This is a genomic window from Nitratireductor pacificus pht-3B (assembly GCF_000300335.1).
In the GTDB taxonomy this organism is placed as follows: Bacteria; Pseudomonadota; Alphaproteobacteria; order Rhizobiales; family Rhizobiaceae; genus Nitratireductor; species Nitratireductor pacificus.
The window spans coordinates 1-57,281 of record NZ_AMRM01000002.1; the positions used below are offsets into that span (position 1 = coordinate 1).

Consider the following 57,281-nt stretch of genomic DNA (forward strand, 5'->3'; position numbering starts at 1 on the left):
CGGAACTGACCATCACCTTCTCGGGAGACAATCTCCACGCCACGGCCGGAACGACGACGGCGCTGGTGGATGAAGACGACCTGGCAGCGGGCATTGGCGATGCCGCCCCCGGAGACGACGCGCCCTCGGCGCAGCCCGGCATCCTCCCGCACGACTATGGCGCGGACGGCGCGGGCTCGATCAAGCTGGTGGCGGGCTCGGAAACGGTCAACGGTGTTCTCTACACCTATACGGTGAATGCCGGGGGGACGGTCCTGACGGCAAACGACGGGACGCAGGACGTATTCCGGGTGACGCTGACCGACGCGGTCGCCGGTACTTACACGGTCGCGCTCCTGGCGCGTGTCGAGCATGACAATGCCAACGGTTCGCCCGGCTTCGAGGACAATCTGGACTTCACGCTGAGTTACGAGGTCTATGACGCGGACGACGCGACGGGCACACCCGGCTCGCTGACGCTGACCATCGACGACGACGTTCCGAGTGCTGTCGACCCCCAACACGCCATCGTGGGCAACGCCGCGGGCGCTCCGCTGGTGTTCGGCCTGGATAACGACTGGAATGTCACCGACAATTACGGTGCCGATGGCGCCGGCAGCCTGCGGTTTGCCTCGTCGCTCGACGATCATGCGAGCGGCCTGACATCGGGCGGCCAGCCGATCAGCTATCATCTGAACGGCGATGGGACGATGCTCGAGGCAAAGATCGGCGGCGAGGGCGGAACCACTGTTTTCACCGTCACCCTCAATCCCGCGTCCGGGACCTACATGGTCGATATGGATGGCACCGTCGACAGTCTCACGACGGTCGATTTCCAGGACAGCGAATACGATCCGATCGGCGGTAACACCGCATGGTTCGGCTTTGCTTCGGATGAAGCCGACAGCGCGGATCTTCTGCTGACGCCGATCCCGGCCGGCAGCAGCCTGAACACCAGCGACAACCTGATCGGCGTGGGCGGCGGCCAGTCCGTCGGGTCCGGGGAGGGCGTCCGCCTCGACTTCGTGCGGGATCTGACCGGCACGCCGAACACCGGCGACTACGACGATCCGGGTAATCAGAACCATGGTTTCGACCAGCACTACCGGGTCAATGGCGCATCGGTCCTGTTCGACGCCATCACGGGCGGCGGCGGAACACCGCAATCGACGGTGCGCATCAAGGCGTTCGACGATGGTGACACGGGTCCGACATTGACGCAGGTGGGCGACGGAACGCAGGATTCCGTGCGTGGCATCGCGATCTCCTTCGGTTCGGAGACGCTGCTGGTGTCCTATTCGGCCGGCGTACAGACCGTTGAGGTCGGCGGACGCAGCTTCACGGTGAGCTTCGTCGACAATCCTTCCGAGGCGGGGATCCAGTATGAGGCCGTCATCGGCGGCGTCGTGTCCGGAACCAATGTCGCTGTGTACACCAATTCCGGCTACAACAGCCTCGAGGTGCTGCACGAGAGCGGCCAGCCCTTCAAGCTGGGAGAGTTCGGGACGTCGGTGGTGTCCACGGATCCCGTGGATCTCAGCCTGCCGATCGTGATCACCGATGGTGACGGCGATACGGCGGAAGGGGCCATCGACATCACCCTTTCGGCGCCGCCGGTGTTCATTGTCGGGTCGAATGAGGATGACACGGGTGGTTCGACGGACAACCACGCCGTTCCCAACCCCGCAGGAGACATCGAAGGCGCGATCACCGGCGGCGGCGGGGACGACACGATATTCGGCGATCCGGGTGCCGTGACGATCACCCCCGGCCAGACCGCGAACATAATCCTTGTCCTCGACAGTTCGGGCAGCATGAGCACGAACATCTCCTTCGACGGCGGCTCGGTCTCGCGCATGCAGGCCCTCAAGAACGCGGTGAATGATCTGCTCGATTCGCTGGGCAATTCCGGCGCCGCGCATATCCGGGTCAACATCGTCGACTTCGACAGCGACGGTGAAAGCCTCGGCGTGTTCGATATCGTCCTCAACGGAGACGACAACGCCTCCGCCATCGCGGCGGCCAAGGCGGCGGTCAACGGCATGGGGCAGGGCGGCGGCACCAACTACGAGGATGCTCTCGCAACCGCCTTCTCGTGGATCGGGTCCTCCGGGTCCAACCAGCCGATCGCCAATGCGGATCTCAACAAGGTGCTCTTCGTGTCCGACGGCGAACCGACGGCCTGGAACTCGGGATCGGGTGGCTCGACCAGTTTCTCAAACATCACGAGCGCCATCAATGAGATGCTGGGTGCGGACGGCACCAATGAGGTGCAGCAGATCACCGGCGCCGGCTGGAGCATCGACGCCATCGGCATCGCGCTCGGCAACACGGCCTCCGAAGCCGATTTCGACAGTTCTGCCACATATGATGCGAACACGGGTAGCGGCGGTTCGAACAATGACACCGCGTATATTCTCTATGACGACAATGGCGTGGAGATCGCGCAGGTCTCGGCCTGGTCCTCGCAGTCCACGTCGATCGGCAATCTTGTCGACGTCGAATCGGCGGGTTCCGGTTCGAGCAGGCGCTTCGGTGTCGAAGGCGGGGCGAACGGCCTCAACGTCGGGGAGGTCCTCCGCTTCGATTTCGGGCTGGGCACGGACTACGATGGCGGCGGCAACTACTCGACCGGCGGCTTCAACGGCACACCGGTGACCGGCGCCCGCTTCGATTTCCTTGATTTCGGCTCCTCGCAGCAGTCGACGATCGAGTACACGATCCACTACACCGACGGGACGTCGGAGGTTCGCACCCATTCGTTCGGCAGCGATGATTCCAACAATCACGACATCGACGCGCCTGACGGCAAGTTCATCGAATACATCGCGTTCACGGCGACGGCCACCGAAAGCGCGGGCTATATCAGGCTGGACCATGTGGTCCGTCCGACCCCGCTCGAGATCCTCGACATGGTCGAGGGGCCCGGTGGCAACGCGCAGAACGTCACCACGGCAGAGGAACTGAGCGATGCGATCGGCAATCTCGGCGGATCGACCGATCTTGCTGCAGCGGGCAACGACCTGATCGACGGCGGTGCGGGCAACGATCTCATCTTCGGCGACTCGCCCTTCACCGACGATCTCGCCACGGCGCGCGGCCTGTCGCTGCCCGCCGGATCGGGCTGGAAGGTGTTCCAGACGCTGGAGGCGACCCCGTCGCAGAACTGGACGCGGGCCGACACGCTCGACTACATCCGCAACAATCAGGCCGAGCTCGGCAGGGAGAGCGGGCGAACGGACGGCGACGATGTGATCGACGGCGGCGCCGGCAACGACATCATCTTCGGCCAGGAAGGCGACGACCTGCTGATCGGCGGCGAGGGAGCGGATATCCTCTACGGCGGCACGGGCGAGAACACCTACGACCTCACCGAGGCCGTCGCCGCCATCGACACGGTGGTGATCGACCCGGCCGCCCTCACCAACCTCAACCCCGAAGAGATCATCGGCTTCGGAGCGGAGGACGTGGTCGACCTGACGGAGCTGTTCACGGTCGGAAGCGGCGAGGATGTGAGCGACTATGCGCGGATGAGCGGCAGCGACCTGCAGGTCGATGCCGATGGCGCATCCGGGCCGGGCACCTGGGAGACGGTGGCGCAGTTCAACGTCACCCCGGTGAACCCGGTCAACATCCTCTACGACGATGACGGTACGGACACGCCGGACACGGTCTGACGTCCGGGCCTTCGACACCGGCGATCGGGGATACCCGGTCGTCATTTGAAAACCGGCTAAGAACGGTGTATTCCTTTACCCAAGGGAACACCTCACACACTGGCTTTGCAGGGGGATTTCATGAGAAAGCTGACGATTGGCCTTGCGGCTGTTCTGGCCACGGCGTTTGCCGGCAGCGTTCACGCCGCCGACCTGTCGGCCGGGGGATACTGCCCGGTCGCGGGCAATGCAAAGCTGCTTTCCATCGACACCAACGCGGCTCTCTCGACCGAGGTCGTGCGCCTGATGGATGAGGCCGTGGCGGTCGCCGACAGTTCGCAGTGGATCAATTCGGGCCGGCCGGCATTCGTCTGGGCGTCCGAAGCGAAGGTCGCGTGCGGCAAGGCCTATGGCTATCTTCAGTCCGAGTATCGCGACGAGGACTATCTCAACAAATGCGAGTGCTTCCACGCTCGCATGGTCCAGTACATGTATTGAACGGTCGGCTGCTCCCGATGCGGGGGGTCCCCGACGATGACGGCGGTAGAGCGCGGATGATCGCCGGCGCCTTCCGGTCCCTGCTGTTCGCCGCATGCCTGATGCTCGCCGGGTGCCAGTCCGCGACAGTGGACGAGGCGCTGGACGTGAATGGCGGCAAGGCCGACCCGGTCGCTGCCGGCATCGAAACCGTAGGCGCCGGGCCTGTCACGATCGGCATGATCGTCAGCCCCGGCCAGGCGACCGTGCGCGACCTCCGCGATGGCGCCAAGCTTGCCGCGATGCAACTGGGCGGCGACCAGGTGACGCTCGCCATCCATGGCGGCGGGCCCAAAGCCGGCGTCGAGGCGCTGGCGGCCAGGAATGCCAGGATCATCATCGGTCCGTCGGGCGCCCGGGAAGCAGGCGTCGTGGCGGCCATCGCGCAGCAGGCCCGGCCTCCGGTGGTCGCGCTGGTCGCGAACGACGTCTCCCGCGGCCCGGACATGTTTGCCTTCATCTCCGACGAAACCGACAGCGCGATCGAGGCCGCGGCCTATGCCGCCGGCTCGGGGCGCAAGAAGATCGTCCTGCTGCACCCCCCGGGACAGGAGCAGGCGATGCTCGCGCGGCTGCGCAGGAATATCGAGGCGAAGGGCGGGCGGATCACGGCGGCGTTGCCGTTCTCGTCGCGCGCGAGCGGCGGGCTGGCCAGCCAGGTGGCCGCGTTGAAGCAGGCGGATGCGCTGCTCCTCGGGCCGGGCCTGGAAGCACCCGCCGCAGCCCTTGCCGCCGTCCGCGCTACGGGCGCACTGGCCCCTAATGCGATGATCCTCGGCACCGCGGGCCTGTCCGCGCAGCGCGGGCTCGCCGGCACGCTGATCTGCCGTGTCGACCAGGCGGCGGTCGCCGATGTCGCCGAGCGGTACCGGACGGAGTTCGGCCGGGCGATGACGCGGAACGCGGCCTATGGCTTCGACGCGGTGGCGCTTGCCATCGGCATTGCGCGTTCGCGCGGCGCCGACGCGCTCGATGCCTCAACGCTGCGCGCATCGGCCGGCTTTCGCGGGCTGCTCGGCGCTTTTCGGTTCAAGGCCACCGGCGAGGTCGAGCGCAATTGCTCCATCTACCGCCTGACCGACGACAAGCTGGAACTGCAGGATCCCGCGCCGAACGGGTTCTGACGAACCTGCGTGAAAGCACCATCAGCCTGCACCAAAGTGGGCCTTGGCTTTCCAGCGAAAGCCCGATTAAATGAACATGAGGATTGGCGATGAACCGTCTGTCTGCGGCCGCCGCGGGCAGAGGGAACAGTCTTCACGGCTTTCGGCGTCGGGGTGCCTGCACCTCACATCCGCATGGATGCGGAGAAGCGGAAAGCAGCGCGTCCGGGACGGGATTCCGGATGTTCGAGGCGGCAGCGCGGGAGGCATCGAGTGGGCAGTTTTGCCTTGCAAGAAACCCAACGCGGCGCGGACGGACAACCCCTTGTCCGCCTGCCCGGAACCGCTTGCCCGGTCCACTGCATCCGCACAGATCCCGGGCGTTTCGGCCTGACAGCAAAATCCCGACGCCGCCGCCCGGGAGCGACGATGCCATCTTCTGAACGTGGAGAATTTCCTGGACGAGCGGGCGACCGCCGGCATGTGCCCGGCCTGTCGCCTGAAGACTGAGCGTATCTGGGCGCAGCCCATGCAAGGGAGGAAACGATGACCGAAATCTCGATGACCGTGAACGGAAAGCGCACCCGCGCCGCCGTGCCCGACAATACGCTCCTGGTGGAGTTCCTGCGCGAGCATCTGCGCCTGACGGGAACGCATGTCGGCTGCGACACCAGTCAGTGCGGCGCCTGCGTCGTGCATGTCGACGGGCGGGCGATGAAAAGCTGCACCATGCTGGCCGCATCCGCCGAAGGCGCGGAGGTGACCACGATCGAGGGTCTGTCGAACGGCGAGCTGCATCCGATGCAGGCGGCGTTCAAGGAAAATCACGGCCTGCAATGCGGCTTCTGCACGCCGGGCATGATCATGTCGGCGGCCGACATGGTGGCGCGCTACCAGGCCGCGGGACGCGAATTGACCGAGAAGGCTATCCGCCACGAGCTCGAGGGCAATATCTGCCGCTGCACCGGCTACCACAACATCGTCCGCGCCATCCAGGACGGCGCGGCGAAGATGGCCGCAGGCTGAGGGAGGATACGACATGACGGAGCAAGGCATCGGCGCCCGTGTCCTTCGCAAGGAGGACAAGCGCTTCATCACCGGCAAGGGCCGGTACACCGACGATATCCGCAACGAGCGGCAGGCCTATGCGGCCTTCGTGCGCAGCCCGCATGCCCACGCCAGGGTCAAGGGCATCGACAGCGCGGAGGCGGAGAAGATGGACGGCGTGATCGCTGTCCTGAATGGAAAGCAGCTCACCGGCGACGGGATCGGCAATCTCATCTGCGGCTGGGGCGTCAGCTCGAAGGACGGCAGTCCGATGAACATGGGCGCCTGGTCGGCGCTCGCCACCGACAAGGTGCGCTATGTGGGCGACGCGGTGGTGCTGGTGGTGGCTGAGACGCAGGCCGCTGCCCGCGCTGCGGCGGAAGCCGTGATCGTGGACTATGAGGAACTTCCGGCGGTGGTTCACGCCGTCGATGCGCTGAAGAAGGGTGCGCCGCAGGTGCATGACAATGCGCCCGGCAATCTGATCTTCGACTGGGGTCTGGGCGACGAAGCGGCCGCCGACAAGGCGCTCAAGGGTGCCGCCCACGTGACCGAGATGGAGATCGTCAACAACCGCCTGTCGCCCAATCCGATGGAGCCGCGCTCGGCGATCGCCACCTATGACGAGGCGGAGGATCACTACACGCTCCACACCACCAGCCAGAACCCGCATGTGGCGCGGCTGGTGCTCTCGGCCTTCTACCAGGTGGCGCCTGAGCACAAGCTCCGGGTCATCGCGCCGGATGTGGGCGGCGGCTTCGGCTCCAAGATCTACATCTATCCCGAGGAGATCGCCTGTCTCTGGGCGTCCATGAAGACCAGGCGTTCGGTGAAGTGGACATCGAGCCGCTCGGAGGCCTTCATGACGGACGCGCACGGCCGCGACCATGTCACCACGGCGCGGATCGGCTTCGATGCCAACAACCGCATCGTCGGCTTCAAGATCGACACCGTCGCCAATCTCGGCGCCTACATGTCGCTGTTCTCGTCGGCGGTGCCGACCTATCTCTACGCGACGCTGCTGTCGGGCCAGTACGACATCGCCAACATCTACTGCAACGTGCGCACGGTCTACACGAACACGGTCCCCGTCGATGCCTATCGCGGCGCCGGCCGGCCGGAGGCGTGCTTCCTGGTTGAACGCATCATGGAAACGGCCGCCCGGGAGATGGGCGTCGATCCGGCGGAACTGCGCCGGGCCAACTTCGTGAAGAGTTTCCCGCACCAGACGCCGGTCATCATGGCCTATGACGCGGGGGACTTTGCGGGCAATCTCGACCAGGCGCTGGAAGCCGCCGACTACAAGGGCTTTCCGGCCCGCAGGGCGGAAGCGGCCAAGCGTGGCAAGCTGCGCGGCATTGGCCTCGCATCCTATATCGAGGCCTGCGGTATCGCGCCCTCGGCGGCGGTCGGCTCGCTCGGCGCCGGCGTCGGCCTTTGGGAAAGCGCGGAAGTGCGGGTTAATCCGGTCGGCACGATCGAGGTCCTGACCGGCAGCCACAGCCACGGGCAGGGTCATGAGACTACCTTCGCCCAGGTGGTGGCCGACCGCTTCGACCTGCCCATCGAGAACATCCAGATCGTCCATGGCGACACCGACAAGGTGCAGTTCGGCATGGGCACCTACGGCTCGCGCTCCGGCCCCGTCGGCCTGTCGGCCATCGTCAAGGCGCTCGACAAGGTCGAGGCCAAGGTCCGCAAGATCGCGGCGCATGTGCTGGAAGTGTCGGAGGACGACCTGGTGATCGAGAACGGGCAGGTCAAGGTGGCCGGCACCGACCGGGCGATGGCCTGGCACGAGGTGGGCCTTGCCGCCTACACGGCGCACAACCTGCCGGCCGGCATGGAGCCCGGCCTGAAGGAAGGCGCGTTCTACGACCCGACCAATTTCACCTTCCCCGCTGGCACCTATGTCTGCGAGGTGGAGGTGGACCCGGAAACGGGGACGACGGAGATAGTCCAGTTCGTCGCCTCGGACGATTTCGGCACGATCATCAATCCGATGATCGTCGAGGGCCAGGTGCATGGCGGCATCGCCCAGGGCGTCGGCCAGGCCATGCTCGAGAACGTCGTCTACGACGCGGACGGCCAGCTCCTGTCCGCCAGCTACATGGATTATGCCATGCCGCGCGCCGACGACTTGCCGAGCTTCGCGATCCACCATCATTCCACCAAGAGCCCGTCAAACCCGCTCGGCCTGAAGGGGTGCGGCGAGGCGGGCGCCATCGGCTCGCCGCCGGCGATCATCAACGCCATCACCGACGCTATCGGCAACAACGACCTGGACATGCCGGCGACGCCGCCGCGCGTCTGGGCCGCGCTGAATGCTGCATCCGCAAAAATCGCCGCTGAGTAGGGAGGCGCGCCATGTATGATCTCAAGTATCACCGGGCCACCAGTGTCGACGATGCCGTGGCCAAGCGCGCGGCCGCATCGGACGGCCAGTTTCTTGCCGGCGGCCAGACGCTGCTGCCCACCATGAAGCATCGCCTCGCCGCGCCCTCGGACCTGATCGACCTGCGCGGCATCGGCGGGCTGGCGGGCATCGAGGTTTCGGGCAGGAACGTCACCATCGGTGCGATGACTACCCATGCGGCGGTCGCCGGCAGCGCGGAGCTTGCAAAGGTGTGTCCGGCGCTGGCGGCGCTTGCCGGCGGGATCGGCGATCCGGCGGTGCGCCACCAGGGCACGATCGGCGGCTCAATCGCCAACAACGACCCGGCGGCCGACTATCCCGCCGGTCTCCTGGCGCTCGCCGCGACGATCAGCACCAACAAGAGGAAGATCGCCGCCGATGATTTCTTCACCGGCCTGTTTTCCACCGCCCTCGAAGAAGGCGAGATCATCGTCTCGGTCAGTTTCGAGGCGCCGGCGCAGTGCGGCTATGCGAAGTTCCCCAACCCCGCCTCGCGCTATGCGATGACGGGCGTGTTCGTCGCCAAGGGTGGCGGCGGCGCTGTCCGTGTCGCGGTCACCGGCGCGGGGGGCGACGGGGTGTTCCGGCATGACGGGCTGGAAAAGGCGCTTGCCGCAGAATGGTCGGCATCCGCGGCCGACGGCGTCGCCATCTCATCGGACGGACTGATGTCGGACATCCACTGCGACGCCGCCTATCGCGCCAATCTGATCAAGGCCATGGCCAAGCGCGCCGTTTCCGCCGCCTGACACCCATGGCACGGGAGGCCGGTCGCCCGCACGGCGACCGGTCTTCCGCTCACCGGTCGCTCGCGTTCGTCTGCGTGGCGAACTGCAGGAGATCGGTGGTCGCCGGTATCAGCGAGGGGTCTTTCGTGACGATCCGATTGCGGCCCGCCTGCTTGGCCTCGTAGAGGCGGCGGTCCGCTTCCAGGAGAAGAGCGGCGAGGCTCATGCCGGGTTCGCGCGTCGCGATCCCGAAGCTCGCCGTCAGCCGTTCCCGATCCTTCAGGAACGGGAAGCTGGCGGAGGAGAGCTGTTGGCGCAGCCTTTCGGCCAGGTCGAAGGCACCGTCCATCCCCGTGTCGGGCAGGAACAGGGCGAACTCCTCGCCGCCGATGCGCCCGACCACGTCACTGGCGCGCGCCGTCCGCCGCAGGAGCGCGCCGAAGACCGTCAGCGCCGCATCGCCGGCGCTGTGGCCATGCGTGTCGTTGAGCTTCTTGAAATGATCGAGGTCGCAGACGACCAGCGTTGCGGGCGCCGACTGCCGGCTTGTCAGAAGATGACCCGTCTGCTCCTCGAAGCCACGCCGGTTGAGGATGCCGGTCAGGCCGTCGCGGTCCCGGTCGCGGCGCAACTCGTCCATCACGTCGGTCAGAATGGCCGCCAATATGGTCAGCGCCAGGGCCGCGCCGAACACGGCGAGCGACAGCTGCAGCAGGGTCCAGAAGAGCGAATCGCCAAACCCGTCCTCGCCGTTCGGAACGGTGAAGCCGACCGTCAGCAGGGTTCTGGGAAAGAAGTGCAGGGCGAAGAGCAGCAGGACCCAGAACAGCACCTGATCGACCTGGTGGCGTCGCGGTCCCGGCGCCAGCCTGATTGCGGTGAGGAGCAGAATGGCGCCGTAGCCGAAATTCTGCAGATAGATGCGCGCCAGCAGATTGGGGGAGATGGCGGAGAAATACCATAACAGCGCGGTCATGGCCGCGAAGGTGGCGATGCAGGCCGGCGCGCCGAGCTTCATGCCGGAACGCCGGAGAATGCCCTCGCAGACGAGCAGCACCGAAGCCGTGTACAGAACACCCGTGACGATGGCGTTCAGCGCCACGTCCGCAGGCCAGGACATGATCTGCAGCGCCAGCGCGCCGGCGAAGAACAGGCAGGCGAACGCAAGCAGCAGCGCGTACCGCGTTCTGCGCTCCATCAGCCAAACCCAGACAAAGCCTGCGGCAAAGACAACCATCGTCGCGGGCCCGATCAGGCCGGTGATAATGGTCGCGGTCGAGTGCTCCATGGTGCTCACAATCCGGTGTTACAGGCCCCGCCTATGGTGATGCCCGTCGTCCATGTCCCTCGGCATCGGGGAGTAATGTCACATTCATAACAAAGGCTGAATCGCGGAGATCGTTGCAATCAGCGGTGGCTTTTCCTCTGCGTAAGCCGCGACTTTTCGTCGTTAGGGTAAAGGAAATGGCTTATGACCGGCGGCCGTATGGGCTACACAGCCCGCGCGCGTGCTTCGAAGCGGTCGATGCACGGCCATGGCATATGGGGACGGGCGGAAATCCGGACATGACGGACTATCTGATCCTGGCGGTCGCCGCATTCTTTGCCGGCACGCTGAACACGGTCGCGGGCGGAGGAACCTTCCTGACCTTCCCCGCCCTGGTCTATACGGGCGTTCCGGTGGTCGCGGCGAATGCGACGAGCGCGGTCGCCGTGTTCCCGGGCTATCTCGGCGGGGCGGCCGGCTTCCGCGCCGAACTTCTGGCCTTCGACCGTCGCCGGCTGGTCCGGATCGCACTGTTCACCATTCTCGGCGGCCTTATCGGCTCGCTGCTCCTGCTTGTTTCATCCAACGCCGCCTTCTCTCTCACCATCCCCTTCCTTCTCGCCGCCGCGACCCTGATCTTCGCCTTCGGCGACCGGCTGCGCGCCATGGCCGAGAAGCGGAGCCGCGCGGGTGGCGACGGCTGGCTGTCGACGATCCTGGTCTCCGTCTATGGCGGTTACTTCAACGGCGGCCTGGGGATCGTGTTTCTCGCCCTGTTTTCCATGTGGGGCATGCGCGACTTGAATCAGATGAACGGGCTCAAGAACGGCCTGTCCTTCATCCTGTCGGCGATCTCCGTGGCGATTTTCGCGGTGGCCGGCATCGTGGCCTGGCCGCAGGCCGCGGTGATGATGGTGGCGGCGACCGCCGGCGGCTACGCCGGTGCGCCGCTTGCCCGCGCGCTTCCCCTTTTCGTGGTTCGCGCGATCATCATCGCCGTCGGCACGGTCATGAGCCTGGTCTTTTTCGCCAGATTGTTCTGAGGTTCGGCGGTTTGCCGCAGCTTGCCTCTGGAAAACCGGCTTCGGAAACGGTATGAGGCGCTGTCAGAAATCACGCGCGGCCACGCAATGATAACGCTCTTTGCGCCCGATGCCCGCCTCCGCAGGTTCCTCAATCACGCGGGTGGCCTCAAGGCATCCCTATAGCCCCTGGCGTGAGGCCGCATGGCTTCACCACCAGGGGGCATCACTCCGTGTCGCCGAGGGCGCCTGCACGTTGAGTTTGGCTGCCCTGTAACCTGTTCCATTCGACCTTTTGCGAAGGCCATCCGCGCCGCCCCCGGGGCCGCGCGCAGCATGGCTCCATGATCAAAGGACATATCCGTTGAGAATTCTCATTCTGGGCGGCGGCGTCATCGGTGTGACGACCGCCTATTATCTGGCCAAGTCGGGGCACGAGGTGGAGGTGATCGACCGCCAGCCGGGACCCGCGCAGGAAACCAGCTTCGCCAATGCCGGGCAGGTTTCGCCTGGCTATTCTTCGCCATGGGCGGGACCCGGCATCCCGCTGAAGGCGATGAAGTGGCTGACCATGCAGCATGGCCCGCTCGTCATCCGCCCGCGGCTCGATCCGGCCATGTGGTGGTGGATGCTGCGCATGCTGCGCAACTGCACCTCGGCGCGCTATGCCCGCAACAAGGCGCGCATGGTGCCCATCGCCGAATACAGCCGTGATTGCCTTCAGGCGCTGCGCGCCGCCGAGGGGATCGCCTATGACGAACGCAGCCAGGGAACCCTGCAGCTCTTTCGCAGCCAGGAACAGCTCGACGCCATTGCCAAGGATGTCGACGTGCTGAAGACCTTCGGCGTCGCGCATGAGGTGCTCGACCGGGCTGGCTGCATCGCTCGCGAACCGGGCCTCGCCACGGCGGGCGCCGGGTTCGTCGGCGGCCTGCGCCTGCCCGGCGACGAGACCGGCGACTGCCATCTGTTCACCGGACGGCTGGCCGCGATCGCCGAAGGGCTCGGCGTAAGGTTCTCCTATGCGACCGAGATCCGGCAGGTCGTCTGCGCGGGAGGGCGCGTGGAAGCCGTCGTTACGTCCGATGGCCGGCGCGAAGCCGATGCGGTGGTCGTCGCGCTGGGCAGCCATTCGCCGCTGCTCCTGCGCGATGTCGGCATCGGCATCTCTGTCTACCCGGTCAAGGGTTACTCGCTGACGCTGCCCCTGACGGATCCGGACGCCGCCCCGGTTTCGACGATCATGGACGAGACCTACAAGACGGCGATCACGCGGCTCGGCGATCGCATCCGGGTCGGCGGCACGGCGGAACTCGCCGGCTATGACCTGACGCTGCGCCCGGCGCGCCAGCGTGCGCTGGAGAAATCCTTCACCGATCTGTTCCCGCGCGGCGGCGACGTTGCGCAGGCGTCGTTCTGGTGCGGCCTGCGCCCGATGACGCCGGACGGGCCGCCTCTTGTCGGCGAGACGCCGATCAGCGGCCTCTACCTCAACACGGGCCACGGAACGCTGGGCTGGACGATGGCCTGCGGGTCGGGTCGCGTTCTCACCGACATCATCGACGGACGCGAGCCTGAGATCGATGCCGGCGACCTGGCCTATGGGCGCCGGGCCTGACGGCAGCGCCCGGTGGGCTCAGGAAACCAGGGGCAGCAGTTTCAGGGCGAGGTGATAATGCAGCCGCAATTTCGGCTGCAGCGCCTTCTTGCCCGTCATCTCGGTGATCTGGGATATCCGGTAGCGCACCGTGTTGTGGTGGATGTTCAGCACGCGCGCCGTCTCTCGGTAACTGCCGTTGCTGTCCAGGAAGATACGGAACGTGTCGATCAGGTCGACCCGGTGCCGCTTGTCGTGATCGATCAGCGTCCCCAGCCATTCATGCACGAAGCGGTGGACGTCCGGCTGCATACTGCCCTTGGAGAAGAGGCGGTAGAAACCGGTTTCGTCGTAGAGATTCACGCCGCCGGCGTTGCTGGTGCTCCGTCCGTGCTCCAACGCCTGCACAGCTTGTTCGTAGGCGCGGTAGAAGTGCTCCACCGCCGTGACTTGACTGATGCCCGCCGACCAAACCACTTCCTGTGCGCCGATCGTAAGAAGGCGTGTGTCGATCTGTTCCCTGAAGATGTCGGGTTGGCATAACCGCTCGTCGTCCTCGGGGACCATTATGACCACGCGGTTGTTGGCGATCACACCGGTGATCGTTTCGCCATGCTTGGAAAAATGTACGCGCAATGCGTTGGAAAGTCCGCGCAGGCGGATGGGGTCGATGTCGTGGAAGGCAACGACAATGCCCACATAGCGCGCATGCAGGCGCTTGCCCATCCCGCTGTAGCGCGCGGTGAGCGCAGCATGGGTCTGGTTGCCCAGGCTGCGATCGATCAGCGACAGGACCAGCTCGTTCTGCCGCTCGAAGATGGCGCTCTGATCGGCCCGGATCTGACGAACCTTGAGCGATATGAGAACCTTCGCATAGCCCAGATGGTCGAGTTCCTCATTGCTGAGTTTGCGGTTCCGCTCCACGACGACAAGCATGCCGGTCATGCCGTTCGCCTGCTCATAGGGGGTGAACACGATGCTCGTGCGGCGCCCGGTCCTGCGCGTGAAGGCGCGGTTGGCCCCGATAGCCTCGCAGGCCCAGCCGTCTTCTTCGAGCAATGCCAGGGCGTCCTGCATATCGGGTTCGGGATTGCTCGGCGCACTCAGGATAAGGCCGTCCATCGGACTGGTCACCATCACGGGGTTTGTCAGAAGCGTGTTGAGGTCGCCGAGCAGGTCTTGCAGCGCTGAATCGACCAGCGACACCTGGCTCAACCGTCCGCCGAACAGCTCGGGCTGGATGACCTTGCCAGCTCTGGCTTCGAAGTAGCTAGACATGACCGGCGTTATGATCTCCACCCACGCCACGTTCTCCGGAACGACGACGATCGGAAAATCGAGTGCATTGGCGCAGTCGATCATCTTCTGCGGCACCCGCTTCATATAGCGGTTGAGTTTCAGGCCAAGCCCGGATGCGCCGTATTCGACCAGCTCGCGGATGAAGTGGTCGAGCCGGTGGCGCAGCTGAAGCAGGGGATAGGTCGAGGTCAGCGCCAGCTCTTCGCCGCGCAGCCAGCGAACGGCGTCCGGCGCATCCAGCACCGTCGCGGTCTTGACGACCCGGTCGAGCCCCTTCTTGCCGGCCAGCAGCGTGCCGTCTTGCATAGCCGGCAAATTCAAAATCTTCCCGACCGTCAGTACCATGATTTCGAGACCCCTCCGCTCGTCCGTCCCAACGCGGACGACCTTACTCATTTGTACTCTAGATACAAAGAAATTAGCCGGTGTTTCATCTCCGTGGTCAATAGTCTTTCGCCGGTCGAGCCGATAGGGTCGCCGTCGATTGCGGGGGGATGAATATTGAACGACACCATGCTGGCGTCAGCGCAGACATCGCGCGACGCGCTTTTCTTCCTTCAGCAGGCCGTGGGCTGCAAGACCGTTTCGCCGCCCGGAAACGAGATCGTGCTGGCGCGCATGATCAAGGCGCGTCTGGCCGATGCCGGCATCGATGCCCGGATCTTTCAGGAGAACGAGCACCAGGCGAACCTGGTCGCGACGCTGAAAAGCGGCGCCCCTGGCCCGCGCCTCGTGCTGAGCGGGCATCTCGACACAGTGCCCATCGGCGACGCCATCTGGAAGCATGATCCCTTCTCGGCGGTGATTGACGATGGCCGCATCTACGGCCGCGGCACGGTCGACATGAAGGGCGGTCTCCTGGCATTGCTCTTCGCCTTCATGCAGCAGAAGGACGTCGCGCCCGATCGATGGTGTGGCGAACTCGTTTTCGCGGCAACCTACGGTGAGGAGATCGGCGCCCTCGGCGCGGCGACGATGGTGCGCGAAGGACAGATCCCCGAATTCGACGCGATGATCATTGCAGAGCCGACGAACAATCGTCTGGTCATCGCGCACAAGGGCGTGATCTGGTTGCGCGTGACGAGCTTCGGCAGGACCGCGCACGGCTCCATGCCGGCTTCCGGCACCAATGCCGTCGACAAGCTGCACCTGTTCTACGACCGTCTCCAGTCGATGGATCTCGGCGGGACCAGCACGCCGCTCCTGTCGAATCCCACCTTTGCGGTGACGACCTTCAATGGCGGCAGGAACACCAATGTCATTCCCGACCTGTGTCGAATGACGGTCGACATCCGAACGGTGCCCGGACAGGACCATCGTGAGGTCGTGGCGCATGTCCAGGCGATCGCGGCGGCTCTGACCGCAGAGGATCCCGAGGCCCGCTTCGAGGTGGAAACCACACTCGATCTGCCGGGGCTCCTGACCGACGAGGGCGCCGGGATCGTCCGCGACTGCCGGAAGGTCCTGGCCGCTCGCGCGCCGGGCGCGGACGCGGTGCGCGGCGCGCAGTACTTCACCGATGCGTCGGCCTTTATCGCCCATGGCGGCGATATCGTCATCCTCGGCCCGGGTGCGCCGGAGCTGGCGCATCAGACAGACGAGCATCTCGCTGTCGACGACTATTTCGATGCTATCGAAATCTACCGCCAGATCATCGGGCGGTTCTTGAGCAGGGACTAACAGGAGGAAAGGGAGATCATGAACTACATTGCAAACACACGCGCCGCGCTTGCTGCAGCTTTGCTGGGCGCCGGGGCCATGCTGAACGCCGGGCTTGCCCAGGCGGAGACGACCCTGAAGGTCGGGCATGTTTTCGCCGCCGACCATCCCTGGCAGATCGCACTTGAAGGCCTGTCCAAGGACGTGGCAGAGGCGACCGGCGGCGAAGTCGTCATCCAGGTCTATCCGAGCTCGCAGCTCGGCGGCGACCGCGAGGTCGCGGAAGGTCTTCAGCTCGGCACGGTCGAGATGGGGCTCTTCGGCACCGGCGCGCTACAGGTGCTCGACAAGAGGCTCATCATCGAAGAGCTGCCCTATGCATGGCCGACGCGCGAGAAGGCCTATGCCGCTGTCGATGGCGAGCTCGGTGAGGCGCTGGCCGGGATCCTGGCTGCAAAGAACATCAACACGCTCAGCTGGTGGGAAAGCGGTTATCGCCACATCACCAACTCGGCCCGTCCGATTGAAACGCCCGAGGACCTGAAGGGCATCAAGTTGCGGGTGCCCGAGGCCGAACTGCGTCTCGACACCTTCCGCGAGCTCGGCGCACTGCCGACGCCGATGGCGTTCTCCGAGGTGTTCACCTCGCTGCAGCAGAAGGTCGTCGACGGACAGGAAAACCCGCTGGCCACGATCTACGCTTCGAAGTTCTACGAGGTGCAGCAGAACTTGGCGCTCTCCGGTCACATCTGGGGTTCGGCCATCCTGACCATCTCCAGCAAGGCCTGGGACAAGCTGACCGACGAGCAGAAGACCATCCTGCGCGACAAGGCCGAGATCTGGAAGGAGAAGGAGCGTGAGATGATCCGTGCGAGCGATGAGGAAGTGCTCGCCAAGCTCGAGGCGGCAGGCATGAAGGTGACGCGTCCTGACCCCGCGGCATTCCAGCAGATGGTTCAGCCCGTCTGGGACAAGTACGAGAGCGTCTTCGGCGAAGACCTTCTCGCAATCGTCCGCAAGTACTCGAACTAGTTGATCCATCTCGCGGGCCGGCAGCACGCCGGCCCGCGGCGACCGGGGTAATATCGCGATGGCGCAATTGTTGCTCACCGCCAGACAGCTTCTCGTCAAGCTTGTCCAATGGCTTCTCATGTTGATGCTGCTGGCGATGACCGGCGTAATGTTTGCCCAGATCATCTGGCGCTATCTCCTGCAGTCACCGCTGGTGTGGTCGGAGGAACTGGCGCTTCTGCTGATGGTCTGGATGACGTTCCTCGGCTCGGCGCTGATGCTGGAGCGCAAGGAGCATGTCGCGATCGACCTGCTGGTCGAATGGCTGCCGCCTGCCCTTAACCGGGCAACGCAGATTGTCGGCGCGCTCGTCGTCCTCGCCTTCAACCTGGCCTTGACCTACGGCGCCCTTCTGATCGTCGAAACCGCGAAGGAGTCCATTATGCCCGGCCTCAAGATATCCAGTGCCTGGCAGTATATGGGCGTGCTGATCGGCGGCGGCCTGCTGGTGCTTGTTTCCATCGAAGCCCTGTTGCGGGCGCTGCGCGGCGCTGCCGCGACGCAGGAGAAGCGTTCATGAGCATCGTCCTCTTCGTTCTTCTTCTCGGCCTGATCGCCATCAACGTCCCGATCGCCTTCGCAATCGGCTTTGCGTGCCTGACCTATCTTCTGGTCAAGGACATCAACCTGGCCCTGGTCGCGCAGCGGTCGGCGACCGGCATCTATTCCTATCCGTTCCTGGCGCTGCCGATGTTCGTTTTCGCCGGGGTGCTGATGGAGCATGGCGGCATTACGCAGCGCATGATGCGGCTCGCAAATGCCGTCATCGGCCACATCTCGGGCGGGTTGGCTGCCGTCACGGTTGCCGGCAGTGCGCTGTTCGGCGCGCTGTCCGGCTCGGCGATCGGCGATACCGCAGCGATCGGCTCGATCATGATCCCGGCCATGAAGGCCAAGCGCTACGCAGCCGGCTTCGCCGCGGCTCTCCAGGGTTGCAGCGGCGTGCTCGCCTCGCTTATCCCGCCGAGCCTGACCATGGTCATCCTCGGCGCGACCGGAAACATCTCCATTGCCGGCCTGCTGATCGGCGGGCTCGTTCCCGGCCTGCTGATGGCGCTGCTGCTGATCATCGTCTCGCTGCTCATCAGCCGCCGCCGCGGCTATGGCAAGGGCGAGCGCGCGACCTGGCGTGAGTTCGTCTCGGCGGTTTCGGACTCGGTCCTGCCCCTGCTCCTGCCGGTCATCATCCTCGGCGGCATACTGGGCGGCATCGTGACCGTTACCGAGGCCGCAGTGCTTGCAGTCGTCTACGCGTTCCTGCTGTCGGCTCTGATCTATCGCGAGGTCAAGCTGTCGGATCTCCCGGCGATCAGCATGCAGGTGTTGCGCATTGCGGTCCCGGTGCAGCTCATCGTCGCCATTTCGCACCTGTTCGTCTGGATCGTGGCGACCGAACAGATTCCCCAGCAGCTCACCGCATTCTTCGCCGCGGTTGCACCCGATCCGCTGACCTTCCTGATCCTGCTCAACTTTCTTCTCCTGCTGCTGGGCACGTTCATGGAAAGCAATGCGCTGATCATCATCCTGATCCCGATCCTCATGCCGGTGGTCAATCAGTACGGCATCGACCCGCTGCATTTCGGCGTGATGTTCGTGGTCAACCTGTGCATCGGTGCCAACACGCCTCCGCTGGGCGTCACGCTGATGACGGCCGCGAAGATCGCGGAAGTGCGGTTCGCCGAAGCGTCCCGCGCGGTCCTTCCGTTCCTCGCGGCGATGATTGTCGTGCTCATCCTGACAATTCTGTTCCCGAAACTGTCGACGTTCCTGCCGAGCCTCTTCCTCTAGGGCCAGGTCGCGCGAACCAACCAGGAGTTTGATGTTGGAAAAGACAGCCATCCAGATCAAGGAAAGCGACCATGTCGCTACCGCCACGGTCGAACTGTTGCCTGCCGAGACGGTGATCGTTTCGGGTATCGGCAACGGACGCCCGATGAAGGTCGAGGAGCGGATTCCGCGCGGGCACAAGATTGCGCTGCGCGATATCGCGGCCCAGGAGGAAATCCTGAAATATGGCGAGATTATCGGGGTTGCGACCCAGCCGATTTCCGCCGGCCATTGGGTACACGTTCACAATTGCCGGGGCGCCAAGGGCCGCCGGTTCGACGCAACCCCTGCGCAACAGCAAGGTGAATGACATGAAGTTCAAGGGCTATCGCCGCGCCGACGGCTCGATCGGCATCCGCAATCACATCCTGGTCATCCCGACGGTCTCCTGCGTCAACCGCGTTGCGCTCGATGTTGCTTCGAAGACCGGAGCCGTGACTTTCATGCATCCCTATGGCTGCACCTTCGACGCGGAAGAGAACACGACCACCGAGGACACGTTCATCGGTCACGGCCGGCACCAGAATGTCGGTGCTGTGCTGGTGGTGAGCCTTGGCTGCGAGACGGCCTCCGCCCGGCGCATCGCCGACGCCATCGCGCCGTCCGGCAAGCCGGTCGAGATGCTCGTCGTCCAGAAAGCGGGCGGGGCGCGCTCGACGCGTGACGCCGGCATCGAGATCGTGCGACGCCTGCAGGAGGAGATCGCCGGGGAACCCAGCGACGAGGGCGATGTCAGCGAACTGATCGTCGCGCTGGAATGCGGCTCCTCCGACGCGTTCTCGGGCCTTACGGCCAATCCCGCGGTCGGTGAGGCCGCTGACATTCTGGTCGGCGCCGGAGGCACTGTCGTGCTGTCAGAGATCACCGAGATGGTGGGTGCGGAGCGCGTCCTGTGGCGGCGCGGCAAGACCGACGAGATCAGGCAGGACCTGATGAAGCTGATCAAGGAATACGAGATCGAGCTGTCCATGACCACGCAGGACGACAGCGGCGTCTTCATTTCGCCCGGCAACATCGAGGGTGGCCTGACGACGATCGAGGAAAAGTCCCTCGGCTGCATCTACAAGGCCGGCACCCAGCCCATCGTGCAGATCGTCAAGTATGGAGAACGTCCGACCGAGAAGGGCGTGGTCATCATGGACACGCCCGGCTTCGACATCGCCTCGGTGACGGGGAAGGTCGCCGGCGGCGCGCACATGGTGCTCTTCACCACCGGCAAGGGCACGCCGACCGGTTCGTGCATTGCCCCGGTGCTCAAGATCAGCTCCAACAACGACACCTTCAAGGCGCTGCGCGAGGATATCGATCTCAGCGCCGGAGACGTGCTCGAGGGAACGAAGTCGCTCAAGCAGGTCGGCGAGGAGATCGTCGAGCTCGTGCTGGAGACCGCCAATGGCAAGCAGGCCAAGGCGGAGTATTTCAACATCCAGGAGTTCGCCATTCCGAATGTCAGCGTGGTGCGCAAGGAAGTGATCCACCAGAAGCTCGCCGAGCAGAACGACTTCCGGTTCCAGCAGCCATGAAGCTCGCCTACATGTATGCCACGCCCGACGTGGCGCCCGCGAGGGTCACGGCCATTCAGGGGCCGATCGGCGCGGCGATGAGCAGTATTGCCTGGGCGGGCTACGCAGGCGTCGAGCTTCTGGTCTGCAATCCCGGCCTGATCGACCGCCGGGCGCTTGCCGATGCGATCCAAGCCAATGGCCTCGACATGCCTGCCGTGTGCACCGGCGAGGTCTACGGTCAGGATGGCCTGTCGTTTGCCGATGCGGATCCGGCCCGGCGGCAGGAAGCGATCGACCGCATGAAGGCGTCGATGGACCTTGCCGCCGAATATGGCGCGATGGTCAATATCGGCCGGCTGCGCGGACGCTACACTGACGAGGTGGAGCCGCAGGAGACGCTGGACTGGATCGCCAGCGCTATCGAGCAATGTGCAATGGCATTCCCGGAAGTGCCGATCGTCCTCGAGCCGGTGAACCGCAATTACGCCAACTGCCTGCTCACCACGCGCCAAACCTGCGATTTCGTGCGCTCTCTGGCCGTATCGAGCCTCGGCGTCATGCTCGACACCGCGCATATCCTGACCGAGCAGGAGACTGTCGCCGACGCCATTCGCGAGGCGGGGGATCTGTTCTGGCATTTCCACATCACCGATTCGGAGCGGCTTCCGGTCGGCGATGGCGCGTATGACATCGAGACCGCGATGCGGGCGGTGATCGACAGCGGCTTCAACCGCTATGTCACCGTCGAGACCTTCCAGATTCCTGATGCCGCGCATTCAATCGCCGCCAGTTTCGAGGCGATGCGCCCCTATTTCCCAGACCGCGCATGACGCGGCACACAAGAGGTTAAATCATGAAAATCGTTCGCTTTTCCCATCAGGGCGCCGCATCCTATGGCCTGCTTGAAGGTGATGCCGTCGCCGTCCTCTCCAGGCCGCCTTTCGACGGCATCGAGAAGACAGGCGAGGTTCTGCCGCTGGACGCGGTCAGCCTGCTGGCGCCGGTGACGCCGAGCAAGCTCGTCTGCGTGGGGCTGAACTACACGCTGCATGCCGAGGAGTCCGGCGTGCCTGTGCCGGAAGAGCCAATGCTGTTCATGTGCGCGCCTTCCGCGATCATCGCCGACGGCGAGGAGATCCAGCTCGACAGCTCGACCGACCGTATCGATTTCGAGGCCGAGATCGGCATTGTCGTTGGCCGCAAGGCCCGCAATGTTGCCGCCGACGATGTGGCGGACTACATCTTCGGCTACACCTGCGCCAACGATGTATCGAACCGCGTTCTGCAGAAGAAGGACGGCCAGTTCACGCGCGCCAAATCCTTCGATACCTACAAGCCCGTGGGTCCCTGCATAGAGACCGATCTCGATCCGGACAATGTCGACATCAAGCTTTGGCAGAACGGCGAGCTGCGCCAGTCTTCCAACACCAATGACATGATCTTTTCGACCGCGCGGATCTTCGAATTCGTCTCCGGCATCATGACACTCGAGCCGGGAGACCTGATCATCACCGGCACCCCGTCCGGCGTCGGGCCGATGGCGTCGGGCGACGAGATCGTCATCGAGATTGAAAAGATCGGCCGGCTGCGCAGCGTTGTCGCCTGAGCCATCATTATCGGCTCGGTTCCCGAAAGCCTGATGTTGACGCCCCGCCATGAGCGGGGCGTTTTCGTTTTCCCCTGGGTCCTAACGCAGGAGCGCCGTCGGATAGAGCGCCAGCGCTGGAATATAGGTAATGGCCAGGAGCGCGATGATCAGCGCGATGAGGAACGGTCGGATCGCCCGCATGAACTGGCCAATGCTGGTGCCCGATATGCCGCAGGTCACATACATCAACACGCCCAGCGGCGGGGTCAGCTGGCCGATGACCAGGTTGATGATCATCACGATGCCGAAATGAACGGGATCGATGCCCAGCGTCTGGATCAGCGGCAGCAGGATCGGAACCAGGATGATGATCAGGACGAGTGTTTCCATGAAGGTGCCAAGCACGAGCAGGATGATGTTGATCAACAGCAGGATCAACATCGGATTGTCCGAGAAGCCGGTCAGAAGCGAAAGCAGTTGCTGCGGCGCCTGACCGATGGACAGGATCCAGCCGAACGGCGCGGCCGTGGCGGCGATGACGAGGATCGAGGACGTGTCGCGGGCGGCACTCGAGAAGACACGGGGCAGCTCCGTGATCCGCAAGGTCCGATAGACGACGAGGCCGACCAGAAAAGCGTATGCGGCGGCGATCGCTGCGACCTCGGTCGCCGTGAAGATGCCCATACGAAAGCCGACGATGATGATGACCGGCATCAGCAGCGCCCAGGAGGCTTCCAGAAGCGTTCGTCGAAGCTGGTACGCCGAAAATGGTGCGCCTCGACCGAAACCACGGCGGCGCGTGATGATCGCAACGGTTGCGACCAGCGCGGCCGCGATGACCAGCCCCGGCACGATGCCCGCGACGAACAGATCGCCGATCGACACATTGGCCTGCCATCCATAGATGACGAGCAGGATCGAGGGAGGAATGATCGGTGCAAGCACCGCGGCAGATGCGGTCAGCCCGACGCTGAAGCCCTTGTCATAACCATGCCTGATCATCTGCGGCACGAATACGCGCGTCGTCGCCGCGCAGTCGGCAAGCGACGAGCCGGAGATGCCCGACATGAAGACGTTGGTCAGCACGTTGACATAGGCCATGCCGCCGCGGATATGGCCGACCAGCGCGCCGGTCAATGCGAACAGACGCTCCGAGATGCCGGATGCGTTCATCAGGGTTCCAGCCAGGATGAACAACGGAATGGCAAGCAGCGGGAAGGACTGGACGCCGGCAGTCATCCGCTGCACGGCGATGGTCAGCGGAATCCCCTCGAGCCAGATCACGACGATGGCCGAGGCGGCGAGCGCATAGGCGGTTGGCACACCGACAAGCAGAAACAGCAGAAGCAGCAGGAGGAGGGAGACGATCATGCCACGTCTCCTTCGCTCGCCTGAGCCTCGATCGTGCTCATCAGAGCCTGGCGCGCCCCGCCGTCAAGGGAGTTGCGGATCACGTGCAAAGCGGCACACATGCTGGTGACGGGGAGCGCCAGCGTGTAGAAGCCGAAAGTGACATCCATCATCGGTGTACGGTCGCCCCAGGTTGTCCGCACATACTTTAGGCCATAGTAAATCGTTACCAGGAAAACGGCGAGGCAGACCAGGATTGCCAACACGGAAGCTGCCAGTTCGTAGCGCGGGGGCAGGACGCGCAGCACCATGTCGATACGGATGTGCTGGTGGGTCGAAAGCGCGGAACTCGCGCCGATGAAGACCATCCAGGTAAACAGCATCGTTAACAGTTCTTCCGTCCAGGTAAGCGGCGAACCGAGCACATAGCGGAAGAAGACGGTGGCGGTCAGGATGACGAAAATGGTGGCCAGTAGCAGCCACAGCGCATGATCTTCGACTTCCCTGACACGGTCATCCAGCCACAGAGTGTACGTTTTCAACCTGACCTCCCCGATGGAAAACGAACGCCGGACCGCGTCAGCGGTCCGGCGCCGAGCGCGGCTTACTGCCCGCGGGTCGCTTTGATATTTTCGCGAACGGTCGCAATGCGGTCCTCGCCCCACCGTTCGGCGAGAGCTGCGAAGACGGCTTCCGTCGTGACGTCGGCGAAGGCCACCCTGTCGGGGTCATCGATGACGGTGATCTCGGCCGATGCGGCAATCTCCTTGAGCATGTTTTCTTCCGCCCGCTGCTGAAGGAGCGTCATCTTCGCCGAGGCCGCGCCCACTTCCTCGAGAATGATCCGCTGGTGGCGCGGATCGAGGCGCGCCATCGAATCCTTGTTCATCAGGATCAGGTTGTTCTGGAGCATGTGACGCGACATAACGATATAGTTCTGAACTTCGTAGAACTTCCGGGCATAGATGGTCGGAATGGGATTTTCCTGCCCATCGACCGTACCCTGCTGCAGTGCCGTATAGACATCGCTGAAGGGTATCGGCGTCGGTGCAGCACCGATGCCGCGGATCATCTCCACCCAGACCGGCGATTCCGGAACCCTGATCTTCAGGCCCGCCATATCCTGCGGAGTGCGCACGGGCTTTTCCGACAGCGTGAAGTTCCGCCAGCCCCAGTACCAGATTTTGGTCAGCGGGATGATGTTATGCTTCTCTTCCAGTTCATCGAAAGCCGGCTGCATGGCCGCGCCGGAAATCACGGCCTCGGCCTCAAGCCAGTTTTCCCAGAGAAACGGGGCACTCGGAATTTCCATTGCCGGCACCAGTGTACTGGTGGCGGCCATCGAAGCGGCAGTCATGTCGAGCACGCCATCGCGGAGCTGCTGCACCATCTCCGTTTCCTTGCCGAGCTGCTCCCCCGGAAAAACCTGGATAGTGACCTCGCCATCCGTGCGCTCGGCGATCCGGGTGACGAATTCGTCATAGAGTTTGGTCGACATCTCGCCTGCGACATTCGGATGGCCGAAGCGAAGCACGGTTTCCGCCTGAGCCGCGGTCGCCATCAGCAACGCCGTTGCAACACAGGCGCGGAGCATTTTTTTCCAGATCATCTACACCTCCCGATTCAATAATTCTCCCAAAGTCGGGTCGGCAGGGACCTCCGTACCCAGCCGACCCTCTCCGATCCTATGCAGTGGCTGCCCCAAATCCATTGACCAGAGGGCCGAAAGAGTGGGGTGGTTTTTATGCCCGAGATACAAGAGCCTCATGTCTTCGGGTCCGAAAGGGAGAAGTTGCGCCGTGGAAGAACCGCCTTGCCTCAACACGAAGATGCCCCGGCCCGCCTCAGGCCAGGTAGCCAGGAAGTATCACGACGACTGCAGGATCACCGTGCGCAGATCGCTCAGCGCGTCGATGGTCACTGAACCGCCGAGCCGTCCGACCCCGCTGGATTTGCCGCTTGCGCCCCCAAACGGAATATGGGGCTCCCAGAAGATGCTCGCATCGTTGATGTTGACGATCCCGGTTTGCAGGGCGGACGAGAAATACTCGGCGCGCTTGAGGCTCCCGGTATAGACCGCCGCGCACAGTCCGTAACGACTGTCGTTCGCGGCTTGCAGGATCGCGTCGTCGTCGTCAAACGACAGGATCGGTATGACCGGGCCGAAAGTCTCCTCGCGGTTGAGCAGGCTCCCGGTATCGAGACCGGTCACCACGGTCGGTTCGAAATAGTGAAGGTCGGCATTGCGCCGATCCCGGCTGCCGCCGCGCAGGATCTCGGCGCCACGGCTCCGGGCATCCGTCATATGCGCTTCGATTTTCTCCAGCACGGCCGCGTTGTTGAGCGGCCCCATCGTCGTTGCAGGATCGAGCGGATGACCGAGGCGCACCCGGTCGGTTGCCGCGAGCACCTTCTCGACGAAACGGTCATGCACGGATCGGTGAACCAGAACCCGCTCGGAAGCCGAGCAGATCTGCCCGGCGTTCAGATAGGCGCCGAGTGCTGCCCCCGCCGCTGCGCTGTCGAGATCGGCGTCGTCGAGAACGATCACCGGTCCATTGCCGCCCAGTTCGAGAAGCTGGCTCTTTCCGGCGGCAGCACGCGCCACCTTCAGCCCGGTCTCTGGGCTTCCGGTAAAGCAGATCGCATCGATGCGGGGATCTTCGGAAAGCGCGGCGCCGGCCTCGGCGCCGTTTCCGATGACGAGGTTCAGCGCGCCGCGCGGCAGGTCTGCTTCAACGAGGACTTCCATGAAGACTGCGGCGCAGAGCGCGGTCGTCGGGGCAGGCACCCAGACCACGGCATTGCCGGCTGCGAGAGCGGCGGAGATGTATTCGGTGGGGATGTTCACCGGAAAGTTCCAAGGCGTGATAACCCCGACGACGCCCTTGGGCACGGCGGAAACGGTCACGCGCTTGCCGGGAGTCGCGGCGCTGGGCATGCGTCCTTCCTGCCATCGCACAAGTTCGCCGGCATGACGGAAACCTTCGGCTGCGAGGTCCGTCTCGGCCAGCGCCTCGGCGAGGGGTTTGCCCTGGTCCCAGGAAACCGCCTCAGCGATCCTTCCCCGAGCGTTGTGGATCGCCTCGCCGATCCGCTGGCAGAGCGCGGCACGGTCCCAAACGCCGAGCTTCGCCATGCGTGCAGCACCCGCCCGCGCGGCATCGAGTGCCGCGCTCACCTCCGCCTTGCCGGAGCCGGGCACGGTGCAGAGAAGCCGACCGTCGGCGGGCGCAATGGCCTTGAGAGGCGCGCGGTCGCATGCACGCCATGCGCCGTCGATGAAGTTTCCCGCCACGCGGTAGGAGGGCGGCGTGAAGGCGGTGGTCATGGACGGGTCTCCAGCGTGCAGCTTTCCACGGTCACGGCGTCGAGCCGTGCGATATCCGGAATGGGTGCTTCACCCGCGCCGGCGGGCATGAAGCGGCAGCCTTCCGAAAAGCGCAGGGGCACCGTGATGTCGCTGTCATAGTGTGCGGCGGTGGGGAACAGGTCGCCCGGATAGGCGAAGTTGGGCAGGCTCGCCAGCGCGATCAGGGCCGACATGCCGACACCGCTTTCCAGCATCGATCCGACCCAGCAGGGGATCCCCGCATCCCGCGCCATATCGTGAAGGCGAACCGCCGTGGCGATGCCGCCAGTGCGGCCGATCTTGATGTTCAGCATGCGGCAGGCGCGAAGCGCCAGCGCCTGCTCGAAATCGTGAACGCTGGTCACGGATTCGTCGAGGCAGACCGGCGTCCCGATCCGCTCTTGAAGCCAGGCATGGTCGATCAGATCGCGGGTACCGAATGGCTGCTCGATCATGGCGAGCCCGAATCCGTCGAGTTCGCGCATCAGCGCAAGGTCGTCGCGTCCGTAGCCCGCATTGCAGTCGACATGGAATGTCTGCCGCGGAAAAGTTTCGCAGACGGTCCGGACGACGTCCCGGTCCCAACCGGGCCGGATCTTGAGTTTGATGCGGCTGAACCCGTCATCGGTGGCTTGTCCCACCTTGTCCAGGAGCATATCCAGGCTGTCCTGCACTCCGAAATCGGCGCCGGCCTCGACTGGCTGTTCCTTTCCGCCGAGCAGGGCGGCAAGCGAGATGTTCCGTGCTTGCGCGAACAGGTTCCAGACCGCCATTTCGAGCGCGGACTTGGCGAAGGGATTGCCGCGGAACAGATCGAAGAGGGGACCGGCTTCCGCGGGATGTTCGAGGCGTGCGCCCAGAAGCCTGGGCGCCAGGAAGTCACGGGTCACGTGGAAGCAGGTTCCCGCGGTTTCCGGTGAGTATGTCGGCGCATGGAGAGGGGCTGCCTCGCCCCAGCCGGAATGTTCGCCGGCGCGCACCTCCACGATGATCCCGTCGATCGAGGGATCTTCTCCATAGGCCGTCCGCCAGGGATAGCGGAGAGGCCGGGCGACGCGGTGGATGCGGACGGTATCGATGCGGAGTGTCATGCAGCGTCACCCCGCATCCGCTCGATGGCATGGAGCATGCCGCGCAGTTCCGCTGTCGCCTTGGTCATCCCGATGGGCGCATAGCCAGGATTGCCGTCCTGGACGTCGAGATCGCCGAGAATGTGCTGCCCATGGTCGGCGCGGAAAGGAATGTCGCAGCGCAGCGCGCCCTCTCCGGCGCCACGCCTTGCATGTTCCTCATCGACCAGCAGCCGCGCGAGTGCGAAGAGATCGGCCTTGTCGCTCAGATGCTCGGCTTCCTGGAAGCTCCAGCCGGCCTCCGCGTGGTCTTCGAGATGCTCGACGGCGCGAAGATGCGCATAGTGCACGCGGCCGCGCAGGACCGAAGCGATCTTCACAAGATCGTTCTTTGGCGAGGCGCCGAGCGCGCCGGAGCAGAACAGGATGCCGTTCGTGGCCGACGGCACCGCGTCGAACAGCGACTGATAGTCCTCGAGGCAGGACATGATCCTGGGAAGGCCGCAGATTTGCCATGGCGGATCGTCCGGATGGACGCCCAGCAAGCCTCCCTCGGTTTCAAGAACGTCGCAGACGGCGCCGATGAAATCATAGAGATGCGCGCGATACTCCGCGCGGCCGAGCCGGTTGTAGTCGGCAAGAAGGGCGCCGAACGCGGACCGGTCATGCCGGCTGTCGCCGCCAGGCAGGCTTGTGGTGAGCATCGACTTCAGTTCGGTGCGACGGGCGTCGTCCATCGTGTCGTAGCGGTCTTTCGCGGCGGCGAGCACGCGGGGGGAATAGTCGGCCTCGGCGGCGGCCCGGCGGATCAGGAACAGATCGAAGACGGTCACGTCGAGCGCGTCATAGGCGACCGTTTCTGCGCCGGTGGGGAGAGGGCGGGTCAACTCTGTGCGCGCCCAGTCGATCAGGGGCATGGCGTTGATCAGGATGCGCCGCACGCCTTGCCCGCAAAGCCGGCGCACGTTTTCCTGCATCGTCCCGATGTAGCGCCTGGCGTCGCCGCGCCCGAGCTTGATGTCATCGTGTATCGGGATGCCGCCAAGCACCTCCCAGCGAAGCGTCTGGCCCTCGGCGTTCCGGTGCGCTTCCACCATCTGCCGTCGCTCGGCGATCAGCGCATCCGTCCACGTGGCGCCGGCGGGTAAATCGCTCAACGAGGTTTCGAGCATAACCGCGCCGGTTTGACCCACCCGCGAAAGCGGCATTGGATCCGAGGGGCCGAACCATCTCCAGCTCGACCTCATGCGGCGGCATCCTTGTGCGCCGCCAGCGCCGCATCGAGGGCCTCGCGGGCCCGTGCAAGCTTTGCATCGGTCGCTGCATGCTCGGAGGCGGGGACGTCATGAACGGCGCGTCCCATCCGGAAGCCCCGCATCGCAACAGCCTCGCGGAAGGCAATGGGCACCTGGACTGCGTAGAGCGCCTGGATCAGCTCCATGAGCGACATCTGCAACGTGTTGGCCTCCGCCAGCTTGCCGGCGCGGTACAGGTCGCGGATGCGCACCATGATCTCGGGCACCACGGCGTTGATGGCGCTCATCGAGCCCGAACCGCCGACCGCCAGGCTGGCGTAAAGCAGTTCCTCGCGGCCGGTCATCAGGCCGATCCGGCGGCCGGTGGCGCGGATCCTGTCGAGAAAGTGGAGATAATCCACCATCGACCCGCTCGAATCCTTGAGGCCCGCCACGGCGGGGTGCTGCGCAAGTTCGCCGAAGAGCTCCGGCGTGAGCGGCTGGGCATAGGCAGGAATATTGTACAGCACGATCGGCAGGCCGGCGCCCTCGATCACGTCGCGGAAATACTGGCGCAGATAGGCTGGCTCAAACCGATAGTAGATGGGTGGTGGCGCGACGATGCCGTTGCAGCCTGCGTCCCGGGCAATCCTGGCGATGGCCAGGGCGTCCCTGGAGTTTGCCGCAATCGCGCCCGGCAGGACCTGCGTCCGCCCGGCGGCGCGCGAGGCGACCCGGTTGATCAGCGCTTCCTTCTGCGACAGATCGAGATGCAGGGCCTCGCCGGCCGAACCGCAGGGAAAGATCCCGTCGACCCCGGCGTCGCAATAGAAGTCGACAAGCGCGTCGACCGTATCGAGGTCGACGCGGCCACCGCCGTCAAACGGCGTGAGCATGACGACGAAGACGCCAGAGAAATCCAGTTTCTTCATATGGTTACTCCGCAATGGATAGGCATTTTTCTGCATGGATCTGCAGGATTGACGATTTGGCATACGTAGTATACCAATGCTTTCGACATAGCAAGAGCGCTCGTCGCGTGCTCCAATCCAACCAAGGGGGAAGTTCATGTTGAAACTGACTTGTCTGACCGTTGCCGCGCTCGCCTTCACGGCGGCGGCGTCAAATGCCGAAACGCTGCGGTTCGGCCATGCCTACGAGACGTCCGAGGCATTCCATGTCCGCTCCCTGGAGGCGGCGGAAGAAATCAAGGAACGCACGGGCGGACGCTACGAGATCGAGATATTCCCGGCCTCTCAGCTCGGCAGCCAGGCCGAGATGAACGAGAGCATCAATCTCGGAACACTCGACATGGGCTATGTCAGTCCCGGCCTCATGGCCGAAATCCATGCGCCCATCCAGTTGCACCTCGCCCCGTTCATCTGGCGCGACATGGATCATTTCAACGCATATCCGGGTAGTGATATCTACAAGGACATCACGGCCGGCTACGAAGCTGCCAGCGGCAACAAGATCCTCGGCCTGACCTATTATGGCCAGCGCCACGTGTCTTCCAACAAGGCGATCGAGAAGCCCGAAGACATGCGCGGCCTCAAGCTTCGCATTCCGCCGGTTCCGCTGTTGACCATGTTCGCCGACTCCGTAGGGGCCAATGCCACTCCGATCGCCTTCGCGGAAGTCTATCTGGCGCTTCAGCAGGGCACCGTCGATGCGCAGGAGAATCCGCTGCCGACGATCAAGGCCAAGAAGTTCCATGAGGTTCAGAGCCATATCGCCCTCACCGGACACCTTACCGATGGCTTCTTCACCGTCGTGAACGGCGATGTCTGGTCGCGCATGAGCGACGAGGACAAGGCCGTTTTCCAGGATGCCTGGACCAAGGCCGCCAGCAATGCCTCCGCCGACATCGTCGCCCAGGAGGCTGAACTCGTCCAATGGTTCCGTGATCAGGGCGTTACCGTGACCGAGCCTGACCGGGCCGCTTTCGCCGCGCTGGTCGAGCCGAAATGGACCGAAGGAAATGTCGGCTGGACCACCGAGCAGGTGGAAGCCATCCGCGCGCTGGGCAAGTAAGCTGCAACGCATAGCGCGCCCGCCGTTCGATTGGAGTGGCGGGCGCGATCAAGCTGGAGGTGGCCCGTGCTCCCACGCATCTATCGTCTGCTCGGCAGCGCCGAGAATAGCGCTGCGATCCTGTTGATCAGCGCCCTCGCACTGGTCGTTTTCCTCCAGTTCTTCACTCGCTACGTACTGAACGCCTCGTTCGGCTGGACCGAGGAGGTCGCCCGCTATCTCATGATCGCGACGTCTTTCCTTGGCGCGGCGATCTCGGTGCGGCACGGAACCCAGCTTCGGATCGAACTCTTCGAGAAATGGTTCGGCCGCAATGCCGCGAACTGGGCGGAGCGCTATGTCATCCTCCCGGTGAACATCGCCACCTTCTCCTGGATCACGTTTTACGGTTGGGAACTGGCTTCGCGCACGCGGCGATCGATGACGATGGTCGACCTGCCGCTGACCACACTCTACTGGCCCGTCGTAGGCTTTTTCGCACTCATGGTTCTGCACAGCGTGGTGCATGTGTTCACCGGCACGCCGCGCCCCGATTTTTCCGCTGAGGAAGGTGCTTCCCGATGACCGTCCTTCTGTTTGTCCTGCTGTTCGCTGGTCTGTTTCTGGGACTGCCGGTCGGCGTCGCCCTGCTGGGGTCGTCGATCCTGTTCTTCGTTGTCGAGGGCCTGCCCGAACTGACCGTCCTGCAACGCATGATCGGTGGGCTGGACAGCTTTCCGGTGCTCGCGGTCCCGTTCTTCATTCTCGCCGGCTCGCTGATGAACGCCGTCTCCGTCACGGATCGCATCTTTGACTTCGCGCTGGCCTGCGTCGGCTGGCTGCGCGGCGGTCTGGGGCATGTGAACGTCGCGGCCAGTGTCATCTTCTCCGGCATGTCGGGGGCCGCCGTCGCGGATGCGGGCGGCATGGGCAGTATCGAGATCAAGGCCATGCGCGACGCGGGCTATGACGATCGCTTCGCCATCGGCATCACCGCCGCAAGCTCGGTGATCGGCCCGCTGATCCCGCCCTCGCTGCCGATGATTTTTTATGGCGTGGTGGCTTCCGAATCGATAGGCCGCCTCTTCATGGCCGGTGTCGTTCCCGGATTGCTGACGGCGCTGATGCTCTCGCTCATGGTCGTGGTGATTTCCAAGCGGCGGGGCTATGGGCGGGACCGCTCCTTCGCCTGGATCGCCCTTGTCCACAGCTTCCGCCGTGCCTTCCTCTCGCTGTTGACGCCGGTGATCATCATCGGGGGCATCGTGAGCGGCATGGTGACCCCGACCGAAGCGGCCATCGCGGCGGTGTTCTACACGCTGTTCCTGGGACTTGTGGTCTACCGGAACCTGACCATGAAGAAGCTGGCGTCCGTCATGCTGGAAACGGTCGAGGCGACCGGTTCGGTCATGTTCGTCGTCGCGTCGGCCACCGTCTTCGCCTGGATTCTCACGGCGAACCATCTCACCGAGCAACTCGCGGGCCTGCTTCTCTCGATCGCCGACAACAAGATCGCGATATTGCTGATCATCAACCTGATCCTGCTCATTGTCGGGTGTTTCCTCGAAACCATCGCCGCGATCACCATCCTTGTTCCGGTGCTCCTGCCCATCGCGGTGCAGTTCGGCGTTTCGCCCGAACATTTCGGCGTGATCGTCGTGTTCAACCTGATGATCGGCCTGTTGACACCGCCCATCGGAATGGTGCTGTTTGTTCTCAGCCGGGTCGCGCAGGTGCCTTTCGAACGCGCGGTCGCGGGCACGATTCCATTCTTCATTCCACTGTTTATTGTGCTTGCTGTCATCACTTTCGTTCCCGCGGTTTCAACATGGCTACCGGGAGTGATATACGGCCCCTGACAGGGCGGAGCAGAGACGTTGGAATTCAAGCAGGACGAAGTAAGGGCTGAACGGCTTTACGAGCAGGTCGAGCGCATTCTCGCCAAGGAGATCGTTGGCGGGAAGTATGACGAAGCCGGTTACCTCCCCTCCGAGCGAAACCTGATGGAGCGCTTCGGCGTTGGTCGTCCGGCAATTCGCGAGGCGCTCTTTTCGCTTGAGCGGCGCGGTCTGGCCACCCGTCATCAGGGCAAGAGGGTGAGGCCGCTCAAGCCGGGTTTCGAGACGGTCATCCAGCAACTCGACCTCGTGGTCGAGAGCAGTTTGCGGGAGCGGGCCAACCTGCGGCACCTGATGGAACTGAGGCGTTTCGTCGAAAGCAGCCTGGCCGAAAAGGCGGCGCAAACAGCCACCAAGGCTGAGATTGCCAAATTGTGGGCCATACTCGAAGAAACCCGGAAGAGCATCCACGACCAGGAGCGCTTCTGGCAGGCCGATATCGCATTCCACGAAGCCCTGGCGGAAATTTCCAACAACCCGATCCTTCCCGAGATCGTCAAGGCGATCGCCCGCTGGCTCATCGGCGAGCGCCGGATCACGTTGCCGGACGTGGAGCGGAACAAGAAGGTCTGCGATCACCATGAGGCGATCATCACGGCCATCGAGGCCGGTGATGGCCCGGCCGCGTCGCAGGCGATGAGCCGGCATTTTCGCGACACCGAGCAGGTCCTGGGCCTTTCCACCTAGGCGCCGTCTCAACCGGTTGTTTTCGTGCGGTCAGGTGCGCCCGTTGGCGCTTGCGACCAGGACGGAAAAACGCCTCATGAAATCCGCGAGCAGGCGCTCGAAATCAGGATCGAGGACTTCTCCGGTCTCTGTGAGAAGCGCGTCGGTGACCTTCACGTAGAGCTCGGGCTGGGGAAGCGTGACGACATCGAGATGCATCAGGACGGTGCGCAGATGGGTTTGGGCGACCGCCGTGCCAAGCGCGCCCACCGACGCTCCCGCCACCGCCGCCATCTTGCCGCGCCAGACGCTGGCGCCGTAGGGCCGCGATCCCCAGTCCAGGGCGTTCTTCAGGGCGGAGGGGACGGAGCGGTTGTATTCCGGCGTGACGAACAGCAGCGCGTCGGCTTCCTGGACCTGTGCTTTCAGCCGCTTCACTGCTGGCGGCAGGTCCTGATCGAGATCACGGTTGTAGAGCGGCAGGTAGTCGATGTTCACCGTCGAGAACGAGAAGAGGTCGCGTCCCGCCGCCTGCAGGGCGAGGCTCAGCCTCCGGTTGATCGAGCGTGCGCTCAGGCTGCCGACGAAGACGGCGACGTTCGGCCGTGTCATTTGCGGCGCTCCGTCAGGACGAGGCGGCCGAGCAGCGTCACCGCACCGACCCATATGGCTGCATAGAGGACGATGAGCAGGATCACGGCGTAGAGCTGGTCCATGGAGAAGACGGTGCCGTATTTCTTGACCAGCCCACCCATGCCCATGATGGCGATCAGCACCTCGCCATTGATCAGGCCCTTGATGCCGCGCGCTACCCCGAGGCGCAGCCCGGCGAGGAAGTAGGGCGCGCCGGCGGGCAGGCGGATTTCGCCCAGGATGCGCCAGCGACCGGCGCCGAACGACCGCGCCATCTCCAGGAGGGCAGGATCCGTCGAGCGGACGGCGGTCGCGGCGTTGGTTGCAACGACAAAAATGGAAAAGGCGATGACCGTCGCTATCCTGGTCTCGGATCCGATGCCGAAGATCATCATGAACACCGGCACGAAGGCGATCATCGGGGCCGAGAGGCCGGCCTTGATGAAGGGGCCGAGGGCCACGTCGGCGACGCGCGAAAGGCCGATGGCGATGCCGACGGCGCTGCCGACAAACAGGGAGATGGCAAGCCCCGTCAGAAGCGCGATGGTGCTGTCCAGAAGCGGGGCGGTGAGAACGCCGCTGCTCCAGAGGCGGACGAATGCCGCCAGCACGGCGCTGAGCGGCGGGAGCGTCAGGATGTCGGCGCTGCGACCTGCGAACTCCCATACGATGGCCAGCATGGCCAGGGAGATGAGGAACGGCGGATTGAGCCATTGGCCCGCTTGACGCAGAAGGCCGCTCATGACGGCGCGCCCGCACGCTCGTCGGTCATCAGGCCGCGCAGGCGGTCCCAGACGCGCGCCGTAAGCTCGACGAAACGCGGATCGCGGCGCGTCTCCTCGGTGCGCGGGCGCGGCAGGTCTATGTCGATCACGTCGGTGACGTGGCCCGGCCGCGCACCCATGATGACGACGCGGTCGGACAGGAACACCGCCTCGTCCATCGCATGGGTGATGAAGAGGACGGACAGGTCGGTTTGCGACCACACGTCCAGCAGTTCGGTCTGCAGGATCAGGCGGGTCTGCGCGTCGATGGCGGAAAAGGGTTCGTCCATCAGGAGAACGTTGGGTGAAACGGCCAGCGCGCGCGCCAGGCCGACCCGCTGCTGCATCCCGCCGGAAAGCTCGCCGGGATAGGCGTTTGCGAAATCCGCGAGACCGACGGTTTCCAGAAGGTTCCGGGCCTTCGCGTGGCGCGCCGCCTTGGTTTCGCCGCGCATCTTCAGGCCGAAAGCGGCATTGTCGAGCACGGTCATCCAGGGCAGCAGCGCGAAGGACTGAAAGACCGTCGCGCGCTCGGGACCAGGCCCCGATACCGGCGCGCCCATGACACTGATGCTGCCCTCGTCCCAGTCAAGAATGCCTCCGACCATTTTCAGCATCGTCGTCTTGCCGCAGCCGCTTGGGCCGATGATCGAAACGAACTCGCCCCGTTCGACGGCGAGGTTCACCTTGTCCAGCGCGCGGGTTCTGCGCCCATCGGCGGAGACGAAGAATTTTGATACGTCCTGGACGGCGATGGCGGGAGTGGCGTTGGCGTTCATTTGGTAAGGCTCCAGCGGTTGAGACGCCGCTCCAGCATTTCGACAAGACTGAGCAGGCAGAGTCCGATGAGGACGATTGTCATTGCGACGGCGAGCACGGCCGCAACCTTGAAGCGTCCCTGCAGTTCGGCGATCAGGCTGCCGACGCCGGCGCCGACGATAGTGAGTTCGGCCACCACCATGCCGATCAGCGCCTGGCCGAGCGCCAATCGGGCACCCGTCATGATCCCCGGCACCGCTGCGGGCAGCACGACCTGGGTCAGGATCGCAAGGCGGCGGGCGCCGAAGCTGGCCGCCATCTCGATCAGCTCGGGTTTCACCCGGCGCACGGCGATGGCGCTGTTGATGACCACGTAGGAAATGCCGAACAGCACGATGACGGTCACACGGGCCGCGAAGGTCAGGCCAAGCAGCGCCTGGACCACCGGCACGATGGCGATGATCGGCACGGCGACGAGAAAGGTGAAATACGGCGACACCGTGCGGTCGACCAAAGGGAAGCGCGCGATCAGGATGCCGAGCGGCACTCCGATGCCGATGATGATGGCGAAGCCGGCGAGAAGCGCCTGCCCGGTGACGAGCAGCCCGAGCGGCAGGCGCCCGTCGGCCATCAGCTCGATGAAGGCCTGAAAGGTGCGCGTCGCGGTCGGAAAGAGGAGGGCGACGCTGTCGTCACCCGCCATTTGCCAGGCAATGAGGACAATGGCCAGGGCGGTTGCCCGCAAGGTCAGCCGCCCCCAGAATGTATCGGTCAGAAGAGCGGCAAGCCGGTGGCCCCGTGCACCGGCTTGCCGCGCGGGCGCGTTGCTCTTCATCTGTCGGCAAGCGCCTTGTCCAGGATGGTCCTGTCGACGACGTCTGCAGCCTTCTTGACCGTTTGGAAGGGCTCGCCGTCATTGTTGAAGAAGTCGATGGTCTCCTGCACGGAGGCCTCCGAAAGCCCGCCGTCGACGGGCCAGATCTTCGCCTTGACGAAGGCATCGACCAGTTGCGGAAGCACCTGCGGGTCGATTTCGTCGAGGAGTTCCAGCCCCTTGTCGGTCAGGATCTGCGGGTTTTCGTAGAGTTCCTGATAGACATCGAGATGGACCTTGACCCAGTCGGTCACGAGCTTCTCATGCGAGGCGATGAAGTCCGGCCGCGCTGCGAAGGCGGCGCGCATGATGGGCATGCTGCTCGTGAAGTCGCTGGTGATCTCGAATTTGCCCGGCATCTTGGCGTTGAGAAGCGTCCAGTCCTGCAGGTCGATGACGCTGGAATCCAGCTGGCCGGCGATAAGCGCGGCGAGGCGGTTTTCCGACCCCTCGATCACGGTGACATTGGCGTTCGTTCCAGGACAGTTCGCCGCCAGATACTGCAGCGCCAACTGGCCGACGAAGGAGCCGACCGAGTGAATGCCCAGCGACTTTCCGTCGAGGGATTCGCAGCTGTTCAGTCCGGTCGTCGAGACAAGCAGGAACTCGTTGGAGTTGCCGGCGAGGAAAAATTTGCTGTCCAGCCCCTGGTCCATGGCGTCGAGGATCTGGGCGATTGCCGAGATGTCGATCGCGCCGGTTGCTGCGGCCTGGAGCTGGTTGCTGTTGCCGCCGAGCTCGACGGCCTTGATGTCATAGCCCTGCTCGGCGAGGCGATCGAGAGCGATTGCGGTCGGCAGGTAGCCGACCGACCAGCCGGAAAACCCGAAGACAGCTTCCGTTTCGGCGGCATGCGCGGCGCCAGCAGTGCCCGCTGCTAGGATCGCGGCCACACAGAGCCCGCGAAGATTGGCAATCTTCATGGTGTTCCCCTCCATTTTCTGGACGTTTCTGGGTGCAGTCTTTGCTCATTTTTTCGACATGTCAATATATTTTCGATTATTTTAAGATATGCCGATTATATGGAATATTACCGCTGGCTATGGCATATCAGGAAGAATGTGTGGAATAGGAAGAAACCGGGTGCGTGCAGAGCGTCCGCACGGAAAGCCTCCTCGTCGGTGAGAGAAACGGCCATGAATTTGCAGATCACGAGAAACGGCACGGTGTTCATACAATTGCGTGAGGACATCGTCATGGGGCGCTTGAGGCCGGGGGAGCGCCTGCGCACCGAGACGTTGCGCCGGCGCTACGATGTGGGCGGAAGCCCGGTGCGGGAAGCCCTGATGCGCCTCGAATCGGAAGGCCTCGTCGAACTCGAGGAGAACAAGGGTTTTCGCGTCGCGACCGTCTCCCAGGCGCAGCTCGACGATCTCACGGCGACGCGCACGGAGATCGAGGGTATCGCCCTGCGCAAGTCGATAGAGCTGGGCGGGGTCGAGTGGGAGGCCAAGCTGGTTAGCGCCATGCACTTTCTCGCGAGCGCGTCCAGGGAGTCCGACCAGGCGCCCTATGACCGCAATGCCGATTGGCTTGCCTATCACCGCGCGTTTCATCGGGCGCTGGTCGAGGGGTGCCAGTCGCCGATCCTGCTCGACATCCGCGAGCGATTGTTCGACCTGGGCGAACGCTACGTCGCACTGTCGATCTCCACGAAGGGCGAGGCGCGCGACCATGTCGCCGAACACCGGGCAATCATGGCGGCGGCGCTGGAGCGCGACGCCGACAAGGCGGTGCGGCTGAACCGCGAGCACATCGAGCGCACAACCGAGAAGCTGAAGCAGCTCGGTGGTTTCGCCGACTAGCCAGGCAGTCGTCGACAGACCCGATTGCGTCGCGCGGTGCGAGCATCCGGCCTGACCCACATTGGCGCGTCAGGCCGTGCGCCTCAGTGTCCGCCGCTGTCTTTCGCCCAGGGCATGGAAAGCCGCTCGACAAGCGCGACGACCCCGAAGAGCGCCATCCCGAGCACGCTCAGCCAGATCAGGGCAGCCCAGGCCAGAGGGCCGTTGAGTTGCGAGTTTGCGGTCAGGAGCAGATTGCCCAGCCCCTCGCTCGAGCCGACGAACTCCCCGATGACGGCGCCGATGACGGTCAGGGTGACGGCCACCTTGGCCCCGGCGAAGACGAAAGGCAGGGCCGAGGGGAACTGCACCTTGTAGAAGATCTGCCAGCGCGTCGCGCGGAGCGACTTGGCGAGTTCCAGCAGTCCCTTGGGTGTTGCGTTCAGTCCCGTCGCGGTATCGACGACGATGGGGAAGAAGGCCACCAGGAAGGCGATCGCCAGCTTCGATTCGATGCCCAGCCCGAACCAGACCAGGATGATCGGCGCCACCGCCACCTTGGGCACGGACTGCATGGCGATTAGGATCGGATAAAGCGTCAGGTTGAGCAGGGTGGAACTGCTCAGCGCGACGGCAATCGGAATGCCGATGGCTATCGCCAGTGCGAAACCCAGAACGCACTCCACCAGCGTCGGCCAGGTATGCCGCATCAGCGTGCCGAAATTCTCCACGGAGGCCAGAAAGATGTCGGATGGACTCGGCAGGACGACGCTGCTGACGGTGAAAAGCTCGGTATAGGCCTGCCAGACGGCGACGATCACGCAAAGCCCGATGAATGGAAAAACTGAACGGTAGTATGCGCCGCTTGTCATCGCACGATCCCCAATAGCCGGCTTGCTTCATGCTCGTAGCGGGTGAACTCCGCGCCGTAGCGCTGCTCGCTCTGGCGGGGATAGGGAAGGGCGATCTGGATGAGGTCGCGGATGGTCGCAGGGCGACGCGAGAAGACGGCCACCGTATCGGACAGGTAGATCGCCTCTGAGATCGAGTGGGTGACGAAGAGCACCGTGACGCCGGTGCGGGCGCGGATGGACAGAAGCAGGTCGTGCATCTCCATCCGCTTCAGCTCGTCGAGCGCGCCGAAGGGCTCGTCCATCAGCAGCAGCTTCGCGTCGTGCACCAGTGCGCGGCATAGGGCGACGCGCTGCTGCATGCCGCCCGACAGCTCGGAGGGATATCGGTCCTCGAAGCCGGCCAGCCCCACCAGTTCGACGAGTTCCCTGGCGCGAGCCACGCCCTGCGGTGTTTTCTCCCGGCGGATCTCGAGCGGGAACAGGATGTTCTCCAGAACGGTCCGCCAGGGCATGAGATTGGGCTGCTGGAAGACGAAGGCGAAGTCCGGATGCGGTTCCGAAACGCTCTTGCCCTCGATCCGGACCTCACCCGAACTGGCGCGTTCTAGACCGGCGACGATGCGCAGGAAGGTCGTCTTTCCGCATCCGCTGGGGCCGAGAAGGCTGATCAACTGCCCCTTTTCCAGGGTCAGCGACAGCTTTTCGATCGCCTTGAGATGGGAACCGTCGCCAAGCGCGAAGCGTTTCTCCACGTCCCGGAACATGCCGAATGGTTCGGGGGAAGGAGCAAGCCCGGCCGGGGCCTGCTCCATGGCGCCATTTGCGTCAGTCACGGCATCTCCCATCAGGGCTTGATTGCGGGATCGGGCAGGAAACCTTCCAGGTAGACCGAACCGGCATCGGGCGGCGTGCCTGAAACACCAACATTCTCGACCACGAAATCCACGCCCGCCTTCATTTTCTCCGGGCTGAACCAGCCAAGGCCATGGTCCTTCACCTCGTCGGTGACGACAAGGTCGCGGACGACGCCGATCTCCGCAAGGACCACGTCGTGCTTCAGGCCATCGACATTCTTCATGATGTCCTCAGCTGCCTTCTCCGGATTGGCGAGGGCAAACTGCCAGCCGCGCAGGGCGGCGCGGACGAAACCCTTGGCGACGTCCGGATTGCCTTCCAGGTAACTGCCGAGAGCGCCGATGCCGTTCGAATAGAGTTCGAGGCCGTTGTCGGCGAGCAGGAAGGTGCGCAACTCCGTGCCGGCTTCCTTGGCGGCTGCCTCCAGCCCCGGCTTGGCCATCACGAAGAATTCGATTGCCGGTACCTGGCCGCTCAGAAGCGCGCTAGCACGGGCGGGCGGCGCAACGTTGACGATTTCGAGAGACTTGCCCGAAAGGCCCTTCTGGCTCATGAAGCCGCCGATCACCTGCGGCGTGATGCTGCCGGCTCCGCTGCCCAGCGACAGCCCCTCCAGTTGTACGGCCTCCTGGACGTCGCCGCCATTAGCGAGCGAGAAGATCGCGTAGGGCGCCTTCTGGTAGTTGACGGCGATCATCCGGATGTCCGTGCCGCCGGCCTGGGCGAGCACAACTCCCGGAAGGTCGACGAAGCCGAACTGCGCCGTGCCCGAGGCAATGGCCTGCATGACCTGCGCGGTTCCCTGCGCCGGGATGATCGAGACGTCGAGGCCTTCCTCCTTGAAAAACCCCTCCTCCAGGGCTGCATACCAGGCTGCGTGGCGACCGAGCGGTATGAAGTCCAGCGAAAACACAACGGGCTTAAGCTCTTCCGCAGCGTGTACGGCCGCCGGCGTCGTGACAAGCATGCTGAGTCCCAGGGACAATCCCAGGACAGTTCCCTTCAGTATGGTCATTTTTATCTCCATCGGTTTCCGGGTCGTGCCCGGACACGCGCTCCCCATCGTCCGAGGGCTCCAACAGAAAATCGAAAAATAATCGACCAGTCAAATGATTTTCGATAATCTTATTGATTGTCGGCATAAAGTTCGATACGCCTCAGTCATCGAGATTGCGCGGAGAGTACCGAATGGCCTTGTTGTTGGATGCGGGAGAGGTGACGGCGGACGTTGCGAGGATCTTCGCCGGTGCGGGGCTTGGGTCGCAGGCTGCTCTGATCGTTGCGGAAAGCCTTGTGGAAGCCGACCGGCTGGGTCTCGCTTCGCACGGGGTGATGCTGGCGGACATGTATGTGGCGCGGCTCAGGGCGGGGTCGGTGTCGCCCGAAACCGCGCCCGCTGTCATCTCGGACAACGGCACCAACATCGTGCTTGATGGACGAAACGGTTTTGGTGTGCTGACCGCCGATCGCGCCATGGAAAGGGCGGTCGACCGGGCGCGCGAGCTGGGCGCGGGTATCGTTGCCGTGCGTCATGCATTTCACTTCGGTGCGGCGCGCCGTTTTGCCTTGGCGGCCGCGGAACGTGGTTGCCTTGGCATCGCCATGTGTAACACGAGGCCCCTGATGCCGGCGCCGGGCGGTGCGGAGCGCGTGGTCGGCAACAATCCGATCGCCATCGCCATGCCGACGGCGGATGCGACGCCTTTCGTGCTGGACATGGCGACGAGCGAGGCGGCCATGGGCAAGATCCGTATGGCGGCGAAGAGCGGCGGCAAGATTCCGGCCACCTGGGCGGTCAGGGCGGACGGGTCCCCGACCACCGATCCGGCCGAGGCGATCAAGGGCATGCTCCTGCCGACGGCAGGCCCTAAGGGGTTCGGTCTGGCGCTGATGATCGACCTGCTGTGCGGTGTGCTTTCAGGGGGCGCCGTCGGGCAGGAGGTCCAGCCGCTCTACGGGGATCCTTCCAGGCCGTATGACTGCTCCCATCTCTTCATCGCGGTGGATGTCGGCCGCTTCGTCGACCCCGCGGATGCGGCAAACCGTGTCCGCGATGCCGCGCAGCGGATCCGTTCCGGCGCGCGGGCGCCCGGCGCTGAGCGCCTCTACACCCCCGGCGAGCCCGAATGGCGGCGCCGCGAGGACCTTGGTTCGCAGGTGGCGGTCGAGCCCAGCGTTCAGGACGCTCTGGCGCGGCTGGCCGACGCCCTGAATGTGGAACTGACCACCATCGGCAAATCGATTGCATAGCAGGAAGGAAAGACAGATGCCCAAACAGGAAATATCCACATCGAACCTGCGCCAGCCCAACGGCCATTTCTCGCAGGCGACGACGATCGAGGCGCAGGGCAAGCTGGTGTTCGTCTCCGGCATGACCGCGCGGCGGCCTGACGGCACCATCGCCGGCATCGGCGATGTGACCGAACAGACCCGGCAGGTCTGCGAGAACATCAAGGCGGCGGTGGAACAGGCCGGCGGTACGCTTGAAGACGTCTGCCGCGTCGACGTCTTCGTCCGCAACATCGAGGATTTCGCCAAGATTCACGCGGTCCGGCGGGAATATTTCAAGTCGCCGCTTCCGGCCTCTACAATGGTGGAAGTGAGCAAGATGGTGTTCCCCGAATACCTGATCGAGATCAATGCCATCGCGGTCGTGCAGGAGGCCTGAGACAATGCTGAAACTGGCTGCGATCACCGTGGACGGCGAGCCGCGCCTGGCCTTCGTCGAAGGTGAGCGATTTCGTCTGCTGCCGCGCAGCATGCCCGACATTCAGGCGGCGATCGTGCAGGGCGCGGAGGCGCTCGAACGCTTGGCCGCGGAGGCGGGGCTCGAGACCATCGGGTTCGACGAGCGTCTCCTGCGTGCGCCGCGTACCGGGACCCAGCGTGACATACTCTGCGCGGGTTGGAACTACTGGGATCACTTCGAGGAAGGCAGGGGGCGCAGGGACGGCCAGGAGGTGGAGCGTCCCGAGCATCCCACCTTCTTCACCAAGGGGCCCGAGACGATGATCGGCCCGCTCGATCCGGTCGCCTTCGATGACAGGATCTCGCAGAAATGGGACTACGAGGTTGAGGTGGCGCTCATCATCGGCAAGGATGGCCGCAACATTCCCGAAGAGCAGGCGCTGGACCATGTTTTCGGCTATTGCCTGGCGAACGACATTTCCCAACGGGACCTGCAGCGCGCCCACGGCGGCCAATGGCTGAAAGGCAAGAGCATCGATGGGACAATGCCCTTCGGTCCGTATGTCACTCTGGCGAAGGGCGTCGATCCTGCGGCCATCGAGATCGAATGCGTGCTGAACGGCGAGACCGTGCAGAGCGCGTCGACACAGCTTATGGCCTTTTCCGTCGCCCGGCTGATCGCGGAGCTCTCTTTCGGCATGACGCTTCGCGCCGGAGACGTGCTCCTGACGGGAACGCCGGCCGGGGTTGGCAATGCGCGCACGCCGCCGCTCTTCCTGAAGGATGGCGACGAAGTCGTGTGCCGCAGTGCGCAGCTCGGCGTATTGCGCAACCGGATCAGCAGGATGGACCTTTCCACGCCGACCGCCCGCTGAAGGCGGCGATCAAGCATGGCATTCTGGAGTTTCACATGACCCAAGACTACGGATTTGCACTCGCCCGTGAACGCGGCATCGCCCTGGGGCCGATCGGCCACCGGATCGTTGAGGAAAACGAGCTGACGCGGGTCTGGGAAGTCAGGCTCGCTCCCGGTGAGGAGCTTGGCTTCCATATCCACTACCATCCCTATTATGTCGTCTCGCTCGGCGGTGGAGACAACGAGATCGAAACGATCTTCGGCAAGACCATCGCCACCCAGGAACCGCTCGGCCACACGGTCTATATCGACGAGAAGCGGGCGATCCACAAACTGACGAACAGGTCCGACCAGACCTATCTGTCGCGCCTGATCGAGTTCAAGGCCGTGCGCTGGACCTATGACGACGATCCGGCGCAGGCAAGGCCCGAAGCGGGAGAACAGACGCCGGAAGGATATGCGGCTGCGTTCAGGGAGATACTCGAGCACACCGCTGACCTGCCCTGGGAACCGAAATCGCTTAAGGGGCTCTACCAGAAGATGCTCTGGCGCGACGAGGAAACCGGCGCGTCCATCGCGCTGATCAAGTTCGACAAGGGCGTGGGGATCCCGAACGCCCATGCGCATGCGTCAAACCAGTTCATGTACTGCCTGTCTGGCAAGTACCGCTATATCCCGACCGGGACGACCCTCGTCGCGGGCTCCTTCTACTGCAATCCGGTCGGCAGTGTGCACGGACCGACGATCGCCGACGAGGCGACGATCTTCCTCGAGATCTATGACGGTCCCCACTATCCCGTGCAGCCGCCGTGGTACACGGACCCGAAGGACGCTACATGAGCTGGCGCGGCGGCTGGGACATCCACACCCATCTCCTGCCCGCCGGTCTGGCCGACATGGCCGGCGACGGGCTGTACGGCATGGCGCTGGGGGATGGATATGTGGAGGTGCACGGATTCAGGTTGCAGCTCAAGGGCATGGGACGCCCCGAGGCGCTTCTGCGGCGTATCGAGGACGACGGTCTCGATGGCGCGGTGGCGGCCATACCGCCGCCGCTCTTCCGTGTGGATCTACCCGCCGGGCAACGGCGCGCCTACGTGGAGCAAATGAACAACGGTCTGATGCAGGCGGTGCTGCCGCATCCCCGCATCAGGGCCATGGCCTATCTGCCGACCGATCTACCTGAACTCGCGCATGAGATCGCGGCGGGTTTGGACGATCGCTGGGCCGGCGTCATCATCGGAACGGACATCGGCACGCACAGCTATGCCGATGCGGCCTATCATCCACTATGGCGAACCCTGTCCGACCGCGGCTTGCCGGTCTTGGTGCATCCGTCCGAATCGAAAGATCCTCGCCTTTCGGCCTTCTACCTGTCCAACCTGCTCGGCAATCCGACCGAGACGGCGATGGCGGCGGCTCAGATGATCTTCGGCGACCTGCCGTCATTGTTTGCCGATCTCAAAGTCATCCTCTCGCATGGTGGCGGCGCGACGGCGGGCCTGATCGGGCGCTGGCAGCGCGGGCTGGAGACGAAGCGCCCCGGCATAGGCGCGCTGGGACTGGCGCCTCGCGACGCGGCGTGCTGGTTCCATGTCGATACCATCGTTCATTCGGCCGCCGTGATGGACCTCCTTCGCGCGACGTTCGGGACGGAAAACATCTTGCTGGGCAGCGACTGGCCTTTCCCCATGGGGACTCCGGATGCCGGTCACGACATCGGCCATCTTGAGCCGGCGATCCAGGCACAAATCGCCAGGCTGAACGTCGAGCGGGTCTTCGGGAATGTCCGCTTCCCTTGGAACGTTTTGCAGTCAGGTGGAATCACTTGACGCCCGCATATACGCGGTAAAACAAAGAGATAGGCCCTTCCAGCGTTTCTGTGAAACGTTGACCCTAGATGGCCCGGCCTGGAGGGTGAGGATCGGAGCTGGCAGCCGAGATCCAGCCGCCGCCGAACCTGGCTTGTACTTATGGAAGGTCGTTTTCAAGAGACGCCTCAGGATCAGGATCTGCTTTGACGTCCTCGAGAATTCTGTAGGCGCGGGTCCGGATTGGCTGGTCGACAAGCTCTCCGTCGAGGGACGCGGCGCCGTCGCCTGTCGAGAGTACGGCACGGGCCCATGCGATTTCGCCCTCGGTCGGTGCGAAACATGCCTTCACATGGGGGGGCTGGCCCGGATGGATGCACAGCTTCCCCCCCATGCCCAGATCGCGGGCGCAGGCGGCATCTGATTTGAGCATCTCTGAGTCGTAGAACGCTGTCGTCACGCCGTCGATCGGTGCGGGGAGACCCGCCAGCCTGGAGGCGACGATAATTTCGCTTCGCGCGGCAAGTAGGGCTTCGGGCACATGCGCACAACCGAGATCGGCGCAGTAATCGACGGAGCCGAATGCCAGGCGGGCGACGCCTGTCGTGGCGGCGATGGCGCGCGCCGCGGCAAGTCCCCTGGCCGACTCGATCAATGCGATCAGGGGCATCTGCGGCAGCGCATCGGCTAACGCTGCGAGTTCGCCCGGCGATTCGGCGAGCGGCAGCATGACCGCCGCAAAGCGATGACCTGAAATGGCAGCCAGATCGGCTTCGTGCCAGGCGCTGCGGGTGCCGTTTATGCGCACCACGAATGGCACAGGACCGGGATCGACGCGCAGAAGCCGGCGCGCCGCTGCCTTATTCTCCGCGGCAACGGCATCCTCCAGATCGAGGATCACGGCATCGGCACCGGAAGCAAGCGCCTTTTCGATCCAGCCGGGCTTGTCGGCGGGAACGAAAAGCGGTGCCCGTATCCGCCCGATGGCGCTCATGCCGTTTCGCTCGGGAAGCCCCGGCTCCCTATTCTTTCTGGCGAAACACCTGCTGATACTGAAAACGGTCGCCGGGATGGGCGCTGCGCGTCACTTCGACCGCCTCTCCGCGCGCATTCAGATAATAGCGTATGATCCACAGGCACGCCGCGCCGGGCCGGGCCGAGAGCAGATCCGCCAGCTTTCTGGATAGGGTGCCGGCGCGGATCTCCTGCCTGACCTCGACGGTTTCCTCGCCGAACTGCGCATTGATCAACCGATAGACCGCGTCGCCGACGCGGCCTTCCAGGCCCCGGACGGTCCTGAACGCGGGCGGCAGGAAAATCTCCGTAAAACAGATCGGTTTGTCGTTGTTCCCGGGGGCGCGTCGAATTGCTTCGATCTGCAGCCACTCCTGCCCCTTGCTGGCCTGGAGGAATTCGCGCAGGTCTTCCGTTTCGACCTTCACGGGGCGCGAGGCGATCACATGCAGTTCGGTATCCGCGGCATACTGGAGAATATCCGATACCTGCTCGAGCCCCTGCCGGTACACCGCACCGGTTTCGAGGGAGATCAGGCGGGTTCCCACGCCGGGCTGCCGGGTCACCATCCCCATTTGCGTCATCTGTCGCAGTGCCTGCCGGACGGTGAACCGGCTGGCCCCGAACTCGGTGCAAAGCGCGTGCTCCGTGGGCAGCAGATCCCCGACCTTGTATTTGCCGTCTCTGATGTCGTTCAACAGCGCTTGCGCAAGCTGCTTGTACCGGGGTTGCTGTCCGATAAGATCCATCGTCCGAAGGTCTCATTTGGTTGGCGGTGCAATAACACGGTCCTGCGCGATCGTACAACGTTCCGGCCGGCATCAGAGGATCGCCCTGCAGTCTTTCAGCCGCTGGATCTCTTCCGCGGTGAAGCCTGCTTCCCCCAACACCTCGTCAAGCGACTGGCTCATGGCCGGCGCCCCCTCGAGAGGCTGCGCGTATCCCGAAACCCTGACCGGTGATGCGATGCCCCGCACGCTGCCGGCCTTCGGATGGGAAAAAGCCCGGATCGAAGCCCGCTCCGCCACGAAACGGCTTTCGAGTGCACCGGCCAGATCGTTCACGGGCGCGCAAGGCACCTTTGCGGCAAACCTGTCGACCCAGACAGCCGTATCCTCGCGTTGCAGCTCCCCGTCAAGGATTCGCGTCAGCGCATCCCTGTTGGCCAGTCTGGCTGCAAAATCCGCAAACGCTTCCTCCTCCGCGAGATCCGGGCGTCCGATCGCTTCCACCAGCGCTTTCCAGAACTTCTCCTTGTTGCACATCAGGAAAATCCAACCATTCCTGGTGCGATACAGCTGGCTCGGGGTCAGTGAGGGATGCGCCGACCGGGACAACCGCTCGGTCCGCGCGCCGGCCTCCAGATACCATGTGCCGAGATAAGCGAGATTATGCAGGGCCACATCGAACAGGCTGACATCATGGTCGCGTCCGCGCCCGGTCCGCCGCGCCTCGATTACCCCTGAAAGTAGTGCCATCGCGGCCGTCGTTCCCGCCATAAGGTCGATGATCGACAGGCCCATCCTGGCGGGCGGACCGCCCGGCTCGCCGGTCAAGCTGAGATAGCCCGTTTCAGCCTGCATCAGGTAATCGTATCCCGGCCAGGCTGCACGGCTCCCCTCGCGCCCATAGGCCGAGAGATGCACGCAGACAATGTCTTCGCGAACTTCGGACAATGCCGCATGATCCAGCCCCAGAACAGCGGGAAGATCGCCGCGCAGATTGTTGAAGACGGCATCGCATCCTGATGCCAGCCGCCGCAGGACAACCTGTCCGTCGGGGTGCTTGAGATCGAGGCCGATGCTCCGCTTGTTGCGGTTGAAGGCCTGGAAGAATAGGCTGTCACCGGGTTCGATGAAATGCGGGCCTACCAACCGGGAGACGTCGCCGCCGTCCCGGAAATTCTCGATCTTGACGATGTCTGCGCCGAGATCGGCGAGATGCTGGGTGCCGAACGGTCCGGCGCCGTACTGTTCGACCGCAAGCACGCGCAGACCGGACAGCGGCCCCGTGCTCCGGTCGCCGGATGTCGCAGCGTCTGCGGTGGTCATGTGGGCGCCCCGCCTTCGACGGGTGTCCGCGTGGGAACCAGACAGCTTCGAATGAAGTCGAGCACAGCCTTTCCATCCTGGTTGAAGGCCCGGGTGTGAACGGTGATGATTCCCTGCCCCGGCCGGCTGCGCGACGGTCTGACGTCCAGCACCTCGGATTCGGCGCGCAGCGTGTCGCCGCAGAATACCGGGGCGGTCAGGTTGATTTCCTTCCAGCCGAGATTGGCGATCGCCCGCCCGCTGACATCCGCCACCGTCAATCCCAGTACGACCGCCAATGTCAGTCCGCTGTTCACCAGCGGTTGGCCGAACTCCGTTTCCGCCGCGTAGGCGGCATCGCAATGCGCCGGATGCTGGTTCATGGTCAGAAGCGACATCTGGATGTTGTCGGCCTGCGTGATCGTGCGGCCGGGAAAGTGCTCGTAGATATCGCCAACATGAAAATCCTCGAGATATCTGCCGTATCGGGCTGGAACCCGCCGCGTCATCGCTGCGCTCACGCTGGCCACAGCGGCCTCCTTTGTTCGTTTAACACTTTGTCTGGACAAAATTGATTAACCTGTTTAGCTTGTCAAGTGGGCAAATCGAAGTTGCGGTCAGCCGCCGCCGGGATGATGAGCGCTTCAGGCGCCAGGGAGACGGGGTTCGAGAATGGTTCAAAGAAGTGAATGGCAACTGGCGAAATCGCAGGTTTCGTCCGCGGAGGGGATCGTCGCGACGATGTATCCGCAGGCCTCCGAAGCCGGGATCGCAATCCTGCGCCAGGGCGGCAACGCCGTCGACGCCGCGGTGGCTGCCGGCTTCGCCGTCGGTGTGGTCGAGCCGCTGAACAGCGGTCTGGGCGGCATCGCTGTCATGGTCTATCACGAGGCCGCAACCGGCAGGACCTATGTCATTGATGGCGCCGGGACGTTGCCTGGAAAGACCCGGCAGGACCAGTTCAAGCTGGCGACTTCCGGGCAGCCGGCCGGAATCTACAGCTGGGCCGAAGTCGAGAACGACGCAAATCACACGGGCCACATGTCCGTCGCGGTCCCCGGGATGCCGGCCTGCCTTTGTGAGGCGCTGGAGCGCTGGGGAACGATGCCGCGCTCGGAGATCATGGCGCCGGCGATCCACTATGCGGAAAGCGGCTACCTCGTCGATTGGTATGTTTCTCTGGCGATGGCGGTGAATCAGCAGCGCCTCAGCCAGAATCCGGAAGCCATGCACACCTTCCTCCGTGAAGGGCGCTATTGCTACCGTGCACCCATGCTCAGCAACGGGTCCGATGTGCTTCGCCAGCCCGATCTCGCCAGAACGCTCAGGGAAATTGCCGAAGGCGGCGCGGACGCGTTCTATCGCGGCCGGGTGGCCGAGCTGATCGCCAGGGATATGGAGGCGAATGGCGGGCTGGTCACCTATGACGACATGGCCGGCTACCGCACCCGCTTCTCGGACGGCGGCATCCGCGGCAGCTATCGTGGTCTCGAGGTCATCGGCGGCCTGGAAAATACCGGCTTCCCGACCGTGCTGGAGGCCCTGAACATCCTGGAGGGGTTTGAAATGGGCGCGCTGCGGCCGGGCAGCGCCGAGGAATTGCACCTCGTCGCCGAGGCGCAGCGGAGGGCCTTCCTCGACCGGTTCGCCCATCTGGCCGACAGCAATACGGTGGACGTGCCTCTGGAAGGCCTGATCTCGAAGGAATTCGCCGAGGCGCGGCGGGCCGGTATCGACCTGCGGAGAGCCGCGCCGCACGCGACCGCCGGAGATCCCTGGAGCCATCAGGAGGCCGGCCGCAGGCAGGAGCTGTCCGGCAGCGTCACGGGCGAAGGCAACACAACGCATCTCACGGTCATCGACAAGGACCGCAACATGGTGTCGCTGCTGTCCACGCTGGGGCTACAGTTCGGTTCCTGCGTGGTGGCGAAGGACACCGGCGTTCTGCTCAACAATGGCACGATGTGGTTCGACCCCGTGCCCGGTCACGTCAACTCGATGGTGCCGGGCCGTCGCATCATGACGGCGGGATCGCCGATGGTTTTCCTCAGAGACGGCAAGCCGTACATCACGCTCGGCGCCCCGGGCGGCAGACGGGTCATTTCCTCGCTGATCCACTGCACGGTCAACCTCGTCGATCACGGCATGGGGCCGCAGCAGGGTCTCAACACGCCGCGCACCCATTCCGAAGGCGCCGTCACGGAGGTCGACAGCCGGGTAACGGCCGACACGGTCGATGCCCTGCGCGACCTCGGCCATGAGGTGCTCATTCGCGAGGAGACGTTCTCGTCCAGTTACTTCGGGCGGCCGAACGGGATTCTGATCGATGAGCGAAACGTCCTGCAAGCGGGCGTCAACGTGCTTAAACCCGCCATGGCTATCGGCCTTTGAACGGACAGGCCAGTCCCGACCACCCGGCAGGCGGTGTGTTTCGGCGGGACATCCCTAACCGGGAAGAACAGGGAGGATCAACGCGATGCATGAAGGCAGGAACGACGCCGGAGCGGATGGGGTGAGGATCGTTGCTCAGGCCACGCCGGGTGTGCAGCGGAACGGTCCCGGCGGGCGTCCCCTCGACGAAACGCATCATCGGTCGATGGAAGGACTGAAGCTGCGAACCGAACGGCCCGACAACGGCATTCCGTCCCGGAGCGTCGCATGACCTCCTACATCGCCCGCCGCCTGCTGGCCGCCGTCCCGGTTCTTCTGCTCGTCAGCCTTCTGGCGTTTCTGTTGATGCAGATCGTTCCCGGCGACCCGGCGCATGCCATGGCCGGGTCGGATGCCTCAGTCGAGGAGATCAACGAGCTGCGGCGCGGGCTGGGACTGGACAGGCCCTGGCATCTGCGGCTCGCTGAATGGTATCTGGCACTGCTCCAGGGCGACCTCGGACATAGCTATACACTGAGGGCCGACGTGACCGATCTGATCTTCGAACGGATCCCGATCACGCTGTCCATCGCGATCTATTCGATGCTGATCGCAGTTCCCTTCTCGATTGTCCTGGGTGTCCTTGCCGCCCGCTTCCGGGGCAGCGCCCTTGATCTGGGGATCATGGGGGCCGCGCTTCTGGGCGTCTCCGTTCCCAATTTCTGGATCGGCATCATGGCGATTCTCTTCTTCAGCGTTCAGCTCGGCTGGTTGCCTGCGGGCGGTTACGTCCCGCCCAGCGAAAGCGTCATTGGATGGCTTCAGTCGATGACCATGCCGGCGCTGGTGCTCGGAACGATGCAGATGGGGCTTCTGACCCGCATCACGCGCTCGGAAATGCTGGAGATGATGCACAAGGATTTCGTCCGGACGGCCCGTGCGAAAGGCGCATCGGAACTGCGCGTGATGATGGCGCATGCCCTGCGCAACGCGATCATTCCCATTGTGACGGTCATCGGCCTTCTGTTCGGAATGATCGTGACAGGCGCCGTGGTGGTCGAGCAGGTGTTTTCGGTTCCGGGCCTCGGGCGCCTCATCGTGCAGGCGATCCTGACACGGGACTATCCGTTGATCCAGGGCACGTTGCTCTTCGTGGCCTCGGCCTTCGTCTTCGTCAATCTCATTGTCGACCTTTCCTACGCGTTCTTCGACCCCAGAATCCGGCAGAACTGACATGACCGAATTTTCCCAAGCCCTGCGGGTGGATCTGACCGAAGACCGCGAGGAAACGCGCCGCTTCCTCGTCCTCCGCCGCTTCTTCCGCAGCCCGACCTTCGTGGCAGGGTTTGCAATCGTGGTCATGCTGGTTCTCCTTGGCACTGGCGGTGTCTGGCTCAGCCCGTACGAGGCCACGGGAATGGACCTGCGCAACAGGTTGTCTCCGCCGACGGCGCAGAACTGGTTCGGCACCGACAATTTCGGGCGCGATGTCTTCACGCGCGTCGCAGCCGGATCGCAACTGTCGATGTTCGTCGGTTTGATGGTGGTTGCCATCAATGCCGTCGCGGGCGCGGCCATCGGCGCCCTGGCGGGTTATCTCCGCCAGCTCGACAATCTTCTGATGCGTGTGATGGATGCGTTCATGGCCTTCCCGGCGATGTTGCTGGCCATCGCGATCACGGCTGCTCTCGGTCCGTCGCTGTTCAACGTCGTCGTCGCGCTGGCCGTTGCCTATGTCCCGAAGACCGCGCGCATTGTCCGCGGCACGGCGCTGATCGTGCGCGAACAGCAATATGTCGAAGCGGCGCAGGTCGCCGGTGCAGGCACCATGCGCATATTGCGCGTGCATGTTCTGCCCAATTGTCTCTCTTCGTTGGTCGTGCAGCTCACCTTCGTTTTCGCATCGGCGGTGCTTGCCGAGGCGACCCTCTCCTATCTCGGCGTTGGCTTGCCTCCACCGGCGCCAACCTGGGGCAACGGGATCTCGGACGGTCGTGAGTACATTGTCGAAGCCTGGTGGATCAGCCTCTTTCCGGGTTTGGCCATCACGTTTGCCGTGCTTGGTTTCAACTTTCTCGGCGACGGCCTGCGCGACGTGCTCGACCCGCATCTGCCCGGGGAGAGCGAGTGATGTCGTCACCGCTTCTTTCAGTCGAGGGTTTGCGGGTCGCCGCGCGCACCAGGCGACGGGAGAACCTGCTGATCGAGGACGTCAGCTTCGACGTTCGCGAGGGGGAGTTCCTCGGCATCGTCGGCGAGTCCGGCAGCGGCAAGAGCATGACGGCACTGTCAATCATGGGCCTGTTGCCGGGGCCCGTCGTGCAGGCGACCGCCGGGCGCGTGCTGTTGCAGGGACGTGATGTTCTGAAAATGCCCGATGGCGATCTGCGCCGCCTTCGCGGCGGTGCGATCGGCATGATCTTTCAGGATCCGATGACCTCGCTGAATCCGGTTCAGACAATCGGCCGGCAGATCGTGGAAGTCGTACGGTTGCATGAGGAGATCAGCCGCCCTGCGGCCTGGGAGCGCGCGGTCGAGCTACTGCGGGAGGTGAACATTCCCGCGCCGGAAGAACGCGCCCAGGCTTACCCACATCAGCTCTCAGGCGGTATGCGGCAACGCGTGATGATCGCCATGGCCATCGCCTGCCGGCCCAGATTGCTCATTGCCGACGAGCCGACAACCGCACTGGACGTCACGATCCAGGCCCAGATCCTGGAGTTGCTCGATCGGCTGCGCCGCGAACGCGGAATGGCGGTCGTGCTGATCACGCACGATCTCGGCGTCGTGTCCGAATATGCAGATCGGGTCCTGGTCATGTATTCGGGACGTGTCGTCGAGACGGCGCCCGTCGCTGATCTCTTCGCCGCGCCAAGCCACCCCTACACGCGAGGATTGCTGAACTCGGTTCCCCCGTTGTCGGAGGAGGTGGAAGAGCTCAGAGCCATCGAGGGCCAGCCTCCGACCCCCGGAGCATGGCCGGCGGGCTGCCGGTTCCGGCCGCGTTGCGACGAAAGCCGGCCTGCCTGTGCCAGATGGGATGTCCGGCTCGTGTCCGTCGACCCCGGCCACAGCGCGGCCTGTCTGCTGCTCGACGACAAGGAAAATGCCCATGCCCCATGATCTCGCCCCGGCGCCCGAGATTCTTCGTGTCGAAAACCTGACCAAGCACTTTCCGATCAGGCGCGGAGCGGTGCTGCAACGTGTCACCGGAACCGTCAAAGCGGTGGATGGTGTCAGCTTTTCGGTGCCTGCTGGGCGGACGCTGGGACTGGTCGGGGAATCGGGCTGTGGCAAATCGACGATCGGTCGGCTTCTGGTCCGGCTGATCGACGTGACAAGCGGTTCAATCCACCTGGACGGCGCCGATATAACGCATCTGAAGGGCGAGGAACTGTTTCGGCGTCGCCAGGATCTGCAGTTCGTCTTTCAGGATCCCATGAGCTCGCTCAACCCGCGTATGCGGGTCGAGGACATTGTAGCGGAGCCACTGCTGGTACGCGGAACCGACGGGGTCGCCTGCCGCACCAGGGTGGCGGAGCTGTTGGACCTGGTCGGCCTGTCGCGCGGCCACGCGCGGCGTTTTCCGCACGAATTCTCCGGCGGACAGCGCCAGCGCATCGGCATCGCCCGTGCCTTGGCGACCAACCCGCGTTTCATCGTCTGCGACGAGGCCGTATCGGCGCTGGACGTTTCGGTTCAGGCGCAGATCCTCAACCTGCTCAAGCGCCTGCAGGTCGACCTCGGTCTGTCCTATCTCTTTGTCGCCCACGATCTGAGTGTGGTGAAGCATGTCTCCCAAGAGGTGGCCGTGATGTATCTCGGTCGGATCATCGAGATCGGCGACCGGCGGCGCATTTATGCATCCCCCGCTCATCCCTACACCCAGGCCCTGCTTTCCGCCGTTCCCCGGGTCGGCGCCGTTTCGCGCAAGGGTGCGGGCCGGCAGGTGCTGGCAGGGGAACTGCCCGATCCGATCAATCCACCCGGCGGCTGTGCCTTTCACACGCGTTGCGCGCACGCAATGCCGAGATGTTCCGTGGAACGTCCGGAGCTGGAACATGTCTCGAAAGGCCATCATGCGGCCTGTCATCTCGTCGGCTGACCGATCGCAGGACCAGGCCCCGAAACCCAGGGAAGCATAACAACGTCGGAACAAACAGGAGAGGAGAGAGAAATGAAACTGACGAGACGCCAGATGTCGAAACTGGCACTTGCACCATTCGTCGTGGGCCTGAGTTTGTCCATTCCGGGAACCGCGGCCAGCGCCCGGAGCCAAGGAGGCGATCTGGTCGTCGGCCTGGGAACTCGCCTGGCGCGCCCCGATCACCACGTTACCACGGCACAGGCCGATTCGAATGTCGCGGTGCATGTCTACGAAGCGCTCATGGCCTTCGACGACAACACCACCCCGCAACCGCAGCTCGCAGAGAGCGTCAGCATCTCCGAGGATGGCCTAGTCTATACCTTCAAGCTGCGGTCCGGCGTCCGGTTCCACAATGGCGACATCATGGATTCGGCTGACGTTCTGGCATCGTTCGAGCGGCACAAGCGGATCAGCCCCGGCAAGAGCCTGCAAAGCAACATCGCCAGCACCGCCGCGCCAGACCCGTTGACCTTCATCATTTCACTGTCCGAGCCGCAACCCCTGTTTCTGGAAATGCTGTCCGCGCAGCAGTACCGCCTGGTGATACTCCCGGCCGAGGACCGGGATACCGAGGGCGGCGCCAATTCAGGCGTTGGAACCGGGCCTTACCGCTTCGTCGAGCACATGGCGGATTCACATGTGAAACTCACGCGCTTTGAAGATTACGTTCCGGATGAGCGCTACGAGGGACCGACGGGCATTGGTGGAAAGAGGACACCCTATTTCGACACCATCACCTTCCGGGTCGCCGTCGAAGGGGCTGCGCGCGTCGCCGGTGTGCAGACCGGCGAGATGCACATCGCCGACAACATTCCGGTTCAGTCCGCGAAGCGCCTGGCGGCGGATCCCGATCTGCAGGTGATCGACCTGATGCCGTTCGCCAAGGTCTTCACGGTGCTGCACACCGGAAACGGTCCGACCGACAACGTTCTTGTCCGGCGCGCGATCCAGGCGGTGATCAATGCAGAGGAAACCCTGGATGTGGCGATGGAGGGGTTCTATCAGTTGGACTCCTCCTTCCTTTTCTCCCGCAGCCCGTATCACACCGGCGCCGACACCCAGCCGCTTTACAACCAAAGCAATGTCGAGAAGGCGAAGGCGCTCCTGGCCGAGGCGGGTTACAAGGGCGAACCGGTCAAGATCATGACCAATGCGAACTACCCCTTCATGCAGAATTCGGCGCTGGTGCTGCAGCAACAGTTGATGGCGATCGGCATGCCGGTCGAGATCGAGATGGTGGACTGGCCCACCAATGTCGCCCGCCGCACAGATGGGGAAGGCGGCTGGAACATCACCATCTCCAGTTCGACCGCCCAAGGCCCGCTGACCTACTTCACCGTGTTCAAGGGATATTCCCACGTGAAGGAAGACACGGTTTTGGACGAGGCCTATGCGCGGGTCGTGAACTCACCCGATATCGAGGAGCGGAAGGCGGCCTGGCGCGACGTTGAGGAGCGCGTTTACGATCAGGCCTATCTGATCCCGAGCGGAAACAGGGGCATGAAGATCATCGCTTCGCAGAAGGTCGAGAATCTGGAGCCCTGGGAGCTTCTGCGCCTGTGGGACGTGTGGTTCAAGGGCTGATCGGGGATGTAGCGGGGTTCGTCAAACGAGGGTCGCACCCGGGGTCTGCTTCATTTGCGGGCAGGCTTTGGTCGGCGAAACGAGCAACGTCAGGCACCGCACGCGGACCGGATCCAGGGTGAGGACTCATCGAGGTCCGTGAGACTGCGCTGGCAAAGGGGTCTGCGGTCGGGCGGATGTGGTTTCCTCATGCCGCCGGCCGCACTCATGGGAGAAGCACAGAGAAGGCTCAATGAAAGAGACGCTAGGGAAAGGAGAGGATGCTGCCGCAGACGGCGTTAAAGCGCGTACAATTCTGCCGAGACCTCAATTGGCTAAAGGGTGTCGCGGGCTGCTGGTCAACAGATATTCCCGCGCAGCAATTATGTGAATA

General features: G+C 63.9%; 53 protein-coding genes. 32 read left to right on the plus strand and 21 right to left on the minus strand.

Annotated features, from left to right (window positions below; genetic code table 11):
• The 6 genes from NA2_RS21225 to NA2_RS01555 form a co-directional block, all read left to right on the plus strand.
• On the plus strand, positions 1–3,656 hold a 3,656-nt coding region (locus NA2_RS21225), incomplete at its 5' end, for a VWA domain-containing protein (RefSeq protein WP_008593424.1).
• 120 nt (positions 3,657–3,776) lie between these two features.
• Positions 3,777–4,133 carry a hypothetical protein gene (locus tag NA2_RS01535; RefSeq protein ID WP_040676437.1) on the plus strand — a complete coding sequence of 119 codons (357 nt, stop codon included), beginning with the start codon at positions 3,777–3,779 and terminating at the stop codon, positions 4,131–4,133.
• Between the two features lie 56 nt (positions 4,134–4,189).
• Complete coding sequence (locus tag NA2_RS01540) at positions 4,190–5,296, plus strand: ABC transporter substrate-binding protein (RefSeq protein WP_008593427.1); 1,107 nt, start codon at positions 4,190–4,192, stop codon at positions 5,294–5,296.
• Between the two features lie 525 nt (positions 5,297–5,821).
• A complete protein-coding gene (locus NA2_RS01545) occupies positions 5,822–6,301 on the plus strand; it encodes a (2Fe-2S)-binding protein (protein WP_008593429.1) in 480 nt (159 codons plus the stop codon).
• Positions 6,302–6,314: 13 nt separating this feature from the next.
• Positions 6,315–8,678 carry a xanthine dehydrogenase family protein molybdopterin-binding subunit gene (locus NA2_RS01550; RefSeq protein ID WP_008593431.1) on the plus strand — a complete coding sequence of 788 codons (2,364 nt, stop codon included), beginning with the start codon at positions 6,315–6,317 and terminating at the stop codon, positions 8,676–8,678.
• An 11-nt stretch (positions 8,679–8,689) separates the two neighbouring features.
• A complete protein-coding gene (locus NA2_RS01555) occupies positions 8,690–9,487 on the plus strand; it encodes an FAD binding domain-containing protein (RefSeq protein ID WP_008593433.1) in 798 nt (265 codons plus the stop codon).
• Positions 9,488–9,536: 49 nt separating this feature from the next.
• Here NA2_RS01555 and NA2_RS01560 read toward each other — a convergent pair whose 3' ends face one another.
• Positions 9,537–10,754, minus strand: a complete 1,218-nt coding sequence (locus NA2_RS01560; protein ID WP_008593435.1) for a GGDEF domain-containing protein — start codon at positions 10,752–10,754, stop codon at positions 9,537–9,539.
• 278 nt (positions 10,755–11,032) lie between these two features.
• On the opposite strand from NA2_RS01560, the gene NA2_RS01565 reads away from it, so the two are divergent.
• Together NA2_RS01565 and NA2_RS01570 are read left to right on the plus strand one after the other, a co-directional pair.
• Complete coding sequence (locus NA2_RS01565; RefSeq protein WP_008593437.1) at positions 11,033–11,776, plus strand: sulfite exporter TauE/SafE family protein; 744 nt, start codon at positions 11,033–11,035, stop codon at positions 11,774–11,776.
• Between the two features lie 343 nt (positions 11,777–12,119).
• The gene (locus tag NA2_RS01570) at positions 12,120–13,373 is read left to right on the plus strand and encodes a D-amino acid dehydrogenase (protein ID WP_008593439.1); all 1,254 of its coding nucleotides are present in this window, start codon (positions 12,120–12,122) and stop codon (positions 13,371–13,373) included.
• Between the two features lie 18 nt (positions 13,374–13,391).
• Here NA2_RS01570 and NA2_RS01575 read toward each other — a convergent pair whose 3' ends face one another.
• Positions 13,392–14,996: a PucR family transcriptional regulator gene (locus NA2_RS01575; RefSeq protein WP_192814152.1), complete on the minus strand. Its 1,605-nt coding sequence runs from the start codon at positions 14,994–14,996 to the stop codon at positions 13,392–13,394.
• A 168-nt stretch (positions 14,997–15,164) separates the two neighbouring features.
• On the opposite strand from NA2_RS01575, the gene NA2_RS01580 reads away from it, so the two are divergent.
• The 8 genes from NA2_RS01580 to NA2_RS01615 all read left to right on the plus strand — a co-directional run bounded on the left by NA2_RS01580 (position 15,165) and on the right by NA2_RS01615 (position 22,319).
• Positions 15,165–16,331 carry a M20 family metallopeptidase gene (locus NA2_RS01580; protein ID WP_008593445.1) on the plus strand — a complete coding sequence of 389 codons (1,167 nt, stop codon included), beginning with the start codon at positions 15,165–15,167 and terminating at the stop codon, positions 16,329–16,331.
• 18 nt (positions 16,332–16,349) lie between these two features.
• On the plus strand, positions 16,350–17,342 hold the full coding sequence (locus NA2_RS01585) for a TRAP transporter substrate-binding protein (RefSeq protein WP_008593447.1): 993 nt from the start codon (positions 16,350–16,352) through the stop codon (positions 17,340–17,342).
• 124 nt (positions 17,343–17,466) lie between these two features.
• Positions 17,467–17,901 (plus strand): TRAP transporter small permease, encoded by a 435-nt coding sequence (locus tag NA2_RS01590; RefSeq protein ID WP_244423577.1) that lies wholly within the window; start codon positions 17,467–17,469, stop codon positions 17,899–17,901.
• Positions 17,898–19,169: a TRAP transporter large permease gene (locus NA2_RS01595; protein ID WP_008593451.1), complete on the plus strand. Its 1,272-nt coding sequence runs from the start codon at positions 17,898–17,900 to the stop codon at positions 19,167–19,169. Before NA2_RS01590 ends, NA2_RS01595 begins: the two co-directional genes overlap by 4 nt.
• Before the next feature lie 34 nt (positions 19,170–19,203).
• Positions 19,204–19,518, plus strand: coding sequence for a UxaA family hydrolase (locus NA2_RS01600; protein WP_202803222.1), 315 nt, complete (start codon positions 19,204–19,206; stop codon positions 19,516–19,518).
• A 1-nt stretch (position 19,519) separates the two neighbouring features.
• Complete coding sequence (locus tag NA2_RS01605; protein ID WP_008593454.1) at positions 19,520–20,731, plus strand: UxaA family hydrolase; 1,212 nt, start codon at positions 19,520–19,522, stop codon at positions 20,729–20,731.
• On the plus strand, positions 20,728–21,543 hold the full coding sequence (locus tag NA2_RS01610) for a sugar phosphate isomerase/epimerase family protein (protein WP_008593455.1): 816 nt from the start codon (positions 20,728–20,730) through the stop codon (positions 21,541–21,543). The genes NA2_RS01605 and NA2_RS01610 overlap by 4 nt, the downstream gene beginning before the upstream one ends.
• Before the next feature lie 23 nt (positions 21,544–21,566).
• Positions 21,567–22,319 carry a fumarylacetoacetate hydrolase family protein gene (locus NA2_RS01615; protein ID WP_008593456.1) on the plus strand — a complete coding sequence of 251 codons (753 nt, stop codon included), beginning with the start codon at positions 21,567–21,569 and terminating at the stop codon, positions 22,317–22,319.
• 81 nt (positions 22,320–22,400) lie between these two features.
• Here NA2_RS01615 and NA2_RS01620 read toward each other — a convergent pair whose 3' ends face one another.
• The 7 genes from NA2_RS01620 to NA2_RS01650 all read right to left on the minus strand — a co-directional run bounded on the left by NA2_RS01620 (position 22,401) and on the right by NA2_RS01650 (position 30,240).
• Complete coding sequence (locus NA2_RS01620; protein ID WP_008593457.1) at positions 22,401–23,672, minus strand: TRAP transporter large permease; 1,272 nt, start codon at positions 23,670–23,672, stop codon at positions 22,401–22,403.
• Positions 23,669–24,193, minus strand: a complete 525-nt coding sequence (locus NA2_RS01625; RefSeq protein ID WP_008593458.1) for a TRAP transporter small permease — start codon at positions 24,191–24,193, stop codon at positions 23,669–23,671. The genes NA2_RS01620 and NA2_RS01625 overlap by 4 nt, the downstream gene beginning before the upstream one ends.
• Positions 24,194–24,255: 62 nt before the next feature.
• On the minus strand, positions 24,256–25,260 hold the full coding sequence (locus tag NA2_RS01630; RefSeq protein ID WP_008593459.1) for a TRAP transporter substrate-binding protein: 1,005 nt from the start codon (positions 25,258–25,260) through the stop codon (positions 24,256–24,258).
• A 258-nt stretch (positions 25,261–25,518) separates the two neighbouring features.
• Entirely contained in the window at positions 25,519–26,982 is a 1,464-nt protein-coding gene (locus NA2_RS01635) for an aldehyde dehydrogenase family protein (protein ID WP_008593460.1), read from the minus strand.
• Positions 26,979–28,094 carry an o-succinylbenzoate synthase gene (gene menC, locus NA2_RS01640; protein ID WP_008593461.1) on the minus strand — a complete coding sequence of 372 codons (1,116 nt, stop codon included), beginning with the start codon at positions 28,092–28,094 and terminating at the stop codon, positions 26,979–26,981. Before menC ends, NA2_RS01635 begins: the two co-directional genes overlap by 4 nt.
• A complete protein-coding gene (gene uxuA / locus NA2_RS01645; protein ID WP_040676440.1) occupies positions 28,091–29,320 on the minus strand; it encodes a mannonate dehydratase in 1,230 nt (409 codons plus the stop codon). The genes menC and uxuA overlap by 4 nt, the downstream gene beginning before the upstream one ends.
• Positions 29,317–30,240, minus strand: coding sequence for a dihydrodipicolinate synthase family protein (locus tag NA2_RS01650; RefSeq protein ID WP_008593463.1), 924 nt, complete (start codon positions 30,238–30,240; stop codon positions 29,317–29,319). The genes uxuA and NA2_RS01650 overlap by 4 nt, the downstream gene beginning before the upstream one ends.
• Positions 30,241–30,376: 136 nt before the next feature.
• Here NA2_RS01650 and NA2_RS01655 point away from each other — a divergent pair, with 136 nt between their 5' ends.
• The 4 genes from NA2_RS01655 to NA2_RS01670 all read left to right on the plus strand — a co-directional run bounded on the left by NA2_RS01655 (position 30,377) and on the right by NA2_RS01670 (position 33,906).
• Entirely contained in the window at positions 30,377–31,342 is a 966-nt protein-coding gene (locus tag NA2_RS01655) for a sialic acid TRAP transporter substrate-binding protein SiaP (RefSeq protein ID WP_008593464.1), read from the plus strand.
• A gap of 66 nt (positions 31,343–31,408) precedes the next feature.
• Complete coding sequence (locus tag NA2_RS01660) at positions 31,409–31,906, plus strand: TRAP transporter small permease (RefSeq protein ID WP_008593465.1); 498 nt, start codon at positions 31,409–31,411, stop codon at positions 31,904–31,906.
• Positions 31,903–33,180 carry a TRAP transporter large permease gene (locus tag NA2_RS01665; RefSeq protein WP_008593466.1) on the plus strand — a complete coding sequence of 426 codons (1,278 nt, stop codon included), beginning with the start codon at positions 31,903–31,905 and terminating at the stop codon, positions 33,178–33,180. Before NA2_RS01660 ends, NA2_RS01665 begins: the two co-directional genes overlap by 4 nt.
• 18 nt (positions 33,181–33,198) lie before the next feature.
• Entirely contained in the window at positions 33,199–33,906 is a 708-nt protein-coding gene (locus tag NA2_RS01670; RefSeq protein WP_008593467.1) for an FCD domain-containing protein, read from the plus strand.
• A 30-nt stretch (positions 33,907–33,936) separates the two neighbouring features.
• Here the strand turns inward: NA2_RS01670 and NA2_RS01675 are convergent, their stop codons facing one another.
• From NA2_RS01675 to NA2_RS01695, 5 genes are read right to left on the minus strand one after another with little or no spacing between them, the layout of a single operon-like run.
• A complete protein-coding gene (locus NA2_RS01675; protein WP_008593468.1) occupies positions 33,937–34,497 on the minus strand; it encodes an NADPH-dependent FMN reductase in 561 nt (186 codons plus the stop codon).
• Positions 34,494–35,261, minus strand: coding sequence for an ABC transporter permease (locus NA2_RS01680; RefSeq protein ID WP_008593469.1), 768 nt, complete (start codon positions 35,259–35,261; stop codon positions 34,494–34,496). The genes NA2_RS01675 and NA2_RS01680 overlap by 4 nt, the downstream gene beginning before the upstream one ends.
• The gene (locus NA2_RS01685; RefSeq protein ID WP_008593470.1) at positions 35,258–36,061 is read right to left on the minus strand and encodes an ABC transporter ATP-binding protein; all 804 of its coding nucleotides are present in this window, start codon (positions 36,059–36,061) and stop codon (positions 35,258–35,260) included. Before NA2_RS01685 ends, NA2_RS01680 begins: the two co-directional genes overlap by 4 nt.
• Positions 36,058–36,876 (minus strand): ABC transporter permease, encoded by an 819-nt coding sequence (locus NA2_RS01690; RefSeq protein WP_008593471.1) that lies wholly within the window; start codon positions 36,874–36,876, stop codon positions 36,058–36,060. Before NA2_RS01690 ends, NA2_RS01685 begins: the two co-directional genes overlap by 4 nt.
• On the minus strand, positions 36,873–37,838 hold the full coding sequence (locus NA2_RS01695) for an ABC transporter substrate-binding protein (protein ID WP_157188102.1): 966 nt from the start codon (positions 37,836–37,838) through the stop codon (positions 36,873–36,875). Before NA2_RS01695 ends, NA2_RS01690 begins: the two co-directional genes overlap by 4 nt.
• Positions 37,839–38,051: 213 nt before the next feature.
• Here NA2_RS01695 and NA2_RS01700 point away from each other — a divergent pair, with 213 nt between their 5' ends.
• Entirely contained in the window at positions 38,052–38,720 is a 669-nt protein-coding gene (locus NA2_RS01700; RefSeq protein WP_040676442.1) for a GntR family transcriptional regulator, read from the plus strand.
• 83 nt (positions 38,721–38,803) lie between these two features.
• Here NA2_RS01700 and NA2_RS01705 read toward each other — a convergent pair whose 3' ends face one another.
• The 3 genes from NA2_RS01705 to NA2_RS01715 are packed head-to-tail and all read right to left on the minus strand — an operon-like array spanning position 38,804 to position 41,423.
• The gene (locus NA2_RS01705; RefSeq protein WP_008593479.1) at positions 38,804–39,571 is read right to left on the minus strand and encodes an ABC transporter permease; all 768 of its coding nucleotides are present in this window, start codon (positions 39,569–39,571) and stop codon (positions 38,804–38,806) included.
• The gene (locus NA2_RS01710) at positions 39,568–40,386 is read right to left on the minus strand and encodes an ABC transporter ATP-binding protein (RefSeq protein ID WP_202803223.1); all 819 of its coding nucleotides are present in this window, start codon (positions 40,384–40,386) and stop codon (positions 39,568–39,570) included. Before NA2_RS01710 ends, NA2_RS01705 begins: the two co-directional genes overlap by 4 nt.
• 11 nt (positions 40,387–40,397) lie before the next feature.
• Positions 40,398–41,423 carry an ABC transporter substrate-binding protein gene (locus NA2_RS01715; protein ID WP_008593483.1) on the minus strand — a complete coding sequence of 342 codons (1,026 nt, stop codon included), beginning with the start codon at positions 41,421–41,423 and terminating at the stop codon, positions 40,398–40,400.
• 173 nt (positions 41,424–41,596) lie between these two features.
• Here NA2_RS01715 and NA2_RS01720 point away from each other — a divergent pair, with 173 nt between their 5' ends.
• The 5 genes from NA2_RS01720 to NA2_RS01740 are packed head-to-tail and all read left to right on the plus strand — an operon-like array spanning position 41,597 to position 45,784.
• Positions 41,597–42,658: an Ldh family oxidoreductase gene (locus NA2_RS01720; RefSeq protein WP_008593485.1), complete on the plus strand. Its 1,062-nt coding sequence runs from the start codon at positions 41,597–41,599 to the stop codon at positions 42,656–42,658.
• A gap of 16 nt (positions 42,659–42,674) precedes the next feature.
• On the plus strand, positions 42,675–43,076 hold the full coding sequence (locus NA2_RS01725; protein WP_008593487.1) for a RidA family protein: 402 nt from the start codon (positions 42,675–42,677) through the stop codon (positions 43,074–43,076).
• Between the two features lie 4 nt (positions 43,077–43,080).
• On the plus strand, positions 43,081–43,971 hold the full coding sequence (locus NA2_RS01730; RefSeq protein ID WP_008593489.1) for a fumarylacetoacetate hydrolase family protein: 891 nt from the start codon (positions 43,081–43,083) through the stop codon (positions 43,969–43,971).
• Between the two features lie 35 nt (positions 43,972–44,006).
• Positions 44,007–44,792, plus strand: coding sequence for a cupin domain-containing protein (locus tag NA2_RS22210; protein ID WP_008593491.1), 786 nt, complete (start codon positions 44,007–44,009; stop codon positions 44,790–44,792).
• On the plus strand, positions 44,789–45,784 hold the full coding sequence (locus NA2_RS01740) for an amidohydrolase family protein (RefSeq protein ID WP_008593492.1): 996 nt from the start codon (positions 44,789–44,791) through the stop codon (positions 45,782–45,784). Before NA2_RS22210 ends, NA2_RS01740 begins: the two co-directional genes overlap by 4 nt.
• A 139-nt stretch (positions 45,785–45,923) precedes the next feature.
• Here NA2_RS01740 and NA2_RS01745 read toward each other — a convergent pair whose 3' ends face one another.
• The 4 genes from NA2_RS01745 to NA2_RS01760 form a co-directional block, all read right to left on the minus strand.
• Positions 45,924–46,757, minus strand: a complete 834-nt coding sequence (locus tag NA2_RS01745; protein ID WP_008593494.1) for an HpcH/HpaI aldolase/citrate lyase family protein — start codon at positions 46,755–46,757, stop codon at positions 45,924–45,926.
• A 28-nt stretch (positions 46,758–46,785) separates the two neighbouring features.
• Positions 46,786–47,526, minus strand: coding sequence for a GntR family transcriptional regulator (locus tag NA2_RS01750; protein WP_008593497.1), 741 nt, complete (start codon positions 47,524–47,526; stop codon positions 46,786–46,788).
• Between the two features lie 72 nt (positions 47,527–47,598).
• Positions 47,599–48,828: a CaiB/BaiF CoA transferase family protein gene (locus NA2_RS01755; protein WP_008593498.1), complete on the minus strand. Its 1,230-nt coding sequence runs from the start codon at positions 48,826–48,828 to the stop codon at positions 47,599–47,601.
• Positions 48,825–49,337 carry a MaoC family dehydratase gene (locus tag NA2_RS01760; protein ID WP_008593501.1) on the minus strand — a complete coding sequence of 171 codons (513 nt, stop codon included), beginning with the start codon at positions 49,335–49,337 and terminating at the stop codon, positions 48,825–48,827. The genes NA2_RS01755 and NA2_RS01760 overlap by 4 nt, the downstream gene beginning before the upstream one ends.
• 142 nt (positions 49,338–49,479) lie before the next feature.
• Here NA2_RS01760 and ggt point away from each other — a divergent pair, with 142 nt between their 5' ends.
• The 6 genes from ggt to NA2_RS01790 all read left to right on the plus strand — a co-directional run bounded on the left by ggt (position 49,480) and on the right by NA2_RS01790 (position 56,908).
• Positions 49,480–51,198 (plus strand): gamma-glutamyltransferase, encoded by a 1,719-nt coding sequence (gene ggt / locus NA2_RS01765; RefSeq protein ID WP_008593503.1) that lies wholly within the window; start codon positions 49,480–49,482, stop codon positions 51,196–51,198.
• 267 nt (positions 51,199–51,465) lie between these two features.
• The gene (locus tag NA2_RS01770; protein ID WP_008593505.1) at positions 51,466–52,410 is read left to right on the plus strand and encodes an ABC transporter permease; all 945 of its coding nucleotides are present in this window, start codon (positions 51,466–51,468) and stop codon (positions 52,408–52,410) included.
• A gap of 1 nt (position 52,411) precedes the next feature.
• Positions 52,412–53,308 carry an ABC transporter permease gene (locus tag NA2_RS01775; RefSeq protein WP_008593507.1) on the plus strand — a complete coding sequence of 299 codons (897 nt, stop codon included), beginning with the start codon at positions 52,412–52,414 and terminating at the stop codon, positions 53,306–53,308.
• Entirely contained in the window at positions 53,308–54,300 is a 993-nt protein-coding gene (locus tag NA2_RS01780; RefSeq protein ID WP_008593509.1) for an ABC transporter ATP-binding protein, read from the plus strand. The genes NA2_RS01775 and NA2_RS01780 overlap by 1 nt, the downstream gene beginning before the upstream one ends.
• The gene (locus tag NA2_RS01785; protein ID WP_008593511.1) at positions 54,290–55,282 is read left to right on the plus strand and encodes an ABC transporter ATP-binding protein; all 993 of its coding nucleotides are present in this window, start codon (positions 54,290–54,292) and stop codon (positions 55,280–55,282) included. Before NA2_RS01780 ends, NA2_RS01785 begins: the two co-directional genes overlap by 11 nt.
• A gap of 72 nt (positions 55,283–55,354) precedes the next feature.
• Positions 55,355–56,908: an ABC transporter substrate-binding protein gene (locus NA2_RS01790; RefSeq protein WP_008593512.1), complete on the plus strand. Its 1,554-nt coding sequence runs from the start codon at positions 55,355–55,357 to the stop codon at positions 56,906–56,908.
• The last annotated feature ends 373 nt before the right edge of the window (positions 56,909–57,281 follow it).

Bases quoted from the DNA above. Each gene is read 5' to 3' on its own strand.
- NA2_RS01535 (WP_040676437.1), top strand. From the start codon at position 3,777: ATGAGAAAGCTGACGATTGGCCTTGCGGCTGTTCTGGCCACGGCGTTT.
- NA2_RS01540 (WP_008593427.1), top strand. From the start codon at position 4,190: ATGATCGCCGGCGCCTTCCGGTCCCTGCTGTTCGCCGCATGCCTGATG.
- NA2_RS01545 (WP_008593429.1), top strand. From the start codon at position 5,822: ATGACCGAAATCTCGATGACCGTGAACGGAAAGCGCACCCGCGCCGCC.
- NA2_RS01550 (WP_008593431.1), top strand. From the start codon at position 6,315: ATGACGGAGCAAGGCATCGGCGCCCGTGTCCTTCGCAAGGAGGACAAG.
- NA2_RS01555 (WP_008593433.1), top strand. From the start codon at position 8,690: ATGTATGATCTCAAGTATCACCGGGCCACCAGTGTCGACGATGCCGTG.
- NA2_RS01560 (WP_008593435.1), bottom strand. From the start codon at position 10,754: ATGGAGCACTCGACCGCGACCATTATCACCGGCCTGATCGGGCCCGCG.
- NA2_RS01565 (WP_008593437.1), top strand. From the start codon at position 11,033: ATGACGGACTATCTGATCCTGGCGGTCGCCGCATTCTTTGCCGGCACG.
- NA2_RS01575 (WP_192814152.1), bottom strand. From the start codon at position 14,996: ATGGTACTGACGGTCGGGAAGATTTTGAATTTGCCGGCTATGCAAGAC.
- NA2_RS01580 (WP_008593445.1), top strand. From the start codon at position 15,165: ATGCTGGCGTCAGCGCAGACATCGCGCGACGCGCTTTTCTTCCTTCAG.
- NA2_RS01585 (WP_008593447.1), top strand. From the start codon at position 16,350: ATGAACTACATTGCAAACACACGCGCCGCGCTTGCTGCAGCTTTGCTG.
- NA2_RS01590 (WP_244423577.1), top strand. From the start codon at position 17,467: ATGCTGCTGGCGATGACCGGCGTAATGTTTGCCCAGATCATCTGGCGC.
- NA2_RS01595 (WP_008593451.1), top strand. From the start codon at position 17,898: ATGAGCATCGTCCTCTTCGTTCTTCTTCTCGGCCTGATCGCCATCAAC.
- NA2_RS01605 (WP_008593454.1), top strand. From the start codon at position 19,520: ATGAAGTTCAAGGGCTATCGCCGCGCCGACGGCTCGATCGGCATCCGC.
- NA2_RS01610 (WP_008593455.1), top strand. From the start codon at position 20,728: ATGAAGCTCGCCTACATGTATGCCACGCCCGACGTGGCGCCCGCGAGG.
- NA2_RS01615 (WP_008593456.1), top strand. From the start codon at position 21,567: ATGAAAATCGTTCGCTTTTCCCATCAGGGCGCCGCATCCTATGGCCTG.
- NA2_RS01620 (WP_008593457.1), bottom strand. From the start codon at position 23,672: ATGATCGTCTCCCTCCTCCTGCTGCTTCTGCTGTTTCTGCTTGTCGGT.
- NA2_RS01630 (WP_008593459.1), bottom strand. From the start codon at position 25,260: ATGATCTGGAAAAAAATGCTCCGCGCCTGTGTTGCAACGGCGTTGCTG.
- NA2_RS01635 (WP_008593460.1), bottom strand. From the start codon at position 26,982: ATGACCACCGCCTTCACGCCGCCCTCCTACCGCGTGGCGGGAAACTTC.
- menC (WP_008593461.1), bottom strand. From the start codon at position 28,094: ATGACACTCCGCATCGATACCGTCCGCATCCACCGCGTCGCCCGGCCT.
- uxuA (WP_040676440.1), bottom strand. From the start codon at position 29,320: ATGAGGTCGAGCTGGAGATGGTTCGGCCCCTCGGATCCAATGCCGCTT.
- NA2_RS01650 (WP_008593463.1), bottom strand. From the start codon at position 30,240: ATGAAGAAACTGGATTTCTCTGGCGTCTTCGTCGTCATGCTCACGCCG.
- NA2_RS01655 (WP_008593464.1), top strand. From the start codon at position 30,377: ATGTTGAAACTGACTTGTCTGACCGTTGCCGCGCTCGCCTTCACGGCG.
- NA2_RS01665 (WP_008593466.1), top strand. From the start codon at position 31,903: ATGACCGTCCTTCTGTTTGTCCTGCTGTTCGCTGGTCTGTTTCTGGGA.
- NA2_RS01675 (WP_008593468.1), bottom strand. From the start codon at position 34,497: ATGACACGGCCGAACGTCGCCGTCTTCGTCGGCAGCCTGAGCGCACGC.
- NA2_RS01680 (WP_008593469.1), bottom strand. From the start codon at position 35,261: ATGAGCGGCCTTCTGCGTCAAGCGGGCCAATGGCTCAATCCGCCGTTC.
- NA2_RS01685 (WP_008593470.1), bottom strand. From the start codon at position 36,061: ATGAACGCCAACGCCACTCCCGCCATCGCCGTCCAGGACGTATCAAAA.
- NA2_RS01690 (WP_008593471.1), bottom strand. From the start codon at position 36,876: ATGAAGAGCAACGCGCCCGCGCGGCAAGCCGGTGCACGGGGCCACCGG.
- NA2_RS01695 (WP_157188102.1), bottom strand. From the start codon at position 37,838: ATGAAGATTGCCAATCTTCGCGGGCTCTGTGTGGCCGCGATCCTAGCA.
- NA2_RS01700 (WP_040676442.1), top strand. From the start codon at position 38,052: ATGAATTTGCAGATCACGAGAAACGGCACGGTGTTCATACAATTGCGT.
- NA2_RS01705 (WP_008593479.1), bottom strand. From the start codon at position 39,571: ATGACAAGCGGCGCATACTACCGTTCAGTTTTTCCATTCATCGGGCTT.
- NA2_RS01715 (WP_008593483.1), bottom strand. From the start codon at position 41,423: ATGACCATACTGAAGGGAACTGTCCTGGGATTGTCCCTGGGACTCAGC.
- NA2_RS01720 (WP_008593485.1), top strand. From the start codon at position 41,597: ATGGCCTTGTTGTTGGATGCGGGAGAGGTGACGGCGGACGTTGCGAGG.
- NA2_RS01725 (WP_008593487.1), top strand. From the start codon at position 42,675: ATGCCCAAACAGGAAATATCCACATCGAACCTGCGCCAGCCCAACGGC.
- NA2_RS01730 (WP_008593489.1), top strand. From the start codon at position 43,081: ATGCTGAAACTGGCTGCGATCACCGTGGACGGCGAGCCGCGCCTGGCC.
- NA2_RS22210 (WP_008593491.1), top strand. From the start codon at position 44,007: ATGACCCAAGACTACGGATTTGCACTCGCCCGTGAACGCGGCATCGCC.
- NA2_RS01740 (WP_008593492.1), top strand. From the start codon at position 44,789: ATGAGCTGGCGCGGCGGCTGGGACATCCACACCCATCTCCTGCCCGCC.
- NA2_RS01745 (WP_008593494.1), bottom strand. From the start codon at position 46,757: ATGAGCGCCATCGGGCGGATACGGGCACCGCTTTTCGTTCCCGCCGAC.
- NA2_RS01750 (WP_008593497.1), bottom strand. From the start codon at position 47,526: ATGGATCTTATCGGACAGCAACCCCGGTACAAGCAGCTTGCGCAAGCG.
- NA2_RS01755 (WP_008593498.1), bottom strand. From the start codon at position 48,828: ATGACCACCGCAGACGCTGCGACATCCGGCGACCGGAGCACGGGGCCG.
- ggt (WP_008593503.1), top strand. From the start codon at position 49,480: ATGGTTCAAAGAAGTGAATGGCAACTGGCGAAATCGCAGGTTTCGTCC.
- NA2_RS01770 (WP_008593505.1), top strand. From the start codon at position 51,466: ATGACCTCCTACATCGCCCGCCGCCTGCTGGCCGCCGTCCCGGTTCTT.
- NA2_RS01775 (WP_008593507.1), top strand. From the start codon at position 52,412: ATGACCGAATTTTCCCAAGCCCTGCGGGTGGATCTGACCGAAGACCGC.
- NA2_RS01780 (WP_008593509.1), top strand. From the start codon at position 53,308: ATGTCGTCACCGCTTCTTTCAGTCGAGGGTTTGCGGGTCGCCGCGCGC.
- NA2_RS01785 (WP_008593511.1), top strand. From the start codon at position 54,290: ATGCCCCATGATCTCGCCCCGGCGCCCGAGATTCTTCGTGTCGAAAAC.
- NA2_RS01790 (WP_008593512.1), top strand. From the start codon at position 55,355: ATGAAACTGACGAGACGCCAGATGTCGAAACTGGCACTTGCACCATTC.